Annotated in this window: 52 protein-coding genes; 24 read left to right on the plus strand and 28 right to left on the minus strand. The window is 67.1% G+C overall.

Features of this window, described 5'->3' with window-relative positions:
• Positions 1-241: 241 nt before the first annotated feature.
• A complete protein-coding gene (locus tag AB4061_RS32050) occupies positions 242-1,375 on the minus strand; it encodes a metallophosphoesterase (protein ID WP_441640238.1) in 1,134 nt (377 codons plus the stop codon).
• 216 nt (positions 1,376-1,591) lie between these two features.
• Between AB4061_RS32050 and AB4061_RS32055 the strand changes: the two genes are divergently transcribed.
• The gene (locus AB4061_RS32055; protein WP_441640239.1) at positions 1,592-1,747 is read left to right on the plus strand and encodes a hypothetical protein; all 156 of its coding nucleotides are present in this window, start codon (positions 1,592-1,594) and stop codon (positions 1,745-1,747) included.
• A 28-nt stretch (positions 1,748-1,775) separates the two neighbouring features.
• Here the strand turns inward: AB4061_RS32055 and AB4061_RS32060 are convergent, their stop codons facing one another.
• The 3 genes from AB4061_RS32060 to AB4061_RS32070 all read right to left on the minus strand — a co-directional run bounded on the left by AB4061_RS32060 (position 1,776) and on the right by AB4061_RS32070 (position 4,758).
• Positions 1,776-3,134, minus strand: coding sequence for an MATE family efflux transporter (locus tag AB4061_RS32060; RefSeq protein ID WP_441640280.1), 1,359 nt, complete (start codon positions 3,132-3,134; stop codon positions 1,776-1,778).
• A 31-nt stretch (positions 3,135-3,165) separates the two neighbouring features.
• Positions 3,166-3,702, minus strand: coding sequence for a winged helix-turn-helix transcriptional regulator (locus AB4061_RS32065; protein WP_441640240.1), 537 nt, complete (start codon positions 3,700-3,702; stop codon positions 3,166-3,168).
• Between the two features lie 123 nt (positions 3,703-3,825).
• Positions 3,826-4,758: a LysR substrate-binding domain-containing protein gene (locus AB4061_RS32070; RefSeq protein ID WP_441640241.1), complete on the minus strand. Its 933-nt coding sequence runs from the start codon at positions 4,756-4,758 to the stop codon at positions 3,826-3,828.
• A 161-nt stretch (positions 4,759-4,919) separates the two neighbouring features.
• On the opposite strand from AB4061_RS32070, the gene AB4061_RS32075 reads away from it, so the two are divergent.
• The 6 genes from AB4061_RS32075 to AB4061_RS32100 all read left to right on the plus strand — a co-directional run bounded on the left by AB4061_RS32075 (position 4,920) and on the right by AB4061_RS32100 (position 11,207).
• Entirely contained in the window at positions 4,920-5,852 is a 933-nt protein-coding gene (locus AB4061_RS32075) for an SDR family oxidoreductase (protein WP_441640242.1), read from the plus strand.
• Positions 5,852-7,357 carry an acyl-CoA synthetase gene (locus AB4061_RS32080; protein ID WP_441640243.1) on the plus strand — a complete coding sequence of 502 codons (1,506 nt, stop codon included), beginning with the start codon at positions 5,852-5,854 and terminating at the stop codon, positions 7,355-7,357. Before AB4061_RS32075 ends, AB4061_RS32080 begins: the two co-directional genes overlap by 1 nt.
• 80 nt (positions 7,358-7,437) lie before the next feature.
• Positions 7,438-8,415, plus strand: a complete 978-nt coding sequence (locus AB4061_RS32085; RefSeq protein WP_441640244.1) for a Bug family tripartite tricarboxylate transporter substrate binding protein — start codon at positions 7,438-7,440, stop codon at positions 8,413-8,415.
• A 129-nt stretch (positions 8,416-8,544) separates the two neighbouring features.
• Positions 8,545-10,017 carry a chloride channel protein gene (locus tag AB4061_RS32090; RefSeq protein ID WP_441640245.1) on the plus strand — a complete coding sequence of 491 codons (1,473 nt, stop codon included), beginning with the start codon at positions 8,545-8,547 and terminating at the stop codon, positions 10,015-10,017.
• A gap of 129 nt (positions 10,018-10,146) precedes the next feature.
• On the plus strand, positions 10,147-10,443 hold the full coding sequence (locus tag AB4061_RS32095; protein WP_441640246.1) for a hypothetical protein: 297 nt from the start codon (positions 10,147-10,149) through the stop codon (positions 10,441-10,443).
• A 95-nt stretch (positions 10,444-10,538) separates the two neighbouring features.
• Positions 10,539-11,207, plus strand: coding sequence for a hypothetical protein (locus tag AB4061_RS32100; RefSeq protein ID WP_441640247.1), 669 nt, complete (start codon positions 10,539-10,541; stop codon positions 11,205-11,207).
• Positions 11,208-11,256: 49 nt separating this feature from the next.
• On the opposite strand, the gene dapB is transcribed toward AB4061_RS32100, so the two are convergent.
• On the minus strand, positions 11,257-12,066 hold the full coding sequence (gene dapB / locus AB4061_RS32105) for a 4-hydroxy-tetrahydrodipicolinate reductase (protein WP_441640248.1): 810 nt from the start codon (positions 12,064-12,066) through the stop codon (positions 11,257-11,259).
• A 100-nt stretch (positions 12,067-12,166) separates the two neighbouring features.
• Positions 12,167-12,616, minus strand: coding sequence for an Lrp/AsnC family transcriptional regulator (locus AB4061_RS32110; protein ID WP_441640249.1), 450 nt, complete (start codon positions 12,614-12,616; stop codon positions 12,167-12,169).
• A 299-nt stretch (positions 12,617-12,915) separates the two neighbouring features.
• Between AB4061_RS32110 and AB4061_RS32115 the strand changes: the two genes are divergently transcribed.
• The 3 genes from AB4061_RS32115 (at position 12,916) to AB4061_RS32125 (ending at position 15,925) form a co-directional block, all read left to right on the plus strand.
• Positions 12,916-14,040 (plus strand): saccharopine dehydrogenase C-terminal domain-containing protein, encoded by a 1,125-nt coding sequence (locus AB4061_RS32115; RefSeq protein WP_441640281.1) that lies wholly within the window; start codon positions 12,916-12,918, stop codon positions 14,038-14,040.
• Positions 14,037-15,557: an L-piperidine-6-carboxylate dehydrogenase gene (gene amaB / locus AB4061_RS32120; protein ID WP_441640250.1), complete on the plus strand. Its 1,521-nt coding sequence runs from the start codon at positions 14,037-14,039 to the stop codon at positions 15,555-15,557. The genes AB4061_RS32115 and amaB overlap by 4 nt, the downstream gene beginning before the upstream one ends.
• A gap of 137 nt (positions 15,558-15,694) precedes the next feature.
• Entirely contained in the window at positions 15,695-15,925 is a 231-nt protein-coding gene (locus tag AB4061_RS32125) for a hypothetical protein (RefSeq protein ID WP_441640251.1), read from the plus strand.
• A 94-nt stretch (positions 15,926-16,019) separates the two neighbouring features.
• Here the strand turns inward: AB4061_RS32125 and AB4061_RS32130 are convergent, their stop codons facing one another.
• From AB4061_RS32130 to hemA, 6 genes are all read right to left on the minus strand, one after another.
• Positions 16,020-16,637, minus strand: coding sequence for a UbiX family flavin prenyltransferase (locus AB4061_RS32130; protein WP_441640252.1), 618 nt, complete (start codon positions 16,635-16,637; stop codon positions 16,020-16,022).
• Between the two features lie 7 nt (positions 16,638-16,644).
• On the minus strand, positions 16,645-16,956 hold the full coding sequence (grxD, locus tag AB4061_RS32135) for a Grx4 family monothiol glutaredoxin (RefSeq protein ID WP_441640253.1): 312 nt from the start codon (positions 16,954-16,956) through the stop codon (positions 16,645-16,647).
• Between the two features lie 131 nt (positions 16,957-17,087).
• Positions 17,088-18,005 carry a peptide chain release factor N(5)-glutamine methyltransferase gene (gene prmC, locus AB4061_RS32140; RefSeq protein ID WP_441640254.1) on the minus strand — a complete coding sequence of 306 codons (918 nt, stop codon included), beginning with the start codon at positions 18,003-18,005 and terminating at the stop codon, positions 17,088-17,090.
• Between the two features lie 124 nt (positions 18,006-18,129).
• A complete protein-coding gene (locus AB4061_RS32145; RefSeq protein ID WP_441640255.1) occupies positions 18,130-18,456 on the minus strand; it encodes a hypothetical protein in 327 nt (108 codons plus the stop codon).
• A gap of 224 nt (positions 18,457-18,680) precedes the next feature.
• Complete coding sequence (gene prfA, locus AB4061_RS32150; RefSeq protein WP_441640256.1) at positions 18,681-19,763, minus strand: peptide chain release factor 1; 1,083 nt, start codon at positions 19,761-19,763, stop codon at positions 18,681-18,683.
• A gap of 127 nt (positions 19,764-19,890) precedes the next feature.
• The gene (hemA, locus tag AB4061_RS32155; protein ID WP_441640282.1) at positions 19,891-21,195 is read right to left on the minus strand and encodes a glutamyl-tRNA reductase; all 1,305 of its coding nucleotides are present in this window, start codon (positions 21,193-21,195) and stop codon (positions 19,891-19,893) included.
• 253 nt (positions 21,196-21,448) lie between these two features.
• Between hemA and AB4061_RS32160 the strand changes: the two genes are divergently transcribed.
• On the plus strand, positions 21,449-21,685 hold the full coding sequence (locus AB4061_RS32160; RefSeq protein ID WP_441640257.1) for a hypothetical protein: 237 nt from the start codon (positions 21,449-21,451) through the stop codon (positions 21,683-21,685).
• A 60-nt stretch (positions 21,686-21,745) separates the two neighbouring features.
• On the opposite strand, the gene AB4061_RS32165 is transcribed toward AB4061_RS32160, so the two are convergent.
• A complete protein-coding gene (locus tag AB4061_RS32165; protein WP_441640258.1) occupies positions 21,746-22,513 on the minus strand; it encodes a 5'-methylthioadenosine/adenosylhomocysteine nucleosidase in 768 nt (255 codons plus the stop codon).
• A gap of 157 nt (positions 22,514-22,670) precedes the next feature.
• On the opposite strand from AB4061_RS32165, the gene AB4061_RS32170 reads away from it, so the two are divergent.
• The 4 genes from AB4061_RS32170 to AB4061_RS32185 all read left to right on the plus strand — a co-directional run bounded on the left by AB4061_RS32170 (position 22,671) and on the right by AB4061_RS32185 (position 26,999).
• Positions 22,671-23,726, plus strand: coding sequence for a DUF2157 domain-containing protein (locus AB4061_RS32170; protein WP_441640259.1), 1,056 nt, complete (start codon positions 22,671-22,673; stop codon positions 23,724-23,726).
• The gene (locus AB4061_RS32175; RefSeq protein ID WP_441640260.1) at positions 23,723-24,844 is read left to right on the plus strand and encodes a DUF4401 domain-containing protein; all 1,122 of its coding nucleotides are present in this window, start codon (positions 23,723-23,725) and stop codon (positions 24,842-24,844) included. Before AB4061_RS32170 ends, AB4061_RS32175 begins: the two co-directional genes overlap by 4 nt.
• A gap of 2 nt (positions 24,845-24,846) precedes the next feature.
• Positions 24,847-25,347, plus strand: coding sequence for a GDYXXLXY domain-containing protein (locus tag AB4061_RS32180; RefSeq protein ID WP_441640261.1), 501 nt, complete (start codon positions 24,847-24,849; stop codon positions 25,345-25,347).
• A 548-nt stretch (positions 25,348-25,895) separates the two neighbouring features.
• The gene (locus AB4061_RS32185; RefSeq protein WP_441640262.1) at positions 25,896-26,999 is read left to right on the plus strand and encodes a porin; all 1,104 of its coding nucleotides are present in this window, start codon (positions 25,896-25,898) and stop codon (positions 26,997-26,999) included.
• A gap of 102 nt (positions 27,000-27,101) precedes the next feature.
• Here AB4061_RS32185 and ychF read toward each other — a convergent pair whose 3' ends face one another.
• The gene (gene ychF, locus AB4061_RS32190; RefSeq protein ID WP_441640263.1) at positions 27,102-28,193 is read right to left on the minus strand and encodes a redox-regulated ATPase YchF; all 1,092 of its coding nucleotides are present in this window, start codon (positions 28,191-28,193) and stop codon (positions 27,102-27,104) included.
• A 333-nt stretch (positions 28,194-28,526) separates the two neighbouring features.
• Here ychF and AB4061_RS32195 point away from each other — a divergent pair, with 333 nt between their 5' ends.
• From AB4061_RS32195 to AB4061_RS32215, 5 genes are all read left to right on the plus strand, one after another.
• Positions 28,527-29,825 (plus strand): UbiH/UbiF family hydroxylase, encoded by a 1,299-nt coding sequence (locus AB4061_RS32195; protein ID WP_441640264.1) that lies wholly within the window; start codon positions 28,527-28,529, stop codon positions 29,823-29,825.
• 71 nt (positions 29,826-29,896) lie between these two features.
• Complete coding sequence (locus AB4061_RS32200) at positions 29,897-30,646, plus strand: DsbC family protein (protein ID WP_183034139.1); 750 nt, start codon at positions 29,897-29,899, stop codon at positions 30,644-30,646.
• Positions 30,647-30,735: 89 nt separating this feature from the next.
• Positions 30,736-31,725, plus strand: a complete 990-nt coding sequence (acuI, locus tag AB4061_RS32205; RefSeq protein ID WP_441640265.1) for an acrylyl-CoA reductase (NADPH) — start codon at positions 30,736-30,738, stop codon at positions 31,723-31,725.
• Between the two features lie 44 nt (positions 31,726-31,769).
• On the plus strand, positions 31,770-33,575 hold the full coding sequence (locus AB4061_RS32210) for a M61 family metallopeptidase (protein WP_441640266.1): 1,806 nt from the start codon (positions 31,770-31,772) through the stop codon (positions 33,573-33,575).
• 34 nt (positions 33,576-33,609) lie between these two features.
• A complete protein-coding gene (locus tag AB4061_RS32215) occupies positions 33,610-36,099 on the plus strand; it encodes an FUSC family protein (RefSeq protein ID WP_441640267.1) in 2,490 nt (829 codons plus the stop codon).
• A gap of 35 nt (positions 36,100-36,134) precedes the next feature.
• On the opposite strand, the gene AB4061_RS32220 is transcribed toward AB4061_RS32215, so the two are convergent.
• Positions 36,135-37,481, minus strand: coding sequence for an ABC transporter ATP-binding protein (locus tag AB4061_RS32220; RefSeq protein WP_441640268.1), 1,347 nt, complete (start codon positions 37,479-37,481; stop codon positions 36,135-36,137).
• Between the two features lie 72 nt (positions 37,482-37,553).
• On the minus strand, positions 37,554-39,308 hold the full coding sequence (locus tag AB4061_RS32225; protein WP_441640269.1) for an ABC transporter permease: 1,755 nt from the start codon (positions 39,306-39,308) through the stop codon (positions 37,554-37,556).
• 322 nt (positions 39,309-39,630) lie between these two features.
• Here AB4061_RS32225 and AB4061_RS32230 point away from each other — a divergent pair, with 322 nt between their 5' ends.
• On the plus strand, positions 39,631-39,903 hold the full coding sequence (locus AB4061_RS32230) for an acylphosphatase (protein ID WP_174428369.1): 273 nt from the start codon (positions 39,631-39,633) through the stop codon (positions 39,901-39,903).
• Positions 39,904-39,941: 38 nt separating this feature from the next.
• On the opposite strand, the gene AB4061_RS32235 is transcribed toward AB4061_RS32230, so the two are convergent.
• The 8 genes from AB4061_RS32235 to rpe form a co-directional block, all read right to left on the minus strand.
• On the minus strand, positions 39,942-40,745 hold the full coding sequence (locus AB4061_RS32235) for a uracil-DNA glycosylase (protein WP_441640270.1): 804 nt from the start codon (positions 40,743-40,745) through the stop codon (positions 39,942-39,944).
• A 58-nt stretch (positions 40,746-40,803) separates the two neighbouring features.
• The gene (locus tag AB4061_RS32240; protein WP_441640271.1) at positions 40,804-41,448 is read right to left on the minus strand and encodes a CYTH domain-containing protein; all 645 of its coding nucleotides are present in this window, start codon (positions 41,446-41,448) and stop codon (positions 40,804-40,806) included.
• An 18-nt stretch (positions 41,449-41,466) separates the two neighbouring features.
• The gene (gene trpC / locus AB4061_RS32245) at positions 41,467-42,270 is read right to left on the minus strand and encodes an indole-3-glycerol phosphate synthase TrpC (protein WP_441640272.1); all 804 of its coding nucleotides are present in this window, start codon (positions 42,268-42,270) and stop codon (positions 41,467-41,469) included.
• 35 nt (positions 42,271-42,305) lie between these two features.
• The gene (trpD, locus tag AB4061_RS32250; RefSeq protein WP_441640283.1) at positions 42,306-43,334 is read right to left on the minus strand and encodes an anthranilate phosphoribosyltransferase; all 1,029 of its coding nucleotides are present in this window, start codon (positions 43,332-43,334) and stop codon (positions 42,306-42,308) included.
• 68 nt (positions 43,335-43,402) lie between these two features.
• Complete coding sequence (locus AB4061_RS32255) at positions 43,403-43,972, minus strand: aminodeoxychorismate/anthranilate synthase component II (RefSeq protein WP_441640273.1); 570 nt, start codon at positions 43,970-43,972, stop codon at positions 43,403-43,405.
• Positions 43,973-43,996: 24 nt separating this feature from the next.
• Positions 43,997-45,514, minus strand: coding sequence for an anthranilate synthase component I (gene trpE / locus AB4061_RS32260; RefSeq protein ID WP_150985644.1), 1,518 nt, complete (start codon positions 45,512-45,514; stop codon positions 43,997-43,999).
• A gap of 459 nt (positions 45,515-45,973) precedes the next feature.
• A complete protein-coding gene (gene gph / locus AB4061_RS32265; RefSeq protein ID WP_441640274.1) occupies positions 45,974-46,705 on the minus strand; it encodes a phosphoglycolate phosphatase in 732 nt (243 codons plus the stop codon).
• Positions 46,702-47,412 carry a ribulose-phosphate 3-epimerase gene (gene rpe / locus AB4061_RS32270; protein WP_006162583.1) on the minus strand — a complete coding sequence of 237 codons (711 nt, stop codon included), beginning with the start codon at positions 47,410-47,412 and terminating at the stop codon, positions 46,702-46,704. Before rpe ends, gph begins: the two co-directional genes overlap by 4 nt.
• 165 nt (positions 47,413-47,577) lie before the next feature.
• Between rpe and apaG the strand changes: the two genes are divergently transcribed.
• On the plus strand, positions 47,578-47,952 hold the full coding sequence (apaG, locus tag AB4061_RS32275; RefSeq protein WP_006162582.1) for a Co2+/Mg2+ efflux protein ApaG: 375 nt from the start codon (positions 47,578-47,580) through the stop codon (positions 47,950-47,952).
• Between the two features lie 25 nt (positions 47,953-47,977).
• Here apaG and AB4061_RS32280 read toward each other — a convergent pair whose 3' ends face one another.
• Entirely contained in the window at positions 47,978-48,205 is a 228-nt protein-coding gene (locus AB4061_RS32280) for a hypothetical protein (RefSeq protein ID WP_043349921.1), read from the minus strand.
• An 88-nt stretch (positions 48,206-48,293) separates the two neighbouring features.
• Between AB4061_RS32280 and mltA the strand changes: the two genes are divergently transcribed.
• Entirely contained in the window at positions 48,294-49,463 is a 1,170-nt protein-coding gene (gene mltA, locus AB4061_RS32285) for a murein transglycosylase A (RefSeq protein ID WP_441640275.1), read from the plus strand.
• Positions 49,464-49,536: 73 nt separating this feature from the next.
• On the opposite strand, the gene paaK is transcribed toward mltA, so the two are convergent.
• The 3 genes from paaK to paaG form a co-directional block, all read right to left on the minus strand.
• A complete protein-coding gene (gene paaK / locus AB4061_RS32290) occupies positions 49,537-50,838 on the minus strand; it encodes a phenylacetate--CoA ligase PaaK (protein ID WP_441640276.1) in 1,302 nt (433 codons plus the stop codon).
• Between the two features lie 63 nt (positions 50,839-50,901).
• On the minus strand, positions 50,902-51,348 hold the full coding sequence (gene paaI, locus AB4061_RS32295; protein WP_441640277.1) for a hydroxyphenylacetyl-CoA thioesterase PaaI: 447 nt from the start codon (positions 51,346-51,348) through the stop codon (positions 50,902-50,904).
• A 47-nt stretch (positions 51,349-51,395) separates the two neighbouring features.
• A complete protein-coding gene (gene paaG, locus AB4061_RS32300) occupies positions 51,396-52,208 on the minus strand; it encodes a 2-(1,2-epoxy-1,2-dihydrophenyl)acetyl-CoA isomerase PaaG (protein ID WP_441640278.1) in 813 nt (270 codons plus the stop codon).
• A gap of 206 nt (positions 52,209-52,414) precedes the next feature.
• Between paaG and AB4061_RS32305 the strand changes: the two genes are divergently transcribed.
• Positions 52,415-53,191 carry an enoyl-CoA hydratase gene (locus tag AB4061_RS32305; RefSeq protein ID WP_441640279.1) on the plus strand — a complete coding sequence of 259 codons (777 nt, stop codon included), beginning with the start codon at positions 52,415-52,417 and terminating at the stop codon, positions 53,189-53,191.
• The last annotated feature ends 360 nt before the right edge of the window (positions 53,192-53,551 follow it).

Below are 53,551 nucleotides of genomic sequence, written 5' to 3' on the forward strand. Positions count from 1 at the left end.
CCCATGTCTGAGTATCGCCTTAAGGCGATGCGAGTTTGGGTCCCGGCCGCTCTTTTCGTGAAATCCCGAGGGGGTGTCGCCCCATCCGGCGCGCCTTTTTTGCCTACTTTTTTGGCAAGACAAAAAAGTAGGTCGCCGCCCCGCAGGGGAGGTGAAACTGCAGTTGAATTTGCAGTTAAGCCCTTGAATTTGAATTTGATTCTGCAGTTGCAGTTGCAGCTGATGTTGCACAACCCCTCATTCACTTCCTAACCAACCTCAACTTAGTAATCTCCGACGGCGCCCCAAACCGCTTGGGCGGCCCCCAATACCCGGTCCCCCTGCTCACATACACCCACATCGCTTCATGCCGGTTCAAACCGGCGGTATAAGGCTGCTGCATCGGCACGAACAGGTTCCAGGGCCAGAATTGGCCGCCATGCGTATGTCCGGAAAGCTGCAGGTCGAAGCCCGCGGTGGATGCCGCCGGCGCCGTGCGCGGCTGGTGCGCCAGCAGCACCCGCGCGGCTACCACCGCCGGGGCGCCATGCAGCGCGCGCGCCGGGTCGCTGCGGTGGCTTTCGTCGAAACGGTGGGCAGAAAAATCGGTCACGCCTGCCAGCACCAGCGCTTCCTCCTCTTCCCCGATCACCACATGCTCGTTCATCAGCACGCGCAGGCCCAGTCTGTTCAGCTCCGCGATCCACGGCTCGGCGCCAGCGTAGTACTCATGGTTGCCGGTGACAAAGTAGGTGCCATGGCGCGCCTTCAGGTCGCCTAGCGGGGCGGTGTGCCGGGACAGTTCGCGCACGGTGCCGTCGACCAGGTCGCCGGTGATGGCGATGGCGTCCGGGGCCAGCCCGTTGACGCGGGCGACGATGCGCTCCAGGTAGGCGCGCTTGATGGTGGGGCCAACGTGGATGTCGCTGATCTGCACGATGGTGAAGTCGTGCAGCGAGTCAGGCAGGCCGGCGATGGGGACTTCCACCTCGACCACCTGCGCCAGCCGCCGCGCATTGAAAAATCCCATCACGGTGACCAGCAGCGCCAGCACAGGCACCGCGGCGGCGGTGCGGGGCAGCAGCCATGCCGGGTGCCAGCCGGCCATCGCGCTCACCAGCAGCACGACGTCGCGCGCCAGCGTCAGTATTAGCAAGGAAGAGAAGAACCCCATGGCCAGCATGCCCATCCAGGTCAGCGCATCGGACCACGGTTGGTCCAGGCGCCGCGCCAGCAGGCCTGCGGGGATCAGCGGCCACGACAGCGTCAGCCACGCTACGGCCAGCGCCTTGATGGCGAAAGGCACAGGCATGTCGGGCAACAGGCGCAGCCCGATATAGCCGTGCAGCAGGCCAACCACGAGGGCGGCGACGAATACGGTGGTGCGAGGGGGCATGCCACCTCCAGGGTGTGAGAGTCGGGGCCGGATGCTTCCAGCATTGATATTGTTTTAGAGCATTCCGGCGACGCCGCGATGCCGCGATGCCGCGATGCCGCGACGCTGTGACAGTGTGGCGGGCATCCTGGAATTGTCGGCTCCGAGCCTCTTTTCCGTTTTGCGCATCGGAGGCGTACGTGAGGCCCCCGGCCCGCAGATTCAAGGGGCAAGACCGTGTTCGATGCGCAGCTCGCCGCGATCCAGGGGCAGGTCGATGTGTTGAACGGCACGGCAGTCCTGTACAAGTCGCTGGGCGATGGATGGCAGGCGGTGCCGGCCGAGGTCAGGGATGCCGGGCTGGGCAGCAACGCGCGCGCCGTGATGCGCTGAGCGGGCCGCGTGCGCCGCCCACGCAGGCTCAGCGCGCCGACCAGTTAGCGCCGCGCACGCCGAACGCCGTCACCACGCCGTAAGCGGTGATGCCCAGCGCCACGCCCAGGAAGTGCCCGTCCAGGCCCATGCCCGCGACGTTCGCCAGCAGCCAGCCGCCGCCGGCGGCCAGTGCGATGCGCGAGATGCCGGCCGCAATCGGCCAGCCCATGCGGCCCGCGCCCATCGACGCGAAATACAGCGCCATGCCCAGCCCGAAGCCGCCGAAGGCCGGTGCGACCCAGGACAGCGCGCGCGCGGCGATGCTTGCCACTTCGGCATCCTTGGTGAAGAACCCGGCAAAGGCATCCGGCGCCAGTCCCACCACCGCACCCACCGCGCCGGCCACCGCCAGCGCCATCAGCGCGCCGGCCCAAGCCGTGCGGCGTGCGGTAGCCCAGTCGCCGGCGCCGACTGCTCGCCCCACCAGCGCGGTGAGCGCGGAGCCCACGCCGAACGCCAGCGGGATCATCAGGAACTCCAGCCGCGCCGAGATGCCGTACGCGGCCACCGCGGCGGTGCCATAGTGGCGCAGCTGGGTGGTCACAAGGATCGTGGACAGGTTGGCCACCGAGGCCAGCGCGCAGGCCACCAGCCCCACCGACAGGATACGTGTGAACAGCGCGCGTGACGGACGGATACGCAGCATCGGCACGAACCCCGCGCCGCCCCGCAGCACCACCCAGGCCATGGCCAGCGCCGCCGCCCACGACACCGCTGCCAGCGACGCGCCAATGCCGGCCAGGCCCATGCCCACCGGCTCGGCCAGCGCCCAGGCCAGCACCGGGAAGGCGATCCACATCAGCGAGAGCACCCGCGCCGCCAGCGCATGGCGGCCACCGCCGCGCAGCACCGAAGCCAGCGTGTTGGCCAGCCAGGCCGGCACCGCGCCGGCGCCGAACAGCCAGACGGCATACGCGGCGGCCGCGTCCGCCGCGGTCTGCCCCGCGACCGCGCCCAGGATGCCACGCGGGAAGCCGGCCATCGCCACGGCAAACGCCAGCCCCGCCGTGACCGCGATGATGAGCGCGTGCAGCACCAGCGACGAGGCCTCCTCGCGCTTGTTGGCGCCCAGCGCGCGGGCGATGGCCGCCACCACGCCACCGCCCATGGCGCCGGTCGACATCTGCTGCAGCAGCAAGGCAAAGGGCAGCACTACCGCCCAGCCCGCCAGCGCCGCCGTGCCCTGGCGCGCCGCCAGCCAGGTCTCGATCAGTTGCGCGCCTGCCTGCAGGAAGGCGATCAGGCTGGTGGGCGCGGCCAGCAGCAGGATGCGGCGCATCAGTTCGCGCATCAGCGGGTGCGCGGGGGTGGCAATGGGTGCGGCTGCTGCTGCGGCTGACGCCATCGCGGCGCCGGCCATGGGATTGGCTTGCGGCTCATTCATGGCTGGACTCCGTCTTGCCTGTCAGTTGCTCGTCCGCGGCTTGCTGAGCGCCAGCGGCGCCAAAGCGCCGCCGCAAATAGCTGCCCGCGCCGGGGCCCGGAGCCACGCGCAGGTCGTCCAGCGTCAGCGGGCTGCCGTCCGGGCGGGCCAGCGCCGGCGCGGCGATCTCCGCGCCGGTGTGCTTGTCTTGCAGCAAGGTGAGCGGGCCGCGCTCGTCGGTCATCCAGCGGTCGGCCCAGGCCTTCAGCGCCACAAAGGCGGGGAAGAAGTCGCGGCCTTTCCCGGTGAGGTGGTAGACATGCCGCGCACCGTCGGGCGCCGGCACGCGCTCCAGCATGCCGTGTTCCACCAGCGTCTTCAGGCGCGCGCTGAGGATGTTGGGCGCGATGCCCAGGTGGCGCTGGAACTCGTCAAAGCGGGTGCTGCCGTAGAACGCCTCGCGCAGCAAAAGAATGGCCCAGCGCTCGCCCAGCACCGCCATCGAGCGGGCAATCGGGCAAGGCATGCTGGCAAAGTCGGTATGTCCCATGGTCTCCTCTCGCGCGGCTTGCAGGGTTGGCTTGGATTTTTACTTTCGTTTTGCAAGCCAGTTCGGCGCATCTTAACTTGCAATTTGAAAGTTTGCTGGCGCGCTGCAAGCGGCATGCGGGGACTACGGTGCGCACAAAGCGGCGCCGCCCGGGGCGCTGAAGACATCGAGCGCCGGAATCCGCTCGCGCAGGAAGTCGATCAAGGTGCGCGTGGCCATCGACGGATGCAGGTTGGGCGTGGTGATGATGTAGAGCCGGCTGCCCAATCCCTCCGGTTTCCATTCGGTCAGCACCGGCACCAGGCGGCCTTCGCGCACATCGTCCCAGCCGGCGTAGACGGGCAGCAGGCCCACGCCGTGGCCGTCGCGTACCGCGCGCATCAGGAAGGGGAAGTGCTCGGACTGCAGGTGCGGGCTTAGCTCCACCTCCTCGCGCTGCTCGCCGCGGTCGAGCGTGAGCACGAAGCGCCGGGCGGGGTAGGGCGGGCACAGGAACTGGCAGCGCGCCAGGTCGGCCGGGGTTTGCAGCGGGCCGTGGCGGGCCAGGTAGCCGGGCGAGGCGCAGAGCTGCCAGTCGATGGCGCAGATATCGCGCGCCACGTGGTCCAGCGGAGGCTGCGAAGTCACCTTGAGCGCCACGTCGATCTCCGCGGCGATCAGGTCCACCACGCGGTTGGCAAAGAACACCCGTAGCGAGATGCCGGGATGCTGCCCAGTGAATTCCAGCAGCAGCGGCGCGAGGAAGGTGTCGCCCAGCCCGGTCGGCACGCTCACGCGCACGTGGCCGCGCAGGGTGGTGCCCAGGCTGTCGATCTCCGCCTGGGCGGACGCCACTTCCTGCAGGATGCGCAGGCCGTGCTGGTACAGCGAGCGGCCCGCCTCGGTCAGCTCCAGCCGGCGCGTGGTACGGCGCAGCAACTGCGCGCCAGCCTGGTGCTCCAATTCGCGCAGCTGGCGGCTGACCTGCGAGCGCGTGACACCGCGCCGCCGCCCCGCCTCGGACAAATTGCCGGCTTCGACGATGTCGACGAAGGCCTGGATCAGGTTGAGGTCCATCCGGGAATCCATGGAGAATTGTCGCGTATGGCGCAACATTGTGAGTCGCTGCAAGGGAATTGTCGATGCCGGGAACCGGGGCTACAGTGGCCATGTCCTGCCGGATAGCCAAGGCGGGGCCAGGCAGGCGTGACGCCGCCCTAAAACAAGCAGGAGACACCATGTTCAAGAACGATCTTTTCGCCGGCCAGCGCGTGTTGATCACCGGTGGCGGCACCGGGCTGGGCCTGATCATGGCCGAGCGCCTGGCGGGGCTGGGGGCGGAGCTGCACCTGTGCGGGCGCCGGCTGGCGGTGCTTGACGAGGCCGCCGAGATGCTGCGCCACCAGCACGGCACCAAGGTCGTGACCCACGCGGTGGACATCCGCGACGCGGCTGCCGTCGACGCCATGATCGAGACCATCTGGACCCGGCACGGCCCGCTCGATTGCCTGGTCAACAACGCCGCAGGCAACTTCATCAGCCGCACCGAGGACCTGTCGCCCAACGGCTTTCACGCCATCTCCGACATCGTCTTCCGCGGTACTTTCTACACCACGCAGGCCGTGGGCAAGCGCTGGATCCGCGACGGCCATCCCGGCTCGGTCCTGTCCATCGTCGTGACCTGGGTCTGGACCGGCTCGCCCTTCGTGGTGCCGTCCGCCATGTCCAAGGCGGGCGTGGATGCCATGACCAAGTCTTTGGCCGTGGAGTGGGGCCGCCACGGCATCCGCTGCAACGCCATCGCGCCGGGCGTGATCCCCACCGAAGGCGCGGGCTCGCGCCTGCGTCCGCAGGACGCGCAGCAAGACGCGATGAGCGGCCAGAACCCCACGGGCCGCATCGGCCGGCCGCAGGACATCGGCAACCTGGCCGCCTTCCTGCTGGCTCGCGACAACTCGTGGATCAACGGACAGACCATTGCGCTGGATGGCGGCGACTACCTTGCCAACGGCGCTTATTTCAAGCAGTACCTGGATTGGGGCGATGCCGAATGGCAAGCCGCGCGCGAGCGCATCGCGGCCAGGAACGCCGCCGATCGTGCCGGGCGCACCGTCAACGCACCGGTCCCGACCAGCTCTACCACCAAGCCTAGCCAGGCTGGAGACAACTGATGGCCGCTGACCTCTTGTTTGAAGACATCCACCGTACCGGGGCCGAACTGAGCGAGCGTGGCGCGCGCCTGGCCGGCGGCTTGCGCGCGCTTGGCCTGGGCGAAGGCGACGTGGTCGCGGTGCTGCTGCGCAATGACCCGGTGTTTGCCGATATCGTGCATGCCTGCCGCACGGCCGGCACTTATTACTGCCCGATCAACTGGCACTTCACCGCGGAAGAAATCCGCTTCCTGCTGACCGACAGCGGCGCCCGGGCCTTGATCGTCAGCGCCGACCTGCTGGACGGCGTGCGCGCGGTGGTGCCCGCAGGCGTACAGGTGCTGGCGGTGACGGCGCCGGGCCAGGACAGYCCCGCGGGCGCGACCGGCTATGAGCGCTGGCTTGCCGAGCAGCAGCCCTACGACGGCCCGCGGGTCGCGCCGCGCGGCCACATGGCCTACACCTCCGGTACCACCGGCCGCCCCAAGGGCGTGCTGCGCGCCGCGCCGCCGCTGGCCATGCTGGACGAGCAGCTTGCGCGCATGCGCTCGGTGGTGGCGCAGACCATGGGCATCGTGCAGGGCACGCGCGCGTTGATGGCCGCGCCGCTGTACCACAGCGCGCCGGGCGTGTTCATCCAGAATGCGCTGCAGCTCGGGGAGCGCCTGGTGCTGTGCGCGCGTTTCGATCCGGAGCAGGTGCTGGCGCTGGTGGAGAAGCACCGCATCGACGTGCTGTACCTGGTGCCGATCATGTATGTGCGCATGCTCAAGGTGCTGCCCGAAGTGCGCGCCCGTTATGACTTGTCCTCGCTGCGCTTTGTCGCCTCGACCGGGGCGCCGTGCGCGCCCGAGGTCAAGCGCGCCATGCTGGACTGGTTCGGCCCGGTGATCCACGAAACCTATGCTTCAAGCGAGGCGGGCATGATTACTGTGGCCACGCCGGCCGACGCCGTGGCCAAGCCCGGCACGGCGGGGCGCCCGGTCGACCAGGGCGAGGTGCGCATCCTGGATGAGCAGGGCGTTGCCTGCGCCCCCGGCGAGATCGGCCTGGTCTATGTGCGCCAGCCCGCCTACCCGGACTTCACCTATCGCAACAACGAGGCTGCCCGCCGTGCCATCGACCGCGACGGCCTGGTCAGCCTGGGCGACATGGGCTACCTGGACGCCGACGGCTACCTCTTCATCTGCGACCGCGCCTCCGACATGGTGATCTCCGGCGGCGTGAACATCTACCCGGCCGAGATCGAGCACGAACTGGTGCGCTATCCCGGCGTGGCCGACTGCGTGGTGTTCGGCGTACCGGACGACGAATACGGCGAGCGGCTGCTGGCCATGGTGCAACCGGTGGCGGGTGCCACGCTGGAAGAGGGCGCCATCATCGACTGGCTGCGCCAGCGCCTGTCCGGCTTCAAGGTGCCGCGCACCATCGTGGTGGAGGCGCTGCTGCCGCGCGACGATACCGGCAAGCTGGCCAAGCGCCGCCTGCGCGACAAGTACTGGGAAGGGCGCACGCGGCGGGTTTGAGCCGCACCGAGTACCGAGCATCGAGTGCTGAGTACCGAGTACCGAACACCAGACGTCAAGAAAACCAAGGAGACTACGCAATGCATAGCTGGAAAACCGGATGGCGCGCCTGGGCCGGCGCCGCCGTCTTCGCCTGCTCGCAACTGGCCGCTGCCGCCTATCCCGACCGCCCCATCAAGCTGGTGGTGCCCTACACGCCGGGCGGCTCCACCGACCAGTTCGGGCGCGGGCTGGCCGATGGCATGAGCCGCGTGCTCAAGCAGACGGTGGTGGTGGAGAACCGCCCCGGCGCCGCCACCATGATCGGCACGCAAAGCGTGGCGCGCGCACCCGCCGATGGCTACACCATGGTGCTTGCCACCAACGGCAGCATGGTGCTCAATCCCATGCTCTACAAGAAGATCGCCTACGATCCGCCGCGCGACTTCCGGATCTTCACCGTTGGCGCCGAGGCGCCGCTGGTGGTGGTGACCAACAGCCAGGTGCCGGCTGCAAATATCCGCGAGTTCGCTGCCTACGCCAAGGCCAGCGGCGGCAAGCTCAACTACGCCTCGGTCGGCCTGGGCAACGCGCTGCAGCTCGCTACCGAAATGCTCAAGACCGAGCTCGGGATTTCGGTCACCCATGTGCCGTACAACGGCAGCGCGCCGGCGCTCTCGGCGCTGCTCGCCAACGATGTGCAACTGATGGTGGACGTGGTCAGCACGTCGCTGCCCCACATCAAGGGCGGCAAGCTGCGCGCGCTGGCGGTCACCGGCCGCACCCGGCTGGAAGTGCTGCCCAATGTGCCGACCGTGGCCGAGAGCGGCTATCCCAACTTCCAGGCCGCAACCTGGTTCGGGCTCGCCGTGCCGGCGCAGACACCGCCGGACGTGGTGGAAAAGCTGCAGGCCGCGGCGGCGCAGGTCCTCAAGGATCCGCATTTCCGGGCGACCTTCAGCGCACTGGGACTGGTGATCCAGCCGCCGCGCACCCAGGCCGAGATCGACCGCTACATCGAGGCGGATCGCGAGCATTGGGGCAAGGTCATTCGCGCCAACAACATCAGCCTGGACTGAGCCAGGAGCCTCTGGCGCGCACCTTGCGCGCGGCATGCCTGGCGGCGATCGGCGTATAGTTCCATCACGCCGTGATGAATCCGGCCCTCGGGCTTGTCACGGCGTTTCTTCGCCCACGCCTGCCGCTCCATGAACGAAGTCACGCCAAATCGCAGCCAAGATCCCGAGCCGTCCGATCCTGACAACGTTCCCGGGCGGGGCTCCGAGCGCAACCGGCTGCGCGCGCTGCGCCGCCGCGCTCACATGGCCGCGGGCCGCAAATCGCGCCAGATGTGGCGTATCTCCCGCACCACGCTACGCTACGCCGTCTTCATGTGCGGCGCCGGCTGCGTAGCGCTGTTTTCCCTGATCTTCGCCTGGATTGCCGAGGTGGCCCTGCGCTGGAACGCGCACCTGACAGCGGCCACGCCCTGGCTGGCCTTCGTGCTGCTGCCGTTCGGGCTGGCCGCGCTGCGCTGGCTCACCATCCGCCTGGCGCCGCAGGCGCGCGGCAGCGGCATCCCGCAGGTAATTGCCTCATTCGGCCTGCCCCCGGCGGGGCCGGCGCAGACCCTGCTGGTGTCGTTCCGCCAGTCCATGTGGAAAGTGCTGCTGACCACCGGCGGGCTGCTGGCGGGCGCCTCCATCGGGCGCGAAGGGCCATCTGTGCAGGTAGGCGCCGCGGCCATGCTCGCCTGGGGGCGCTGGTGCCAGGAGAAGCTGCGCTTTCGCATCGGCTTTCATCCTAACGCGCTGATCGCCGCCGGCGCTGCCGGGGGCCTTGCCGCCGCCTTCAATACGCCGCTGGCGGGCGTGGTGTTCGCCATCGAGGAACTCGGCCGCGGCACTGCCGTGCGCTGGGACCGGCTGGTGCTGTCAGGGGTGCTGACCGCCGGCTTCCTCTCGCTGGCGATCCTTGGCAACAATCCCTATTTCAGCGTCAAGACGCCGATCCTCGCGCTGCACGATGCCTGGGGGCCGGTACTGCTGTGCGCCCTGGTCAACGGCACGCTGGGCGGGCTGTTTGCCAAGCTGCTGACCGGCGGCGTGCCCGCGCTGATGCCGGCACGGCTGCGTGCCTGGCCAATGCAGCATCCCGTGCAGGTGGCGTTCCTGTGCGGCCTGGTGGCCGCGGCGATCGGCTGGTCCACCGGGGGCGCCACCTTCGGCACCGGCTACGGGCAGGCCGCCGGCCTGATCAACGGTGAGCCGCACGCCACGTTGTGGTTCGGCCTGGCCAAGCTGGCGGCGACCGTGGTCTCGTATTTCGCTGGCATTCCCGGTGGCATCTTTACGCCGTCGCTGGCCATCGGTGCCGGCATCGGCGCCAATGTGGCGGACTGGGTCGGCCACCTCTTCGGCGGCATGGCCGAGCCACGCGTGCTGGCGCTGGTGTCGATGGCCGCCTTCCTGGCCGCCGCCACCCAGGCGCCCATCACCGCCAGCGTGATCGTGATGGAGATGACGCGCTCGCAGGACCTCACCTTGTTCCTGCTGGCGTCGTCGCTGCTAGCCTCGTTCCTGGCTCGCCAGTTCTGCCCGCACCCGTTCTATCACCAAGTGGGCCATGCTTTCCGGCGCGAGGCGCTTGCAGCCACACGGAAAGTGGCTCCCGCTACATAAGGAGAAGCCGTGGCCATGGTGCCCGGTGCCGCTTTGTCTTACCATGGGCGGCGCCCGGGCCATGCACCCGGCGCTGTGTACCGGCGGCACATGAGGATCCGCGCCGGCACGACGAACCGGGGAGCACAGATGGCCACAAAACGACCGCCAGGCAGTGACGGCGCACCACGCCCGCAGCCGCAGTCGCAGAGTCCGCGCAAGCCGCAGGGCAAGGAAGGCACTGCCTTGCGCGACCTCGGGCCGGACACCGTCTGGCACACGCGTGGCCTGCATGGCCATACCCGCCAGCGCGCGCCGTTACCGTCGTCGGCACGATCGCCACGGCGGCCGTTGCCGCCCAGCCGGGTGCCGCGCCTGCTGCTGTGGGGCTTGCTGCTGATGGTGCTGGCGGTGATGGCCAGCGCGGTGATGAATATGACGCATTAACCCCCGGCAGTGTGCTTGCATGCCATCTTGTGGCGGGTGGCAGGAACCACGCGCGTAGGGGGCGCTCCAATTTGGAGCTTATCTCAGGAGTCTGGATGAAATACCCCCTCGCCGGGCTGGCTGTTGCCAGCCTGCTGCTGATTTCGCCTTGGGCTGGCGCTGCCCCCAACGATGGTGCCGCCGACAAACTGGCGCCGATGATGGATAGCCTGGAGATCGGCAGCCCGCTGCCCACGCTGCCTGATTGCGCCGACAAGCGCACCCCTGACGGCCGCGACGTGACCGGCCTGTGCGTCGAAGTGCGTGGCGACGGCGTGATGCGCCAGGTTGGCGTGCCGCGCGACAAGCGGCCTGCCTTCATGGACGGTCCCCACGTGGTGGCCTTTGTCGACCGCAGTGCCCTGGTCGGGCTGATCGTGCCGACCGACGGCATCCGCTCCGAGAAAGCCGTGGTGGACAGCCTGACCGCGCGCTACGGCAAGCCCTTTCGTTCCGAGCAGGTGAAAATGAAAGACAAGGCCGGCCAGCCCATCACCAGTGTCCACGCCGGCTGGATGAAAAAGCCCCTGACCGTGGAGCTCTACGCCATTCCGGAGGATCCCAATACCGGCACCATCGAACTGCTGCTGCCCCAGGCCCGCGTCCTGATGGCCAACCAGGACAACGCGATGGCGCAACAGCTCAACCCCAAGGCGGCGTCCGCCCCGCAAGCGGCGCCCGGCGGCAAGGCCGCGGAAAAGAAGGGCAAGGAAGGCGGCTGGTAGCGTTTGTGGCGATGCGGTGCGCCGCGCGCCGCAAAGGCCCTCAAAGCCCTCAAAGCCCTTCCATCACCTTGTCCAGCCCGCGCACCAGCCCGGTCAAGGTATGCACCTTGCGGATCGCCAGCAGGGCGCCCGAGACATAGGGCTTGGAGCCGTCGCCGGACTCATGCTTCAGGTGCAGGCGCTGCCCGTCGGCGCCGAAGATCACCTCCACGCCCAACTGATAGCCCGGCAGGCGCACGGCGTGCACCTGGCTGCCGGACATCGTCGTGCCACGCGTCTCCTTCGGGCCCTTGACCTGGTCGATGGGCACCACCTGCTTGGCCTCGCGGACCTGTCCCAACCGATAAGCCAGCTCGCGCACGGTGCCGGAGGGCACGTCGATCTTGCCGGCCTTGGCGTAGTCGATGATTTCCCAGTGTTCCAGGTGGCGTGCGGCCATCTCTGCGAACTTCTGCAGCAGTACCACGGTAATGGCAAAGTTGCCACAGGCCAGCACGCCGCGCCCGGCCTGGCGCGCGGCGGCATCGATCTCGGCATAGTCCTCGTCGGATAGCCCGGAGGTGCCCACCACCACGTGCGCGCCCTTGGCCAGCGCCTGCAGGATGTTGCGCTTGGCAATGTCCGGCTTGGTGTATTCCACATAAACGTCGAAGGCGCCTTGCGCCAGCTCATCGATGCTGGCCACCGCCACGCCAGGCGTGCCCTTGTGCGCGGTCAGCGCCGCCAGGGCCTGGCCGGCCGCGCCGCGCGACAGCCCGGCCACCAGCGTCATGTCGTCCGCGTGCGCCACGCCGCGCGCCAGTTCGCCGCCGGCCCAGCCGGTCACGCCGCCTACGGCGACTCGAATGCGATTGCTCATCGTCTTGCTCTCCTGATCTGGATGGATTTCGGGGTGCCCAACTGCGCCGGGCTGGCTGCCAGGTTGTGCAGCATAAGCCTATTGCGCGCGCGCCGCTGGCTCAGCCCGCGGCGCGGCGCCGGTCGATCTTGCGCGCCAGCACGATCGAGGTGGTGGTGTGGTTGACGCCATCCAGCGCGCCGATTTCGTCCAGCAGCTTGTCCAGCCGGGCATGGGTGTCGCAGCGGATCACCGCCATGTAGTCCACCGGGCCRCTGACCGAGTTCAGCTCCTCGATTTCGGGAAAGCGCTGCAGCGCCCGTACCACCGCGGGCGCGCTCTTGGGCATCACCGACATGCCGCAGAACGCCAGGATAGCGTTGTCTTCCATTTCCTTGCCCAGCCGCACGCCGTAGCCGGCGATCACGCCATCGCGCTCCAGCCGCGCAATGYGCGCCACCACGGTGGTGCGGGCTATGCCGAGCTTGCGCGCGAGATTGGCGGCATTCTCTCGCGCGTTGGCCTGCAGCAGGGAGAGCAGGTGGCGGTCGGTCTGGTCGAGTTCGGTCATGGGCGGGCTAGGGGCGGCTAGAGGGGGCTAGGGGCGGCGGACAGGTCAAAAGCATGTGGTTCGTCGATTCGAACGTTTATCTTGCCGAATCGTTTGATTGTGAGGCCTTTTCGTCAATCTTGTTCCTTCATTCTGACTGTGCCCGCAACCATACTTCAGCCATGGCCGCACTCCGCTGAACCACTTCCACGAGGGACATCATGACCTGCATCACGCCAACCGGCCATCTCGACCAAACTGGACGGAACACCCAAGCCGGGCCGCCCGCCGCCCCGGTTCGTCAAGGCAGGCAGACGCCGATGCACGTGGTCGTGCTGGGCGCGGGCAAGATCGGCCGCACCATCGCCGTCATGCTGCATCAGAGCGGCGACTACCGCGTGACCCTGATCGACCGTGAGCCCACCCATCTCGAGGGCGTGCCGGAGGGCATCGCCGTGCGCGTCGGCGACCCGGACCAGACCGAGGATTGCGCCGGGCTGCTCGGCGGCGCGCAGGCCGTGCTCAACGCACTGCCATTCCATGCCGCGGTCGGCGTGGCCACGGTAGCGGCCAGGCTCGGCGTGCATTACTTCGACCTGACCGAAGACGTTGCCGCCACCCACGCCATTCGCCGCGTGGCCGAGGGCGCGCGCTCTGTGCTGATGCCGCAATGCGGGCTGGCGCCCGGCTTTATCGGCGTGGTCGGCAATGACCTCGCCCAGCGCTTTCTGCGCGGCGGCGGCGAACTGCTGGACCTGAAGATGCGCGTTGGCGCGCTGCCGCGCTACCCGAGCAATGCGCTCAAGTACAACCTGACCTGGAGCACCGAAGGCCTGATCAACGAATACTGCAACCCTTGCGAGGCCATCGTCAACGGCCGCCGCGTGGAAGTGCCGGCGCTGGAAGGGCTGGAGAGCTTCGCGCTGGACGGCATCGAGTACGAGGCCTTTAATACGTCAGGAGGGCTTGGCACCTTGCCCGAGACGCTGGCGGGCCGGGCGCGCGACGTGGACTACAAGTCGATACGCTATCCCGGCCACTGCGCGGTGATGAAGCTCCTGCTCAACGATCTGCGCCTGCGCGAGCGCCGCGACTGGATGCGGGAGATCTTCGAGAGCGCGATTCCCGCCACGCAGCAGGACGTGGTGATCGTGTTCGCCAACGCCACCGGCTATGCCGCCGGCGTTGGCAAGGGCGGGCGCGGCCCGCTGACCCAGGCGTCGTTCTCGGTGCGCATCGGTGGCGCGCAAACGGCTGACGGCCACGTCAATGCGATCCAGCTCACCACGGCGGCCGGCATCTGCACCGCGCTGGACCTGGTTGCCAATGGCGAGCTGCCACAGGCCGGCTTCATTGCGCAAGAGGCGATGCCCCTGGACGTTTTCCTGGCCAACCGTTTTGGCCGACACTACACCCGTCATCCGCTTCAAGAGGCAACGGTATGAAAGCAAAGGAATTCGCGGCCTGCTGGCAGGCCATCGGGCTGACGCCGCCGTGGCGCGGCGGCGAAGGCCCCACCGGCGCCTTGCCGGTGCGCTCGCCGATCGACGGCGAGGCATTCGGGCACCTGCCCGCCTGCAGCCTTGCCGAGGCCGATGCGCGCATCGAGCGCGCCCGCGTAGCGCAAGCCAGCTGGGCGCTGGTGCCCGCGCCAGTGCGTGGCGAGGTGGTGCGGCGCTTTGGCGAAGTGCTGCGCGAACACAAGAAGCATCTTGGTGAGCTGGTTTCGCTGGAGGCCGGCAAGATCCTGCAGGAAGGGCTAGGCGAGGTGCAGGAGATGATCGACATCTGCGACTTCGCCGTCGGCCTGTCGCGCCAGTTGCATGGCCTTACCATCGCCTCCGAGCGGCCACAGCATGCAATGCGCGAGACCTGGCATCCCTATGGCCTGTGCGGCGTGATCTCGGCCTTCAACTTTCCCGTGGCGGTCTGGGCCTGGAATGCGGCGCTGGCGCTGGTGTGCGGCAATGGCGTGATCTGGAAACCGTCGGAGAAAACGCCCCTCACCGCGCTGGCCATGCAGAGCTTGCTTGACGGCGTGCTGGAGATTGCCGCGCCACAGCACGTTGGTATCGCCACCGTGCTCGCGGGCGGCCCGGCGCTGGGCCAGCATCTGGTGGAACACGCCGCTGTGCGGCTGGTGAGCGCCACCGGCTCCACCCGCATGGGCCGCGCCGTGGGCATCGCTTGCGCCGAGCGGTTCAAGCGCGCCATCCTGGAACTCGGTGGCAACAACGCCGCGATCGTCGCGCCCTCGGCCGATCTCGAACTCGCCGTGCGCGCCATGACCTTCGCGGCGGCGGGCACGGCCGGGCAGCGCTGCACGTCGCTGCGCCGCGCCTTCGTGCATGTCGATGTGCTGGAGGCCGTCACCACGCGCCTGATCCAGGTGTTCGGCCGCCTGCCGGTGGGCGATCCGCTGGCCGAGACAACGCTGGTCGGTCCGCTGATCGATGGCGCCGCGGGTGCCGCCATGGCCGCCGCGCTGCTGCGCTGCCGCGGGCATGGCAACATCGTGCACGGCGGCGAGCGCGTGCTGGCAGAAAAGTACCCCAATGCCGAGTACGTGCGGCCCGCGCTGGTGCTGACCGATCGCCAGCACGAGACGATGCTGAGCGAGACCTTCGCGCCGATTCTCTACGTGATGCCGTACACCAAGCTGGACGAAGCCATCGCGCTGAACAATGCGTCGGAGCATGGCTTGTCGTCCTGCATCTTCACCGAGTCGCTGCGCGAGGCGGAACGCTTCATGTCGGCAAGCGGCAGCGATTGCGGCATTGCCAATGTGAATATCGGCACCAGCGGGGCGGAGATTGGCGGTGCGTTCGGTGGTGAGAAGGCGACTGGCGGCGGGCGTGAATCCGGCTCGGACGCCTGGAAGGGGTATATGCGGCGCGCTACCAATACCGTGAACTATGGGGATACGCTGCCGTTGGCGCAGGGGGTGCGGTTTGAGGTTTGAGGCCCGAGTCCTTTACGTTCATCCAAACGTTGCGATTCGTAACAAGGGTTACAGCAGGTTGACCCTGTATTACTAAACCGCCCCGTATAACGTTCTTATGGCTAAACCAAGGCTAAACAAGCCACAAGGACGATGAGATGAAGACGTTGATGTTGGGACTCGCGATGGTTGGCGCCGCCATGCTTGGCGGATGTGCGGTCTACCCGGCTTATCCCGGCTACGGCTATGGGGGCGCAGAGGTCGCAGTGGCACCGGCGCCGGTCTATGCTGCGCCGCCGGTGGTGGTAGCCCCTGGCTTCTACGGTGGCTACTATGGCTATCGCGGCGGCTACTATGGCGGCGGCCGCCGCTATCGCTACTGGCGTTGAAGCGAGAGCGGTTGCACGGGCTGACACGGGCTGACACGGGCTGACACGGGCTGACACGGGCTGACACGGGACAGAGCGAGGTTAACCGCGTTTGTCAGGCCTGGCCGTTGAGTCCAGCCCAGCTCGGCGCCAGCGTTTGCGGCACGTCGATCAGGTCCAGTACGCGGCCAACCGTGTGGTCGACCAGTTCCGCCACGCTTTGCGGCTTCTGGTAGAAGCCGGGCACCGGGGGAAAGATGATGCCGCCCATCTCGGTGACGGCGGTCATGTTGCGCAGGTGCGCCAGGTTCAACGGCGTTTCGCGCACCATCAGCACCAGCTTGCGGCGCTCCTTGAGCGTGACATCCGCGGCGCGGGTGATGAGATTGTCGGACAGGCCATGCGCCACGGCCGCGAGCGTGCGCATGGAGCAGGGCGCCACCACCATCGCATGGGCGGCAAAGGAGCCGCTGGCAATGGTGGCGCCGATATCGCGCACGTTGTGGACCACCTGGGCAAAGGCTTCCACCTCGGCCTTGCTGATGTCGAGTYCGTGCTGCAGGTTCATCACGCCCGCCGCCGAGATCAGCAGATGGGCCTCCACGCCAGGCGCGGCGCCCAGTATCTGTACCAGGCGGACCCCATAGACCGCGCCGGTGGCGCCGGTGATCGCAACGACGATGCGCCGCGGCTTGCCTTCACCCGCTGCATCCGCTGCACCCGCTGCGGTCATGTCGCGCTCAGGCCTTGAGCAGCGATTGCAGCTCGCCGTTCTGGTACATCTCCATCATGATGTCCGAGCCGCCGACGAACTCGCCATTCACGTAAAGCTGCGGAATGGTCGGCCAGTTGGCGTAAGTCTTGATGCCTTGGCGGATGCCGTCGTCTTCCAGCACATTGACCGTGKTCGGTGCGTCGACGCCGCAGGCCTTCAGGATCTGGATCGCACGGCCGGAGAAGCCGCACATCGGGAACTGGGCGGTGCCCTTCATGAACAGGACCACCGGGCTGCCCTTGACGATCTGGTCGATCTTTTGCTGCACGTCACTCATGATGTCTCTTTTCAGTTGCTCGCGGTGCAGGCACTGGCCGGCGCCGCTATCGGGAAATCGGAAAGGGCGAGCGTGATGCGCGCGCCTTGTTGCAATCAAGTATTTGATTTTACCGGAATCGGCTGCCGGCTTCAGGCGGCCGCCCCGGACTGCGCTGGCAGGCGAGCCGCGCTGCAGCGTTCGTGGCCGGCCAGGTCGCGCGCGGTAAAGATCTCGGCCATGCCGGCGGCGGCCAGCAGGTCGCGGGCAGCCTGGCCTTGGTCGTAGCCGTGCTCCATCAGCAGCCAGCCGCCCGCATGCAGGCGCGCGGCGGCCCCGGCCACGATCGCACCCAGGTCCGACAAGCCATCGCCATGATCGGTCAGCGCATCGATCGGCTCGAAGCGCAGGTCGCCCTGGCCCAGGTGCGGGTCCGCGGCGGCAATATAGGGCGGATTGCTCACGATCAGGTCGAAGCGCAGGCCAGCGGGCAGCGCGGCGTACCAGTCGGAGGCAAGAAAGCGCACATTGCCGGCGCCCAGGGCGCGCGCGTTGTCTTGCGCCACCTGCAGCGCGCCGGGCGAGATATCGGTCGCCCAGACCTCGGCGTCGGGCCGTTCGCAGGCCAGCGTGACGGCCAGCGCGCCTGAGCCGGTGCCCATGTCGAGCACCCGGGGGGCAGCCAGCGGCGCCAGCAGCTTCAGGGCCGCTTCCACGGCGATTTCGGTGTCCGGGCGCGGAATCAGCACATCCGGGGTCACGCGGAAGGCGCGCCCGAAGAATTCCCGCTCCCCCAGCAAGTAGGCTACCGGTTCGCCGCCCAGGCGGCGCCCGAGCAAGGCGGCCACGCTGTCGCGCTGGGCCGGGGCAAGCGTTTCGTCGTCGCGCGTGATCAGCTGGGTGCGGGTGAGCCCGGTGACGTGGCTGACCAGCAGGCGCGCCTCCAGCGCTGGCAAGCCGGCTGCCGCAGCCACGGCCAGGGCGTCGCGTACCGTGGCCGTCTCAGGCAGTGAGACCGGCGCGGTGGCATTGGGGCTGGGGCAGGTGGCGATGGACGTGGTGCTGGGCATGGATCGGGCAAAAAAACAAAACCCCGCCGGGAGGTGCCCTGACGGGGTTTGCAGTGTAACGCGCTTGCCTGGGCGGCGGTGCCTGGCCGCGATGCGCCAGTTTCTTGCCGCCGTGGCGTGCGAATTACTTGTTGACGGCGTCCTTGGCTTTGTCCGCGCTGGCGTTGACAGCATCCTTGGCGGCGTCCTTCGCCTTTTCCATGGCATTGCCGGCATCGACCTTGGCCTTTTCGGCGGCAGCGGAAACGTCGGCAGCCGCGCTGCTGGCAGCGGACTTGGCGGCATCGGCGGCATTGCTGGCGGCGGATGCGGCGYCGCTGGCGGCGKCCTTGGCGGATTCAGCGGCGCTTTGCATGGCGCTCTCGGCGCTCGGCGTGGCGGGGGCTTCTTCCTTCTTGCTGCAGGCAGCCATGGCGGCGGTGATCATCAACAGCGCGAGCAATTTCTTCATGATTTCGTCCTTTTGTCCGTTTTCGAGTGGCGACACGCCGACCTCTGTATGGTGGCTCGGTCGGAATCGATTATAGACAGCGGAAAATGGCACGCCAGTGCTGTTGCAAGCATTTACAACAGATACAAAGGTTTTCGTTCAGAAATCGCGATTTATGCAGTGCGATCCAAAAATCTGCCTTAATGACCGGTAATTCGTCGCAATAACCTGCTAATGCCAAGCGATTAATGCCCTTCGCCCAGTGCCGCCAGTTGATCCGCCTGGTGTTCCGCGGACAAGGCGGACAGGAGCTCGTCGAGATCGCCGTCCATGATCATGTCGATCTTGTAGAGCGTCAGGTTGATACGGTGATCCGTCACGCGCCCCTGCGGGAAATTATAGGTGCGGATACGATCACTTCTGTCGCCGGTGCCGATCAGGTTGCGCCGGGTGCTGGCTTCTTTCGCCTGGGCGGCGCGCAGCTTCGCGTCCATCAGCCGGGCCGCCAGGACCTTCATGGCCTTGTCCTTGTTGCGGTGCTGGCTGCGGTCGTCCTGGCACTCCACCACGATGCCGGTGGGCAGGTGGGTCAGGCGCACGGCCGAGTCGGTCTTGTTGACGTGCTGGCCGCCGGCGCCGGAGGCGCGGAAGGTATCCACACGCAGGTCCGACGGATTGATTTCCACCTCGGTCACCTCGTCGGCCTCGGGCATGACTGCCACCGTGCAGGCCGAAGTGTGGATGCGCCCCTGGGCCTCGGTGGCTGGCACGCGCTGCACGCGATGGCCGCCGGATTCGAACTTCAGCCGGGAAAAGGCCGCATCCCCGGCGATCCGGATGATCACTTCCTTGTAGCCGCCCAGGTCGGACGCCGATTCGCTCATCACCTCCACCTGCCAGCGCTGGCGCTCGGCATAGCGTGTGTACATCCGCATCAAATTGGCGGCGAACAGGGCGCTCTCCTCGCCGCCGGCACCCGCGCGGATTTCCAGCAGCAGGTTGCGGTCGTCGTTGGGATCCTTGGGCAGCAGCAATGTCTGCAGGCTGCCTTCCAGCGTTTCCAGCCGCTCGCGGGCCGCGGTGATCTCATCGGCCGCGAACTCCTTCATCTCGGGATCGTCCAGCAGCGCTTGCGCGGTGGACAGGTCTTCCTGTGCCTGGCAGTACTGCGCATATTGTTCGGCCACCGGCGTCAGCTCGGCGTGTTCGCGCGTGAGCTTGCGGTACTGGTCGATCTTGGCGGTGGCATCTTCGCGCGCAAGCAGGGCGTTGACTTCGTCGAGTCGCTCGGACAATTGGTCGAGCTTGGCAAGCATGCTGGCTTTCATGGGGGTCCGAAGGGGCGCGGTGAAACGGGTGGAGGCGGATGTTGCTGCTGGGATGCGTGCGGGGCAATGGCCGCTGGCAACGCAAAGCTGGCCGCGCGCAGGACACGCACGGCCGAGGCGAGCGCGGCTAGCGCTCGGAGTGGCTGCTGTGGCGGAACAAGCCCGGCACCAGCCGCAGCAAGGTCTCGCGGTCGTCGCCCTGGGTGTGGTTCAGGGCGTGGGTCGGGCCGTGCAGGAATTTGCGGGTGAGCGCGCCGGACAGGGCTTCGAGCACGGCTTGCGGGTCGTCGCCGCGCGCCAGCATGCGGCGCGCGCGCTCCAGCTCAGCCTGGCGCATGGCCTCGCCCYGCACCTGCAGTTCGCGGATGACAGGCACCACGCTGCGGGTTTYCAGCCAATGCATGAAATTCTGCACGCGGCTTTCGATGATGGCTTCCGCCTGGGCCACGGCGGCCTGGCGCATGGCATTGCCCTCGCGCACGATGGCGCCGAGGTCGTCCACGGTGTACAGGAAGACGTCGTCCAGACGCGCGACTTCGGGCTCCACGTCGCGCGGCACGGCCAGGTCCACCATCATGATGGGGCGGTGGCGGCGCAGCTTGACGGCGCGTTCCACCGCGCCCAGCCCGATGATGGGCAGGGAGCTGGCGGTGCATGACACCACGATGTCGAACTCATGCAGGCGCGCGCCCAGGTCCGACAGGCGGATGGCCTCGGTGGTCAGGCCCTGGCCGGCGAGCTGCTCGGCCAGCCGCTCGCCACGCTCCACGGTGCGGTTGGCCACCACGATCTGGCGCGGCGTTTGCGCCGCGAAGTGCGTGGCGCACAGCTCGATCATCTCGCCCGCGCCGATGAACAGCACGCGCTGGGTCGAGACGCTTTCAAAAATCCGCTGGGCCAGGCGCACCGCGGCGGCAGCCATGGATACCGAATGCGCGCCGATCTCGGTCTGGCCGCGGACTTCCTTGGCCACCGCGAACGTGCGCTGGAACAATTGGTTCAGGTAGGTGCCCAGCGCGCCGGCTTCACCGGCGGTGCGCACTGCATCCTTCAACTGGCCCAGGATCTGGGTTTCGCCCAGCACCATCGAGTCCAGCCCGCTGGCCACGCGGAAGGCATGGCGCACGGCTTCGGACTGCGGCAACGAGTACAGGTGGGGAGCGAGTTCGCCGGCCGGCACGTTATGGTGCTGCGCCAGCCAGCGCAGCGTGTGCTCGAAGCCGTCCGAACCCGACAACAGCACATCGGTGGCGCAATAGATCTCGGTGCGGTTGCAAGTGGAAAGGATGGCGGCTTCGGTGCCATTCTTGCCGGCCAGGTGGGTGCGCAAGGCGCCCAGGGCGGGTTTGATCTGCTCAAGCGGAAACGCCACTCGCTCGCGCAGCGAGACGGGCGCCGTGGTGTGATTGATACCGATCGCGAGCAGTTGCATGGTGGGGAGCATGTCTCTCTGGCCGGGCTCCGGGCGGCGGCTTTGCTGGCCGCAGCGCGGGAGTCAGGTGCAATCCGGGCATGAATTCAAGCGCGGATTCCGGCGCAAAGCGCCGCCGAACCGGGCTACATTATACCGCCCGGCGCGGATCTTGCCGGAGCGCGGTCGGGTTTACCATATTGCTACAGCCACGCGCGGTGCCTGGCGGGCCTTCCCAGGCAGCGCGCCAGATTCAGATAATCGGGAGAATGTGATGTTGGGTATGCTGGTGGTAGGGGTGCTGGTTGGACTGGCGGCGCGGTGGCTGCATCCCGTGGGCCGGGTTAGCCTGCTGGCCGCAGTGGTGTTCGGTGCACTGGGCGCGCTAGCCGCGTTTTACGGCGGCCGTGGGCTGCACTGGTTTGTCGACGGGCAGATGGCGGGCTGGTTCGCGGCCATCCTGGGCGCGGCCGTGCTGGTTGGGGTCGGGGGCGTGGCCAGGGGGCGGTGAGATTGAATGCATGCCTCACAATCTCGAACCCGAATTAACGCCAACGCCGCTTTGGTCTGGTTACCCGCGCTGCTCCAGGAACCGTCTCAAAACGCCGCTCGAATAATGGCTGGCCACGTCGGTCAGAAACGCCGCAAAATCCACGTGCGCGGTATCGTCGGCCCGATCCGATAGCGTGCGCATCACCGCATGCCGCACGCCATACTCATGGCAAACCTGTGCTACCGCGGCGCCTTCCATTTCCACCGCCAGCACGCCAGGCAAGCGCTCGCGCAAATCGGCCGCGGCGGCGGGGGAGCCGATGAACTGGTCGCCGCTGGCGATCATCCCCATATGCAGCCTGGGCGCGCTGACCCCGAAGCGCGCAAGCACGCTGGCCGGGACGGAGGTCGGCAGGTCATCACGCAGGTAGCCTGCCACGGCCTCGCGCAGCGCGGCGGTAAGCGTCGGATCGGTGGGGAATTCAGCGCGCTCCAGCAGCGGCACCTCGTGCCGGGCAAAAAACGGCCGCGCGTCCAGGTCGTGCTGCAGAGTGCGGTCTGCCACCACCACATCCCCGACCCGCGTCTCGGCCCCGATGCCGCCGGCCAGGCCGGTGAAGACGATCTCATCCACGCCGAACTCGCGCACCAGGGTGACCGTGGTAGCCGCCGCCGCCACCTTGCCCATGCGCGCTAGCACCAGCACGCAGCGCTGGCCGTAGAGATGGCCAACGTGATAGTCGCGCATGCCGATTGTCTGCACGGTGGCGCGGGCATCATCGTGGCGCATGGCGGCGATCAGGCCGTCGACTTCATCGTGGATGGCGGCGAGGATACCAAGGGTCATGGCGGGGTGTGGCTGGATGGGAGAAACGCACAGCATACCGGGCCGGGGCAAGGCGGCAAAGCAGCGCTGTTGCATGCTCCCGCTCACGCAAGGAAAGCTGCGCAGATGGCGGCGCCTTTGCTACAGTGCGCTGGCGTATCCATCACATGGAGCATAGATGCAGGCAACCACAACGCAGGGCTTTCAAGACCGGCGGGCAGCGCGCCAGGCGCTGGCAGACTGGCGCGAGCAGGGCGTGCTCGGCGCCGACGGCGTGGCCGCCAGCTGGCCAGGGACCGAGCCCGACGCGGCGCAGTGGCGGACCTGGCTCGATCGCACATTGCTCATGCTGGGCGCCGCGCTGCTGTGCGCCGGCGTGATCGTGTTCTTCGCCTTCAACTGGCAGGACCTGCACAAGTTCGCCAAGTTTGGCCTGCTGGCCGGGGCGCTGACCCTGCTGGCGGGATTCGCCTGGCTGCGCCCGGCCACCGACATGGCGGGGCTGGCGGCGCTCTGCGGCGCCCAGGTGGTGGCCGGCGTGCTGCTGGCCGTGATCGGGCAGGTCTACCAGACCGGCGCCGACGCGTGGCAGCTGTTCGCCCTGTGGGCACTGCTGGCGATCCCATGGGCGCTGGCCGCGCGCGCGGCGCCGCACTGGTGGGTGGTAATCGTGCTGGCCAATGTAGCGCTGCTGCGGTATTTCAGCGTGCGCCTTGGCGTGGGCGGCATGTTCGACCTGCTGTTTGGCGCGGCTGGCGAGCGGGCCACCACGCTCTCGCTGCTGGCGGCCACGCTGTTGCAACTGGTGCTGTGGTTCGCGCTGCGCGCTGCGGCGCCGGCCTACGGCTTTCGCGGGCTGGCCGGCGCACGCATCCTTGCCACGCTGGCGTGCGCCTACGCCGGCTGGCTCGGCCTTGCCAGCCTCCTGCACAACCACTTCGATCTCGCCATGTTCGGCGTGGCCATGCTCACGCTGGGCGGGCTGCTTGCGTGGTTCCGGCTGCGGGCGTTCGATGTGGTGGCGCTCAGCCTGGCCAGCTTCTCGGTCATCGTGCTGCTGGTGACCGGGGTTGCCCGGCTACTGCTGGAGGGCAACCGGGACGCGTTCGGCGCCTTCCTCATCCTCGGGCTGCTGACCATCGGCCTGTCCGCGGCGGCGGCGGCTTGGCTGCTGCGCGCCTATCGACACCACGGGCAAGCCCAAAGCGGCGCGCCCAACGGAGAGCCGGCATGACCAGCGACCGTCACGTTCACATAGTACAAAGGTTGTGGCAGGACCTGGCCGCGCGCGGCTTGGTGCAAGGGCAGCCGCTAGCCGCACAAGGGCGCACGCCATGGGCCGTCAGGCTGCTGATGGGCCTCGCGGGCTGGCTCGGCGCCGTGTTCTTCCTCGCCTTCCTGCTCGGCTCGGTCTTTGTGGCCGCGCGCGACAACGCCACGGCAATGGCGCTCTGCGGCGCCGCCATGATCGCGCTGGCGGCGGTGCTGTACCGGCGCCGCGCGGGTGCCACCGCGCTCGAGCAATTCGCGCTGGCTGTCAGCCTTAGCGGCCAGGGTCTGCTCGTGTACGGCGCGAGCCAGGCCTACGGCGGCAGCCGCCTGCTCGAATCGGCCGCCTTCTGGGGCGCGCTCGCGCTGCTGGAGGCCGTGCTCTATGTGCTGGTCAGCAACCGGCTCCATCGCTTCCTGGCCGCGCTGGGCCTATGGACCTGCGTGGCACTGGCGCTCCACCTGGCCATGACGCCTGGCCTGCGCCACGTCTGGCAAGCCATGAGCTTCTCGCTAGGCTGGCTCGCGCCGTTCGCCATGACACTGCTCACCGGCTTCGTGCTGGCGGAAGGGCGGCTCTGCGCCGCCGGGCTGCACAGCTGGATCGAGCCGGCCGCGGATGCCACGCTGCTGTTCGCACTGGGCGCGGCCCTGGTGGTGACCGGCCTCAGCCAGCCTCAGGCACTGCTGTTCGACGCCGACACCGGGCGCCACGCCGGCAACTACTGGATGGCCGGCGCGCTGTTTGGCGTGGTGCTCGCCGCGTTTGTCCTTGCCGAAGCAGGCCGGCTGCGGCTAAGCCCGGCGGTGCGGGGCACCGCGCTTGTCGGCGCGGTGCTGTTCAGCGCCTTGCTCGCCGGTGCGCCGGCGGTCGCCGCCGCCGCCCTCGCGCTCGGCCTGGCGCTGCGCCGCGGCTCGCTGCCCTGGCTGGGCCTGGCCGTCGCCGCGCTCGGCAGCGGCTTCATCTGGTACTACAGCGCGCTGCATTGGACGCTGCTGATCAAGTCCGCCACGCTCGCCGGTGCCGGCATCGCCGTGCTGCTGCTGCGCATGGCGCTGCGTCGTGACGGCGCAAGGAGATAAGCATGAAACGCTGGATACTGTTGGCATGGGTGCTCACGCTCGGGCTGGCTGCCTTCGCCATCACCGGCAAGGAACGGCTGCTGGCGCATGGCGACACCATCTACCTGCGCCTGGCGCCAGTCGATCCGCGCTCGCTCATGCAAGGCGATTACATGGCGCTGAACTTCGCCATCGCCGAGTCCATCCGCCAGGCAGGCAAGCTGCAAGGCATCGAGCCCGCCCGCGAGCAAGTTGCCGTGATCCGCCGCGACGCACGCGGCGAAGCCGCCTTCGTGCGCCTGTACACGGGCGAGGCACTGGCCGGCGGCGAGCAACTGCTGCGCTTCCAGAACGTGCCGGCCCGCTGGGGCGGCGTGCAGGCGCAGGTGTCCACCGATGCGTACTTCTTCCAGGAAGGGCAGGGGGCGCGGTTCGAGAAGGCGCGCTATGGCGAGTTCCGCGTCGGGCCGGATGGGCAGGCGCTGCTGGTGGGGCTGCGGGGGGAGGATTTGGGGGCGTTGTGAGTGGGGGCGGTTGCCGTCGGCATGCCGCTGTGCGCCAACCATGATTGGATTGGCTGGAACATCAGAGCCGATTCACATTGCTGTGTTGTGTGACGGCCTGCTTGATGGCGCTCGCAGATGCCGGAGGCCCGACGCAATGCGCGCGCTGGTTGCAAGCCCGCGCCCTTTTGTATCTTCCTCGTTCAACACAGGTAGAGTGGCGTATCTGGCGCTTCGCATCGCCTGGCCCTAGCCTGTGATCTGTCCATCTCCGATGGACCCCAAAATCCCGCGAGTGCCTAACCCGTTCTATGAATTGGAGGCCGCGGGCGAGGGCCACCCAAAAATCCCAGTGCTCGTTACTCCAAGCGGAGCGATCTTGATTGCTCTGCGTTCGCTCGTTGTTGCCGCATCACAACAAGGCGCTTTCGATGGTTCGCTAGCCCACTGTTCGTGAGTATCGTTAACCGACAGCTGGTACATAGTACAAGATCGACATGGACGGGTCGCGTCGGCAAGCCATCGGGATAGTCCAGCGTTTCCAATCATCAGCTAACAGGGAGAGTGTTATGAAGATGAAATGGATTGCTGCCGTCGCTGCATTGGCCGCTGGCGGCGCGTACGCGCAGTCGAGCGTGACGCTGTACGGGCTCCTCGACGCTGGCATCGAGTATCAAAATAACCAGCCCGGGGGCGGCCACAGCGTGACCCGCCTGACCTCGGGCAACCTGTCCGGCAGCCGTTGGGGCCTGCGTGGCGCGGAAGATCTGGGCGGGGGGCTGAAGGGCGTCTTCGTGCTGGAAAGCGGTTTCAACCTTGACACGGGCACCTCGGCCCAAGGTGGCCGTCTGTTCGGTCGGAACGCTTACGTCGGCCTGCAAAGCCAGTGGGGCAACATGACCCTGGGCCGTCAACAGACCCCGCTCTATGATTTCGGTCTGCAGTTCGACCCAATGGCAATTGCCACGAACTACTCGATCATCGGCCAGGATGCGGGGTTTACCAGCCGTGCCGACAACTCGGTCAAGTACGCCGGCACCTTTGGCGGCCTGACTGCCAGGGCCCTGTATAGCTTCGGCGCAAACACCGGTGGGGGCTCTTTTGGTGAAGTCCCGGGTAGCCCCAAGATTGGCCAGGAGTTCAGCGCTGGCCTGACCTATGCCGTCGGTCCGTTTGCCGCCGGGGCTGTATACGACGAAACCAACCTTGGCCTGGCCTCGACCGGTGCCCTGACTGGCGCCAAGATCCGTCGCGCCACCGTGGCTGGCTCCTACGTCTTCGGCCCGGCCAAGATGTACGCTGGATATCGCTGGGCCATGGCGCTCGACGGCGCCACGCTGCCGGGCAACCTCGGGGCTAACAATGCCTCCAACCTGTACTGGCTGGGCATTGCCTATCAGGTGATACCTGCGCTGTCGCTGACCGGCTCTGCCTACTATCAAGATTTTCGCGGTACCAAGGCTGATCCGTGGAGTTTCGTGGCATCGGTTGACTACACGCTATCCAAGCGTACCGATGCCTACGTGAACCTTGGTTACACCAAGAACAAGGATGGTTCGAACCTGGGCCTGACCTCAGGCGGTACCGGCGCGATCCAAAGCACCGGCTTTGGCACGGTAAATGGGTCGGACAATCAGTTTGGCGCGGTCGTCGGTATCCGTCATAAATTCTGAAGGAAATCCTGCTGACGCCTCAAGAAACAAAAAAGCCCGCTGGGAAGCGGGCTGCAGGGCAATCGTGAAGTCGGCTGGGGCTCGTGAACCCCTGCTTACGGCTTAGACGTTAAACAAGAAATTCATCACGTCGCCATCCTTCACCACATACTCTTTCCCTTCCGCGCGCATCTTGCCGGCTTCCTTCGCGCCTTGCTCACCCTTGAAGGTAATGAAGTCCTCATAGGCGATGGTCTGGGCGCGGATGAAGCCGCGTTCGAAGTCGGTGTGGATCACGCCGGCCGCCTGCGGGGCGGTGTCGCCCACGTGGATGGTCCAGGCGCGGACTTCCTTCACGCCGGCGGTGAAGTAGGTCTGCAGGCCGAGCAGGGTGAAGCCGGCGCGGATCACGCGGTCCAGGCCGGGTTCTTCCATGCCGAGGTCGGCCAGGAACACGGCCTTGTCTTCGTCGTCGAGGTCGGCGATTTCGGCTTCGATGGCGGCGCAGACGGCCACGACCGGCGACTTGGTCTTGGCGGCGTGGGCGCGCACGGCGTCCAGGTGGGGGTTGTTCTCGAAGCCGTCTTCACGCACGTTGGCTACGTACATGGTGGGCTTGGCGGTGATCAGGCACAGCGGCTTGATGGCGGCCCATTCTTCATCGGACAGGTCGAGCGTGCGCACGGCCTTGGCTTCGTTGAGCACGGCCTGGGCTTTTTCCAGCACGGCCACCAGGCGCAGCGCTTCCTTGTCGCCGGCGCGGGCGGGCTTGATGTACCGGGCGTGGGCTTTTTCGACGGTGGAGAGGTCGGCCAGCGCCAGTTCGGTGTTGATCACCTCGATGTCGGACAGCGGGTCGACCCGGCCGGCGACGTGGATCACGTTCTCGTCTTCGAAGCAGCGCACCACGTGGGTGATGGCGTCGGTTTCGCGGATGTTGGCCAGGAACTGGTTGCCCAGGCCTTCACCCTTGGACGCGCCCGCTACCAGGCCGGCGATGTCGACGAATTCGACCACGGCCGGCAGGATGCGCTCGGGCTTGACGATCTCGGCCAGCTTGGCGAGCCTCGTATCCGGCACTTCCACCACGCCCACATTGGGCTCGATGGTGCAGAACGGATAGTTCTCGGCGGCGATGCCGGCCTTGGTCAGGGCGTTGAACAGCGTGGACTTGCCGACGTTGGGCAGGCCGACGATGCCGCATTTGAGGCTCATGGTAAACCTTTAAAAATCAATGGGTTGCGGTTCACCCTGGGTGCGTCCGGCGCACTGGAATGGCGCAGCGATGGGGACGCAGAGGGGAGGGTTCAGCACGAGACAACACAGCCAAAGCGGGGCGTTGCTCACCGGTTTTGTGCTGGGGTGCCATCAGAAAGATGGCTATTGTAACCTCGCCGGACGTTGCGCTGAACCGGCTGGCCGCGCCTGCCGCCTGCTCAATTTGTGCGCATCGAGGGCGTGCGCCCCTTTGCCGCAGGCGCCTGGGCGCCGCTTCATGCGCGCGACGGCGCACCAAAGCCATCGTGCCGGGGTGGCTATAATCCACGCATGACTCGTCCATCTCCCTCCCGTTTCCAGGTTGCCGTGGTTGGCGGCGGCATCGTCGGCAAGGCTTGTGCGTTGCTGCTGGCCCAGCAGGGCATGCAGGTGGCGCTGGTTGCGCCGCGCTCTGCCGCTTCTGCCGCTTCTGCCGCTTCTGCCGCTTCTGCCGCTTCTGCCGCTACGGCGGATCCTGGCCAGTGGGACAGCCGCATCTACGCCTTCTCGGCGAGCTCGCAAGCCTTGCTGGAGCAGTTGCGCGTGTGGGAGGCGCTGGACCCGGCGCGGATGCAGCCGGTGTGCGACATGCGCGTGTTCGGCGATGCGAGTGCGGCGCAGGCCAATGCCTCGGCTGCCGGCGATCTCCATTTCTCGGCCTACGCGGCCACCGTTGCGCAACTGGCGTGGATCATCGAATCCGGCCATGTGGAGCGCGTGCTCGATACCGCGCTGCGCTTCCAGCACCAGGTGCACTGGCTCGACGATACCGCTGCGGCGTTCGCGCGCGACCATGATGGCGTGACGCTGACCCTGGCCGGCGGCGACAAGGTGCGCGCGGCTTGCGTGGTGGGCGCCGACGGCGCGCGCTCGTGGGTGCGCGAGCAATGCCACATTCCGGTCACCAAGCGGCACTATCGCCAGCTTGGCGTCGTGGCGAATTTTGAATGCGAGCTGCCGCACCAGGACACGGCCTGGCAGTGGTTCCTGGGCACGCCGCCCAAGCTGATGGCGGACGAGGAGCCGGTCAACGGCGAGATCCTGGCGTTGCTGCCGTTGCCGGGCCGGCGTGTGTCGATGGTGTGGTCGGCCGACGATGCCCATGCGAGCGAACTGCTGGCGCTGTCGCCCGAGGCGCTGGCCGATACCGTGATGCAGGCCGCCAGCGGCGCCGTGGGGCGCCAGTTTGGCGCGCTGCGTTGCGTGACGCCGGCGCAGGGCTTCCCCTTGGTGCTGCAGCGCGCCGATCAGTTTGTGCAGCCGCATGTGGCGCTGGTGGGCGACGCCGCCCACGTGGTGCACCCATTGGCGGGGCAGGGCATGAACCTGGGTTTGCGCGATGTGGCGGAACTTGGCCGCGTGATGGCCGCCAAAGAGTCTTTCCGCGCAGAAGGTGACTTGCGCTTGCTGCGCCGCTACGAGCGCGCGCGCGCCACCGATTTGTTGTCGCTGACCGCGGCTACCGATGGCCTGCATCGGCTGTTTTCCCTGCCTGGCGGCGTGGCGCGCACGGTGCGCAATGCCGGCATGCGGGTCGTGGGCGGCCAGTCGCTGCTCAAGCGTTTTCTTATCGGCCGCGCGCTTGGCTGAGCGCTCAACCCTTGAACCTTGAATCCCGAGCTCGCTCGCGCGAACCGAATCATCGAATTACTGGAGTCATCATGTTGCATTTCCTGCGCCGCCGTCCCGCCCTGTCCGCCACCATCGTTGGCGGCATTGCGGCTGCCGGCTTCGCGCTGCACGCCATGGCGGCGGGCGAGCCCGGCACCGACCGCATCAAGGAATCGGTGCAAAAGATGCTGGGCGGGCGCGCTGAAGTGAAGAGCGTGGCCAAGACTCCCGTGCCCGGCCTGTTCGAGGTCAACATCGGTGGCCAGGTGGTCTACACCGATGCCACCGGCCGCTACATCATCAACGGCGAGATGGTGGACTCCAAGACCGGCACCAACCTGACCGAGGAGCGGCTGGCCGACATCAACCGCATCAAGTGGTCGGACCTGCCGCTGGCGCGCGCGATCAAGTGGAGCAAGGGCGATGGCAGCCGCCAGGTGGCGGTGTTCTCCGACCCCAACTGCGGTTACTGCAAGCGCATCGAGCAGACGTTCCAGCAGATGGACAACATCACCGTCTACACCTTCCTGTACCCGGTGCTGTCGCCGGATTCGTCAGTAAAAGCCAAGCAGGTCTGGTGCGCGGCCGACCGCACCAAGGCCTGGCGCGACTGGATGATCAGCCACGTGGCGCTGACCGGCAACGGCAGCTGCAAGACGCCGGTGGATGACAACCTGGCGCTCGGCCAGAGCCTGAACATCACCGGCACCCCGGCCGTGTTCTTCATGGACGGCACCCGCATTCCCGGCGCCGCCGATGCCGCCACGCTCGAGCGCAAGCTCGCCAGCCTCAAGAAGTAAGCACGTCGCGCCGGCGGCCTTCCCGGCGCTGCCGTGCCGGAGCCGGCCGGTCGTCTTTGGTTAACAATCAAAAACCGGATGGAGACTCCATGACGTTCCAGGCATTGCTGCTGATCCAGGCCGACGGCGCGACCCAGGCCGCCGTTACCGCGCTCGACGAATCCAGCCTGCCCGCCGAGGGCGACGTGCTGGTGGCCATCGACTACTCCACCATCAATTTCAAGGACGGGCTGGCCATTACCGGCCGCTCGCCGGTGGTGCGCAAGTGGCCGATGGTGGCGGGCATCGACGGTGCCGGCACGGTGCTGGAATCCACCCATGCGCGCTGGAAGGCCGGCGACAAGGTCGTGCTCAATGGCTATGGCGTGGGCGAGACGCATTGGGGCTGCCTGGCGCAGCGCGCCCGCCTCAAGGGCGATTGGCTGGTGGCGCTGCCGCCTGCCTTCACCACGCAGCAGGCCATGGCCATCGGCACTGCCGGTTATACCGCCATGCTGTCAGTGCTGGCGCTGGAGCGCGCTGGCATCAAGCCGGGCGATGGCGAGGTGCTGGTGACCGGCGCCTCTGGCGGCGTGGGCTCGGTGGCCATCGCCATCCTGTCGAAGCTGGGCTATCGCGTGGTGGCCTCCACCGGCAAGACGGCCGAGGCGGATTTCCTCAAGGCGCTGGGCGCGGCCGAGGTGATTGACCGAACGGAACTGGGCAAGCCCAATAAGCCGATGCAGAAGGAGCGCTGGGCCGCGGTGGTGGACTCGGTTGGCTCGCACACACTGGTCAATGCCTGCGCGCAGGTGCGCTACGGCGGCGCGGTCACCGCGTGCGGGCTGGCGCAAGGGCTGGACTTCCCGGCTTCGGTGGCGCCCTTCATCTTGCGTGGCATCACGCTCTACGGCATCGATAGCGTGATGGCCCCGATGGCCTTGCGCGAGCAGGCCTGGCAGCGGCTGTCGCAGGACCTGGAGCCGGATCGCCTGCGCGCGATCACCCGCGAGATCGGCTTGTCGGAGGCGATCGAGGCTGGGCGCAAGATCGTCGACGGTGGCATGCGCGGCCGCGTGGTGGTGAACGTCAACGCCTGAGCCGGCGCGTAGTCCGGAGCGGGCATGGCGCTACAATCACGCTCATGAAGCCGATCCATTACGCCATTGCCCCGCTTCAACCGGAAGCGCACCTGTTCGCCGTCACCGTCACGGTAGACGCCCCCCATCCCGCCGGCCAGCAGTTCTACCTGCCGGCGTGGATTCCCGGCAGCTACATGATCCGTGACTTCGCGCGCAATATCGTGCGCATCCGCGCGCAGGCCGGCGGCAAGCCGGTGGCGCTGACCAAGCTGGACAAGCAGAGCTGGCAGGCGGCCCCGGTGGGCGGGCCGCTTGCGCTCAGCTATGAGGTCTACGCCTGGGACTTGTCGGTGCGCGCCGCGCACCTGGACGCCACGCACGGCTTCTTCAACGGCAGCTCAGTCTTCCTCTGCGCCGAAGGGCAGGAAGACCAGCCCTGCACAGTTGATATCCATGCACCCGCCGGCGAGGCTTATGCCGGGTGGCGGGTCGCCACGGCCATGCGCGAGGCGCCCGGGCGCGGTGGCGCCAAGCGCTACGGCTTCGGCCGGTACCAGGTGGCCGACTATGACGAACTGGTCGATCACCCGGTCGAGATGGGCAACTTCACCATGGGCAGCTTCCGCGCCTGCGGCGCCCAGCACGACGTGGTGTTCACGGGCCGCGTGCCGCAGCTCGACCTGGAGCGCGTCTGCCGCGACCTGAAGCAGATCTGCGAAGCGCAGATCCGGCTGTTCGAGCCCGAGACCGAGGCCGCGCCGTTCCTCGACAGCAACCGCCGCTACGTGTTCATGACCATGGTCACGACGGATGGCTACGGCGGCCTGGAGCATCGCGCCAGCACCGCGCTGATGTGCGCGCGCGCTGACCTGCCGGCGCGCGGCAAGCCAGAAGCCACCGAAGGCTACCGCACCTTCCTCGGCTTGTGCAGCCACGAGTATTTCCATACCTGGAACGTCAAGCGCATCAAGCCCGCGGCGTTCGTGCCCTACCGGCTGCGCGAGGAAACCTACACGCCCCTGCTGTGGCTGTTCGAGGGTTTCACCAGCTATTACGATGACCTGATGCTGGTGCGCAGCGGCCGCATCACCGAGAAGCAGTATGTGGAGCTGCTGGCCAAGACCTGGAACGGCGTGCTGCGCGGCAACGGCCGCACCAAGCAGAGCGTGGCCGATAGCTCGTTCGATGCCTGGACCAAGTACTACCGCCAGGACGAAAACGCGCCCAACGCCATCGTCAGCTACTACACCAAGGGCTCGCTCGTTGCCCTGGCGCTGGATCTCACCATCCGCACCAAGACCCGCAACCGCCGCTCGCTCGACGACATCATGCGCGCGCTGTGGCAGCGCTACGGCAGCGGCTTCTACGCGCCAGGCGCGCAGCAGCGCGGCGTGACCGAGGCCGAGGTGCACGCCTTGTTCGATGAGGTCAGCGGCTTGCGCCTGGGTGCGCTGCTGCGCTCGCTCACCGAAGGCACCGGCGAGCTGCAACTCGCCGCGCTCCTCAAGCCCTTCGGCATCAAGGCGGTGCCGACCAAGCCAGAGCGCAACGCCGCGCTTGGCATCAAGACCAAGACCGAGGATGGCTGGGTGCGCGTGACCCAGGTGCTTGACGGCGGCGCGGCCCAGGCGGCCGGGATCTCGGCGGGCGACCTGCTGGCCGCGGTGGACGGCCTGCGTGTAGCCCCTGGCCAGCTCGACAAGCTGCTGGCGCGCTACCGCGACGGCGATAGCGCCGAGTGCCATGTGTTCCGCCGCGATGAGCTGCATGTCCTGCCGCTGACCTTCGCGCGCGAGCCGGCGGCGCAGTACACCGTGACGGCCGAAGGCGGCCGCCAGGCCATGCGTGCGCGCTGGCTGGGCCTGTAGGCCGATTAGCCCCAACGCCGCCGATCGCCACCACATGCAATACGCGCACGACGCCCGCACCTTCGTTTATTCGCATTACGTGTATCGCGGGCTGCGCTCCGCGACCGGGGTGATCGGCGCCACGCTGATCGCCTTGCAGTTCGCGGACCTGCCCACCGCCATGGTGGTGTCGATGGGCGCGCTGTGCACCAGCCTGATGGATCTGCCCAGCCCGTTCAACCACAAGTTCAACGAGATGCTGGCCAGCGTGCTGCTGTGCACGGCGGTGACCTTGCTGGTGGCCATGGCCACGCCGTTCCCGCGCGTGATGCCGCTGGTGCTGGTGCTGGTGACCTTCATGGCTGGCATGATGACGGTGTATGGCAACAAGACCTTGCCATTGCAGTTCTCGGCCTTGTTCGTCATGACGCTCACCATCAACGAGGACTTCGTGGTGCGGCGCGCGCTCGAGCATTCCTTGCTGTTCGGCATCGGCGCGGTGGCCTATATGGCGTACGCGATGGCGGTGAGCTGGGCCACGCAGCGGCGTACCAAGCAGCAGGTGCTGGCCGAGTCGCTGTACGAGATGGCCGGGTACCTCGAGATCAAGGCAGGCTTCTACGATGCCGGCAACGACTACGAGGCGCTGTTCAACCAGCTGGTGCGCCAGCAGATCGTGGTGGCGGAGCGCCAGCAGGCCGCGCGCGACCTGGTGCTGCGCGGCAACCGCACTACGCATGACGGGCTGCTGGTGCAGGTCCACATGCGCATGCTGGACCTGTACGAGTACATTCTCTCCACCAATACCGATTACCCGCTGCTGCGCCAGACCTTTGGCAGCACGCCGGTACTCGATCACTTGCGCCGCCTGGTGCAGTTGATGTGCAAGGACGTGGAGGGGATCGCCTACGACATCACCCGCGGCCGGCCTTCCTACGCTTCCGTGGATTACCGGGACGAGCTGCGCGCCGTCGCGCACGAGATCGCGCAATTGCGGTACCACCACATCAACCCGGCGGCGATGACGGCGGCGGTGGAAACGCTCGACATGATCAAGGGCGCCATCGTGCTGGTGGAGCAGCTGCACGAAGCATCGCGCACGCCGGTGGAGCCCAGCAAGGTGCTGCCCGGGCCGGACATGACGCCGTTCCTGACGCGCCAGCGCTACGAGCTCAAGGTGCTGCGCGACAACCTGAACTGGAAATCGCCGGCGTTCCGCTTCGCGCTGCGCATCACCATGGCGGTGGGCGCGGGGCTGTGGATTGCCGAGCACCTGCCGTATGTGTCGCACAGCTACTGGATCCTGCTGACCATCATCGTCATCCTGAAGCCCAATTTCAGCATGACCAAGCAGCGCTACAACGACCGCCTGATCGGCACGCTGATCGGCTGCGTGATCGCGGTGGGCGTGCTCAAGGTCGTGCACCAGCCGCTGATCCTGCTGGGCGTGCTGTTCCTGGCGCTGGTGGCCAGCACGGCGTTCTCCACGATCAAGTACCGCTACACGGCTGTTGCCGCCTGCGTGCAGGTGCTGATCCAGATCAACCTGCTGGTGCCGGGCAGTTCCACGGTAGCGGGCGAGCGGCTGATCGATACCGTGATCGGCGGCGTGATCGCCACGGTGTTCAGCTTTGTGCTGCCCAGCTGGGAATACCGCGCGCTGCCCGCGCTGGTGGAAAACGTGCTGCAGGCCAACCGCCGCTACATTGCCGCCACGCGCGACCTGCTGCTGCGCGTGGCCAAGGACGATTTTGCCTACCGGGTGCAGCGCAAGCAGTTCATGGACAGCCTGTCCGCGCTGATCGGGTCGTTCCAGCGCATGYTCGACGAGCCTAAGAGCCGGCATCGCGCGGTGGACAACCTGAACCGCTTCATCGTGCAGAACTACCTGGTGGCGGCGCACGTGGCCGCGGCGCGCATCCAGGTGCGCGAGCACTACGGCGAGCTGGACTTGCCGGCCGCCGAAGCCGCCATCCGCCAGGCCACCGATGCCGCAGCCAACAGCCTGCAGCTGGCCAGCGAACGGCTGGCCGAGGACGATCGTGCCGGTGGGCGGGGCGCGGGTTTCATCCGCGCGGTGAAGGACCCGGCGAAGGCGAAGGCGCCGGTGAAAGCCACGGAGACAGCAGGGCTGGTGCACGCTAGCGTTGGTGCCAACGTGGCGGCCGCGGTTGGTGTTGCCGATGACGGTGCCGATGGTGCCGATGTTGTGGCGGTGTCCGATACCCAGGCCGTGCGCGCCGCCGATGCTGCCATCGGCACGGAAGCGCTCGCCGCGCCTCCCGCGGCCGAAGACGCCAGCGAGCGTCGCGCCCGCCTGGCCGATTCCGCCGACCGCCGCCGCGCCGATGTGCTGGTACAGGCCGCGGCCTCGGGCGAGCTGACCCGGGCTGCCGGCGAGGCCGGCGGCACCGCCAGCACGGCGAGCTCCACCGGGCGCACCGCCAATGCCATCCTGGAGCGCCGCCTGCGCGCGCTGCGCGAGGACACCGCCAAGATCGCCCTGCGTACCGGCGCGATCGGCCGGGCCATGCGCGAGCGCTAGGAACCTGAAGAACCAGAATCCCAGGCTGCGCCCAGTCAGGCCTGCGTGCCCGCGCCCGGCGCCGGCTGCTCCTCGCGGGGCAGCGTCAGCATGCCGCTGTTGTAGCTGTATTCGTACACCTCGCCATAGCGGCCCCATTCGATTGCCAGGGTCAGCACGCGCTCGGCTTCGTCTGGCTTGAGGAAGGCTTCGAGCTCGCGCAGCACGTGTTCCTCGCGGATCTCGCCGTCCTCGGACTGCTCCAGCTCGCGGCGGATTTGCGCGGCCAGTGCCACGTGTTGCAGCAATTGCTTGCCGAACAGCACCTTGCGCTCGGGTGGCTCCGTCTCGTAGTACGCGCGGCCCAGGCCGGTGGCGCTGATGTCGCCGCGCTCGATGGTGGCCAGTTGCAGCAGGTGCAGCGCTTCGCAGGCCGGGAGCAGGTCATCGTCGGTGAGCCCGGCTTCCTCGGCCAGGTGCGGCAGGTCGGCCCTGCCGAAAAAGGGTGCTTCGCACAGCAGGTCGAGAATAGCCTCCATCTGGCTGATGTCGGCATCCGGCAGGCGGTAGCCGATATCGCGCGCGGCCGCCAGCGCGGTGACGCGCGGGCCCATCGCGGCGGGCGACGTCATCAGTGTGTAGACCTCGTCGATCAGCCCGCGTACCTGGGCAGAGTCGCGGTTGCGCGGGCGCGGGAACGGGATCTTCACCTCGGCGCGGATACGGCCCGGATCGCTCGACAGGATCACGATGCGGTCGGCCATCATCACCGCCTCTTCGATATTGTGCGAGACGATCAGGATGCACTTGATGTTGGTGCGGCCGTCTTCCCACAGGTCGAGCATTTCGTCGCGCAGGGTCTCGCCGGTCAGCACGTCGAGCGCGGAGAAGGCCTCGTCCATCAGCAGCAGGTCGGGCTCGGTCACCAGCGCACGGGCAATGCCCACGCGCTGGCGCATGCCGCCGGAGAGCTCGCGCGGCAGCGCGCTGTTGAAGCCCGACAGCCCGATCATGTCGATCGCCGCCTCGGCCCGGCGCGCGCGCTCTTCCTTGTGCACGCCCTGGGCTTCCAGCCCCAGCTCCACGTTTTGCTGCACGGTGAGCCAGGGAAACAGCGCGAACGACTGGAACACCATGGCGATGCCTTCGGCGGTGCCGCGCAGCGGCTCGCCGCGAAAGCACACCTCGCCGCGATCGGCGCCGACCAGACCGGCCATGATGCGCAGCAGGGTGGACTTGCCAGAGCCGGACTTGCCCAGCATGGCGACGATCTCGCCGCGCTTGAGGGTCAGGTCCACGCCTTCGAGCACGGCACGGTCGGAGCGGTCCGCGGTGCGGAAGATTTTTGAGACGCCGCGCAGTTCGACTACGGATTCGGCTGCGTCTGCGGTGGGGCTTGCCATGATGGAATTCCGTTCAGATTCAGGGCTTCAAATGGGCGGCGTATTGGCAGTGTATTGGCTGCGTATGGCGGTTCAAAGGCGCGTGCGTTCCTGCGCCAGCAGGTAGAGGCGGTTCCACAGCAAGCGGTTGAAGCCCACCACAAACACCGCCATCACGCCGATGCCTAGCGCGATGCGGGGGAAGTCGCCCTTGGAGGTCATCTCCGCGATATAGCTGCCAAGACCCGTGGCGACCAGCGTGCGGTCGCCCCAGGTGACGTACTCGGACACGATACTCGCATTCCAAGAGCCGCCGGCCGCGGTCACCAGGCCGGTCAGCAGGCTGGGAAACACGGCGGGGATCAGGAAGCGTTTCCACAACAGCCAGCCGCGCAGGCCAAAGTTGCGCGCGGCCAGCTTGAGTTCGGTGGGGATGCCGGAAGCACCGGCGATCACGTTGAACAGGATGTACCACTGCGTGCCGAAAATCATCAGCGGGCTGAGCCAGACCTCCGGGTTCAGCCCGAAGCGCACGATCAGCATCACCACCAGCGGGAACATCAGGTTGGCCGGGAAGGCGGCCAGGAACTGCGCCACCGGCTGGGCGACGCGCGCTACCTTGGGGTTCAGGCCGATGCGGATGCCAATCGGTACCCAGATCACCGCGGCTAGCGCGATCAGCACGATCACCCGCACCATGGTCAGCGTACCCAGCCACAGCACATGGCCCACTTCAGCCCAGCCCACCTCGGTGCGCACGAAGTGCATCACGCGATACAGCGCCATCACGGCAATCAGGATGATGATGACGTTGCTGGCGCGCTCGATCCATATTGTGCGCCGGCCATCGTTGGCCTTCGGCGCCACCGCCTTGCGCCCGGATCCCCAGGCCAGCGTGCGCTCGGCCAGCGCCGCCGTGCGGCCCAGCAGCACGCGTACCCATTCCGAGCGGCGCAGCAGGTTGAGCAGCCACGATTGCGGCTCGGTCTCCTGCGCCATGATCTCGAAGCGGAAGCGGTCGGCCCAGGCAATCAACGGCCGGAACAGGAACTGGTCATAGAGGATGATGCCGATCAGCATGGCCAGGATGGCCCAGCCGATCGCCGCCAGGTTCTGCTGCTGGATCGCCAGCGAGATGTAGGAGCCGATACCCGGCAGCCGGATGTCGTTGCCCGATACCGAGATGGCTTCCGACGCCACCACGAAGAACCAGCCGCCGGACATCGACATCATCATGTTCCACAGCAGGCCCGGCATGGCGAAAGGTACTTCGAGGCGCCAGAACTTCTGCCACGGCGAGAGCCGGAACATGGCTGCCGCTTCCACCAGGTCGGTCGGGATGGTGCGGATCGACTGGTACAGGCTGAACGCCATGTTCCAGGCTTGCGAGGTGAAGATGGCGAAGATGGCGGCGCATTCCACCCCGACCAGGCTCCCGGGGAACAGCGCGATAAAGCCGGTCACGGTGATCGACAAGAAGCCCAGCACCGGGATCGACTGCAGGATGTCCAGCGCCGGTACCATCACTTTCTCGGCGGTGCGGTTCTTGGAGGCGAGCGCCGCGAAGGCGAAGGAGAACAGCAGCGAGGCGCCCAGCGCAATCATCATGCGGATGCTGGTGCGCATGAGGTAGTAGGGCAGGTAGGCGATGTCCAGGTGCACGTCCAGCGGTTCGCCGGGCTGGTAGGGCACATTCATCTGGCGGGCGGCAAAGGCCACCAGCACGATCACCGCCAGGATGATGGGCAGCAGCGCCAGGTCGAAGCGGTTCGGCGGCGCGGTCAGCAACTGGCTGGCGTAGCCACGGGAAGTGACCGAGCTGGCCTGGTCGTGTTCGGCTTGCTGCATTATCTTGGCAGTGGAAACGTTGGCTGCGGTTGCCGTATGGGCCGGGTGGGGCCGGGCGGTCCGGGGGCCGGGATGGATCGGATCGGTGGTGCCAGCCAGGGCGTGGGCGCCTTGCGCTGCGCTGGCTCAGGTTAGGAACAGGGCTTTCGGGTTGTCGGGTTGTCGACAGGGCGCACCTTGCGCGTCGTTGTGCCGCGGACGTTACCAGTATTGGCCTGCCCTTACTGGTAACGCTTTGCATGGCGGTCTAGTTTACCTGTTATGCGTGTCGTAACCGTTTCAACGGATGTTTCAGCGCTCGCGCGCGGCAAGGGGAAGCCAGATGGAAACATGGCACATCGTGGTCAAGGGGAGGGTGCAGGGCGTGGGCTACCGCGTGGCCTGCGCGGGGCAGGCCGGGGCGCTCGGCATCAACGGCTGGGTGCGCAACCGGCACGACGGCTCGGTCGAGGTCATGGCCTATGGGCCGCCGGATCGGCTGGAGGCCCTTTGCAACTGGATGCGGCGTGGGCCGCCGGACGCGCAGGTCAACGCGCTAGTGGCGTTGCCCGGCGCGGGTGAGTTCGAGGATTTCGACTGCCTGCCGACCGCTTGAGGCGTGCCCGGCAAGGGGGCGGCTGGCTGCGCGGCGGCTCAGGTGGCGCGCCAGTCCACCGGCGCGGCGCCGTGCTGTTGCAGCCAATCGTTGGCCAGCCGGAAGTGTCCGCAGCCCAGGAAACCCCGGTGTGCCGACAGCGGTGACGGATGCGGCGCTTCCAGCACGCAGTGCGTGCCGGCCAGCAAGGGCTTCTTGGCCTGTGCATGGCTGCCCCACAGCAGGAAGACCAGGTGCGGGCGCGCGGCCGACAAGGCCTGGATCAGGCAATCGGTCACGGCTTCCCAGCCGCGCTTGGCGTGGCTGGCGGCCTGGCCTTGCTCCACCGTCAGCACGGTGTTGAGCAGCAGCACGCCCTGGCGCGCCCAGCCTTCGAGATTGCCGGAGGCCGGTGCAGCGCCGCCTTCATACTCCGCGGCGATTTCCTTGAAGATGTTGCGCAGGCTGGGCGGCACGCGCACGCCGTCCGGCACCGAGAAGGCCAGGCCATGCGCCTGCGGAACCTCGCTGCCGTTGACCACGCCGGTGCCGTGATACGGGTCCTGGCCAAGGATGACCACCTTGACGGTCTCGGGCGGCGTCAGGTGCAAGGCGTGGAACACGTCATGCGGAAAGACCGGCTTGCCGCTCGCGCRCTCGCCGTCGACGAAGGCGGCCAGTTCCTGCCAGCCGGCGGTGTTCATGCAGGGGGCCAGCAACGCGCGCCAGGCCGCAGGTAGCGCGGCGGCTTGCTCCGACAGGCTGGCGGCGGCCGGGGCAGGCACGGCGGCGTTCTCGGTTTCGGCCGCGGCAACGGCCGGGGCTGCGAACAGGTCGGCCTGTGCGCTGTTGTGCTTGGTCATGCTGGAGGAGTACCTGTTTTTTTTGGGGGGAGGGGCGAGAGGGCGCGGGCGCGCCAGCTCAGGCGTGGCCGGCACCGGCGGCGAGCCGATAGCCGCGCGCGGCCTTGCTCTGGTCGGACGGCTTGAGGGGCGCAACGTGCTGCAGGCGCAGTGCCAGCGCGCGCAGCGCGGCTTCGGCCTGTGCTTGGGTGGGCGCCGCCTGTCTGGTGTCGCCGGGCAGCCACTCAAGCTCCAGTTCCTGGATCGTCTCTTGCGCGGCGCTGGCGGGCGCTGAAATGGTGCCGACGTCGAGCGCGGCCTCGATGCTTACGCCATCCTGCTCGATCAGCCAGGTGCGCCGCGCGAAATCGGTGCGGAATACCGGTGCCAGGGTGGCGGCCAGTGGCGCCAGCAGGGCGCGCGCCTCGGGCGGGAAGGCGTCCAGCTCGATGGCTTCGGCCGCCACCCTGGTTTCCCACTCGTGGCGGGCGGCCAGCCCGGCTTCGCTCTTGCCCGCGGTCTTCAGCGTCTGCAGCCATTGCTCGCCGCGGCGGCGCAGCCGCAGGGCGGCGCGTGCGCTGGCGAGGTCGCGCGCGGGCGTGTCAAGGTAGACGTTGAGCAGCGTGTGCTCGCCGCGCGCCTGTCCTTGTCCATCCAGCCAGGCCGCCAGCGCCGGCATGGCACCGTCCGGCACCGCCAGCTTGAGTTCGATTTCCTGGGCCATTGTGTTTTATGTTTCCGTTCAGGCGAACAAGCGGGCCAGCTCGACACCCGGGTCGGGCGCGCGCATGAAGGCCTCGCCCACCAGGAAGGCGTGCACGTTGGCGTCACGCATGCGGTGCACGTCGTCCGGGCCGATGATGCCGGATTCGGTCACCACCAGGCGGTCGTCGGGGATGCGCGCAAGCAGGTCCAGCGTGTTATCGAGCGATACCTCGAAGGTCCGCAGGTTGCGGTTGTTCACGCCCAGCAGCGGCGTCTTCAGGCGCAGCGCGGCGTCGAGCTCTTCGCCGCCGTGCACTTCCACGAGCACGTCCATGCTGAGCTCATGCGCGCAGGCTTCCAGTTCGGCCATCAGGCCCGGGTCCAGCGCGGACACGATCAGAAGGATGGCGTCGGCGCCCCAGCAGCGCGCTTCATAGACCTGGTACAGGTCGATCATGAAGTCCTTGCGCAAGGCCGGCAACGGGCAGGCGCCGCGGGCGCGTTTGAGGAAGTCGGCGTGGCCCTGGAAGAAGTTCACGTCCGTCAGGACGGAAAGGCAGGCCGCGCCATGCGTGGCGTAGCTCTCGGCGATGGCCTCCGGCACGAAGTTCGCGCGCAGCACACCCTTGGAGGGCGAGGCCTTCTTCACCTCGGCGATCACCCCGGCGTTGCCGGCGGCGATTTTCTCGCGCAACGCGCGTTCGAAGCCGCGCGGCGCCAGGCCCGGCTCGGCGCGCAGGCTCTCGGCCTCGGCGCGCAGGCTGGGCAGGCCGCGCTTCTTGCGCGCCGCGTTCACTTCGTCGGCCTTCACGGCCAGGATTTTCTGCAGGATATCGGACATGCGGTAATTCTCTCGCGGGGCTGGATGGCTCGGGCTTACTTGAACTGCTGCGTGGCGCGCACGAACTGGTCGAGCTTCTCGCGCGCCGCGCCGCTGGCGATGGCCTCGCGCGCGCGCTGGATGCCGTCCTCGATCGAGCTGGCCACATTGGCCGCATACAGCGCCGTGCCGGCGTTGAGCGTGACGATCTCGCGCGGGGTGCCGGGCACATCGGTGAGCGCTTCCAGCAGCATTTCCTTCGACTCGGCGGCATCGGCCACCTTCAGGCCGCGGTTGGAGATCATCTGCAGGCCGAAATCCTCGGGGTGGACTTCGTACTCGCGCACTTCGCCGTCCTTGAGTTCGCCCACCAGCGTGGCGGCGCCCAGCGAGACCTCATCCATGCCGTCCTTGCCGTAGACCACCAGCGCATGGCGCGCGCCCAGGCGCTGCATCACGCGTACCTGGATGCCGACCAGGTCGGGGTGGAACACGCCCATCAGGATATTGGGCGCGTCGGCCGGGTTGGTCAGCGGGCCCAGGATATTGAAGATGGTGCGCACGCCCATTTCCTTGCGGATCGGGGCGACATTCTTCATGGCCGGGTGATGGGTAGGGGCGAACATGAAGCCGATGCCGGTCTGCTCGATGCAGTGCCCGACCTGCTCCGGCGTCAGCATGATGTTCACGCCCAGCGCCTCCAGCACATCGGCGCTGCCCGACTTGGAGCTCACGCCACGGTTGCCGTGCTTGGCAATGCGCGCGCCGGCGGCGGACGCCACGAACATCGACGCGGTGGAAATATTGAACGTATGCGAGCCGTCGCCGCCGGTGCCGACGATGTCGACGAAGTTCTCGCGGTCCTTGACTGGCACCTTGTTGGCGAACTCGCGCATCACCTGCGCCGCCGCCGAGATCTCGCCGATGGTCTCCTTCTTGACCCGCAGGCCGGTCAGGATGGCCGCGGCCATCACCGGCGACATCTGGCCCTGCATGATCTGCCGCATCAGGTGCAGCATCTCGTCATGGAAGATCTCGCGGTGTTCGATGCAGCGGGTGAGGGCTTCCTGGGGCGTGATGGACATGGCGGTCTCGGTCTTTGCGTTGGTGTGGGCCGCGCCGGGGACGGGCGCGCTTGGCGTATCGAGCAGTCTCATCGGGGCGCCTTGACGAAGTTGGCCAGCAGCGCATGGCCGTGCTCGGACAGGATGGACTCGGGGTGGAACTGCACCCCCTCGATGGCGAGCGTCTTGTGGCGCACGCCCATGATTTCGCCATCCGGTGTCCAGGCCGTCACTTCCAGGCAATCCGGCAAGGTCTCGCGCTCGATCGCCAGGGAATGATAGCGCGTCACGTCGAAGTGCTTGGGCAGGCCGGCGAACACGCCTTCCTGCGTGGTCTCGATGCGGCTGACCTTGCCGTGCATGACCTGCTTGGCGCGGATCACCTTGCCGCCGAAGGCTTCGCCGATGGCCTGGTGGCCCAGGCACACGCCCAGCATCGGGATGCGGCCGGCAAAGTGCTGCAGCACTGCCACGGAAATGCCGGCTTCACGCGGGCTGCACGGGCCGGGCGAAACGCAGATATGGTCGGGCTTGAGCGCCTCGATGTCTTCCAGCGTGATTTCGTCGTTGCGATAGGTGCGCACGTCGGCGCCGAGTTCGCCGAAGTATTGGACGATGTTGTAGGTAAACGAATCGTAGTTGTCGATCATCAGCAGCATGGCGGTTCCCCTGTTCCCTTTACCTTAGATATCCGAGTCCAGACCGTCCTGGACCTGCTCAGCGGCGCGGATCACGGCGCGCGCCTTGGCTTCGGTTTCCCTCCATTCGGCTTCGGGGTCCGAGTCGGCAACGATGCCGGCGGCCGCCTGCACATAGAGATTGCCGTCCTTGACGATGCCGGTACGGATCGCAATGGCCAGGTCCATCTCGCCGCCGAAGGACAGGTAGCCCACCGCGCCGCCGTAGATGCCGCGCTTGCGCGGCTCCAGCTCGTCGATGATCTCCATCGCGTGTACCTTGGGCGCACCCGACAGCGTGCCGGCCGGGAAGGTGGCGCGCAGCACGTCGAGGTTGCTCATGCCGGGCTTGAGCGTGCCTTCCACCGAGCTGACGATGTGCTGCACGTGGGAGTATTTTTCGATCACCATCTGGTCGGTGACCTTGACCGAGCCGATCTCGGCGATGCGGCCGATGTCGTTGCGCGCCAGGTCGATCAGCATCACGTGCTCGGCGATTTCCTTGGGATCGTTGAGCAGCTCGGTGGCCAGTTGCGCGTCCTTCTCTGGTGTGTTGCCGCGCGGACGGGTGCCGGCCAGCGGGCGGATAGTGACGATGTGATCCTCGCGCTGGTCGCCGTTGCTGCCCACACGGCGGGTTTCCTGGCGCACCAGGATCTCGGGCGAGGCGCCCACGATCTGGAAGTCGCCGAAGTTGTAGAAGTACATGTAAGGCGACGGGTTCAGCGAGCGCAGCGCGCGGTACAGCGTCAGCGGGGAGTCGCGGTACGGCTTGACCAGGCGCTGGCCGATCTGCACCTGCATCATGTCGCCAGCCATGATGTATTCCTTGGCCTTGTGCACGGCGGCGAGGTAGTCGGCCTTCTCGAATTCGCGGTAGACGTCGGTTTGCACCGAGGGGCTGGTGATAGGCACATCCACCGGCTGGCGCAGCTTCATGCGCAGCTCGCGCAGGCGCTGGCGGGCGCGGGCGTAGGCTTCCGGCGTGGTCGGGTCAGCGTAGACGATCAGGTAAAGCTTGCCGGACAGGTTGTCGATCACGGCCAGCTCTTCGCACAGCAGCAGCTGGATGTCGGGCAGGTTCAGGTCGTCCGGCTTTTGCGTGTTGGCGAGCTTCTTCTCGATATAACGCACCGCGTCGTAGCCGAAGTAGCCGGCCAGGCCACCGCAAAAGCGCGGCAGGCCGGGGCGCAGCGCCACCTTGAAGCGCTTCTCGAAGTCGGCGATGAAGTCGAGCGGGTTGCCTTCATGGGTTTCCACCACGCGGCCATCCGTGACCACTTCGGTGCGCATGCCCGAGGCGCGCAGCAGGGTGCGGGCGTGCAGGCCGATGAACGAGTAGCGTCCAAAGCGCTCGCCGCCCACCACGGATTCCAGCAAGAAGGTGTTGACCCCGCGCGTTTGCGATTGCGCCAGCTTCAGGTACAGCGACAGCGGCGTTTCCAGGTCGGCGAAGGCTTCGGTGATCAGGGGGATACGGTTGTAGCCCTGCTCGGCCAGCGATTTGAATTCCAGTTCGGTCATGTCGATCCTCTTGTGCTGCGGCGCCTGCGTATCAGTATGGCGCACGCCGCGGTGTCGGCAACTTGGGGCTGGAAGGTCGTCAGACCCGCCCCGGAGAGACCATGGCGCGGACGAGTGTCCACGCACGGCCGGGGTGGGCGTGCAGCGCGTTCGGAAGACACCGGCGCAAGGGCTGGATGTCGGGCGGCTGGAAAATCAGAGAAGGTCCGGCAACCTGCCGGTCTGGCCGGCCCGTTCCTGGTGCGGATGCATCGCGGGGATGCGGGAAAGGGGCGGTCAGGAGACTCGCGAACGCACTTTACGCCTGTTGGGAGGCGCGCCAGCGACGCCAGGGCCAGGCCTGCCGATCACTGCCAGAAGAGATGCGTTTGCGGTTCAGAAACATGAAATCGTGTTCAGCGATTTATGGTTTGGATGTTGGGTGGTGCCTTGGCTTCGGCGGCCTTGCGGCCGCCGGGATCATGCCCGGTGTGCCGCCAACAGCTCGGCAACGCGAACAATGGAATCGACTATACCATCGGCGTCAACGCCTTGTACAGGATTGCCGTGGTTGTAGCCGTAGGGCACAAGCAGCACTCCCATGCCCGCCGCGCGGGCCGCCTGCGCATCGTTTTCCGAGTCGCCGACCGCGGCCATTTCGGCCGGCTCCAGGTGGAACACCTCCGCTACCTTGAGCAGCGGAAGGGGATCCGGCTTGCGCAGGGCGAAGGCGTCGCCGCCGTAGACCAGCTCGAAGAACCGGCCCAGGCCGGTCTTGGCCAGCAGCGGCTCGGTGAAGCTATGCGGCTTGTTGGTCACGCAGGCCATCCGGAGGCCAGCTGCCTTCAGGGCCGCCAGGCCCTCGGCGACGCCGGGGTAGACCTGCGAGAACTGACCGTTGATGCGCAGGTATTCGCGGTCGTACAGCGCCAGCGCATCGGCAAACATGCCGTTGGCGTGGGCCGGCGAGAAGCGCGCATCCAGCACGCGCCGGATCAGGTTCTCCGAGCCCTTGCCGACGAAGCTGACGATCTCTTCCTTGCTCATCGGCGCGGCGTTGCCAAGCTGCGGATGCAGGTGGACCAGCGCCTTCAACATGGCATTGACCGCCGCGTGGAAGTCGCCGGCGGTGTCCACCATGGTGCCGTCCAGGTCCACGATGACACCGCGGATGCCGCGCCAGTCGGTGCGCTTCATCTGCGCCGAGCTCATTGGCCTGCCTTGCCGACCTTGGCCAGCTCGCTGCGCATGGCCGACAGCACGCCCTTGTAGCCGCCGTCGGCGTCCGGCTTGCTGAACACGGCGGAACCGGCGACAAAGGTGTCGGCCCCGGCCGCGGCGATCTCGGCGATGTTGTCGATCTTCACGCCACCGTCCACTTCCAGCAGGATGCGGCGTCCGGTGCGCTCGGCATACGCGTCGATGCGCTTGCGCGCCGCACGCAGCTTGTTGAGCGTCTCGGGAATGAAGGACTGGCCGCCAAAGCCGGGGTTGACCGACATCAGCAGGATCACGTCGATCCGGTCCATCACGTGGTCCAGGTGGTGCAGCGGCGTGGCCGGGTTGAACACCAGGCCGGCCTGGCAGCCGTGTTCGCGGATCAGCGCCAGGGAGCGGTCGATATGCTCGCTGGCTTCCGGGTGGAAGGTGATGATATTGGCGCCTGCCTTGGCGAAGTCCGGAATGATGCGGTCCACCGGGCGCACCATCAGGTGCACGTCGATCGGGGCGGTCACGTGGGGGCGGATCGCCTCGCACACCAGCGGGCCCACCGTCAGGTTCGGCACGTAGTGGTTGTCCATCACGTCGAAATGGATCCAGTCGGCGCCGTCCGCGGTCACGCGCCGCACTTCCTCGCCCAGGCGGGCAAAGTCGGCGGACAGGATGGACGGGGCGATGCGGTAGGTGGGCGTGCTCATGGCGGGGCTCGAAAGGAGGGTGCTTCAAGGGGGAAGCCGGTATTTTACCCTCCCCGCGCGGGGCGCCGCTGCCGTCCGACAGGCAGCTTGCGGCGGCTTAGCTTGCCGCCCCCGGAGCCATGCCGCACAATGCGGCTACCCTGATCCCGCCCTGATGTGTCGACAATGAGCGAATACGCGTTTTCCGTGGCCGTACGTACCCAGTACCTGGCCGACCAGTCCGACCCTGAGCGCGGGCGCCATGCCTTCGCCTACACCATCACGATCCACAATACCGGCGAGGTGGCTGCGCAGCTGATCTCCCGGCACTGGGTCATCACCGATAGCGACAACGGTACCCAGGAAGTGGCTGGCCTTGGCGTGGTCGGGCACCAGCCCCTGCTCAAGCCGGGCGAGCATTTCGAGTACACCAGCTGGGCCACCATCTCGACCCCGGTGGGTTCGATGAAGGGCGAGTATTTCTGCGTGGCCGARGAYGGYCATCGCTTCGAGGTGCCGATCCCCGAGTTTGCGCTGGTCCTGCCGCGCATGCTGCACTGAGACGTTGTACTGAACGCGGCGGAACCTATTGGCCCGAAGCGCTGTCCTGATCCTGTTGGGTACGCGCCGTGCCTTGTCCCGCATTTCCTCCATGTCCCGCACGCGACGGATGATCGTCCGGAGCGCGGCTGGGGCGCGGGTTCTTCTTGGCCGTGCCCATGGTCCAGACCACGATGAAGATCAGCAGGAAGAGCGCCAGTCCGGCCTCGAGGGCGAAGAGCAGCATGGGATGGGCTTCAAAGAACTTGCTCATGACAGGGCTACGTGGAGGCGACGGTGGGCATTGTAGGCCATCGGCAGATGCGTCCGGCCGCGATACGCTGAGTTTTCACCCAATCAAGATGGCACACCTGCATTCCCTTTTCCGCTTTCCTTTTTCGTCTTCCCGCGCCTCGTCGGGACAGGCAAGTACCGCTGCCAGCGGCCGCCGGCTTGGCTGGCTCGGGCTTGCCGCCGCCACCACGCTGCTGGCCGGCTGCATGAGCGGCCCGCCGCCCCGCATTGAAGGCCCGGGCACCCGGCCCGTGACGCCGCCCACCGGTTCCACCCAGAAGGGCGTGCTGCAAGCCGCCAGCTGGGGCGAGATCGGCGGCTGGAGCCAGGACGACATGCGCGCCGCCTGGCCGGCGCTGCAGGCCAGTTGCCAGGCCCTGAAGAAGCGCGCCGAGTGGAACCGCGTCTGCGCGCTCGGCCTGATGGTCGACGCAGGCGACCTGGGTGCGATGCGCGCCTACTTCGAGTCCAACTTCCAGCCCTTCCGCGTGGTCAACGGCGATGGCACCGACAGCGGGCTGATCACCGGCTACTACGAGCCGATCCTGCACGGCGCACGCACGCGCCAGGGACAGTACCAGGTCCCGCTGTATCGCAAGCCGCCCCAATGGGGCAGCCGGCCGCTGCCGGCGCGCGGCGAATTGCTGCAGAACCCGGCCCTGCGCGGCCAGGAACTGGTCTGGGTGGATGATCCCGTGGAAGCGGCGTTCCTGCAGATCCAGGGCTCCGGCCGGATCCGCCTGCAGGACGGCAGCGTCATGCGGGTGGGCTTCGGCGGCACCAACGACCAGCCGTTCCGTTCCTTCGGCAAGTGGCTGCTCGACCGCGGCGAGATCACGCCGGCGCAGGCCACCATGCAAGGCATCAAGGCCTGGGCGCGGGCCAACCCGGGGCGCGTGGATGAGATGCTCAACGTGAACCCGCGCTTCGTGTTCTTCCGCGAGCTGCCGCCTAATAACGATGGCCCGGTCGGCGCGCTGGGCGTGCCGCTGACTGCCGAGCGCTCCATCGCGGTCGATCCCGCGACCATCCCGCTAGGCGTGCCGGTCTTCCTCTCGACCACGCGGCCGCTGTCGTCCGAGCCAATCCAGCGCCTGATGTTCGCGCAGGATACGGGCTCCGCCATCAAGGGCGGGGTGCGGGCTGACTTCTTCTGGGGGGCTGGCGATGCAGCTGGCGAGACCGCTGGACGGATGAAGCAGGGCGGGCGCATGTGGGTGCTGATGCCGCGCAGCTAGGGCATGAAAGCAAGGGCCGGCCATTCCTGGCCGGCCCTTGTTATTACCTCTCCACCTTCAGCGCTTCGGCGCTTCAGCGCGGGCGCTGGTCGACGATGCGCCTCGCCTTGCCCACCGAGCGCTCCACGCCGCCGCTAGGCAGGATCTCGATGCCAACGGTCACGCCGATAAACGCCTTGATGTCGTAGGTCAGCTGGGCGCTGGCCTGCTGCGTGGCCGCCGGGTCGACGCCATGCGCGCATTCCACGCGCACGGTCAGCACATCGAGATGGCCATCCTTGGTCAGCACGCACTGGTAGTGCGGCGCCAGTTCGGCGTGCTTGAGGATCAGTTCCTCGATCTGCGAGGGGAACACGTTGACGCCGCGGATGATCATCATGTCGTCTGTGCGGCCGGTCACCTTCTCCATGCGGCGGAAGGCGCCGCGGGCGCTGCCGGGCAGCAGCCGGGTGAGATCCCGGGTCCGGTAACGGACAATCGGCAGGGCCTCCTTGGACAGCGACGTAAAGACCAGCTCGCCGAATTCACCGTCGGGCAGCACCTCGCCGGTGATGGGATCGATCACCTCCGGGTAGAAATGGTCCTCCCAGATGGTCGGGCCATCCTTGGTCTCTGCGCACTCGCTGGCCACGCCCGGCCCCATGACTTCCGACAGCCCGTAGATATCCACTGCCGAGATGCCCATGCGCTTCTCGATGACCAGGCGCATCTCAGGCGTCCACGGCTCCGCGCCGAAGATACCGACTTTGAGGGAACTGGAGGTCGGGTCGATGCCCTGGCGCTCGAACTCGTCGGCGATGGCCAGCATGTAGCTGGGCGTGACCATGATCACTTCCGGCTTGAAGTCCTGGATCAGCTGCACCTGCCGCTCGGTCTGGCCGCCACCGAACGGGATCGCCGTGAGCCCTGCCTTTTCCACGCCATAGTGCGCGCCGAGTCCGCCGGTAAAGAGCCCGTAGCCGTAGCTGATATGCACCTTGTCGCCGCGCCGCGCGCCGGCCGCGCGGATCGAGCGGGCCACCACCGTGGCCCAGGTGTCGATGTCCTTCAAGGTGTAGCCCACCACCGTGGGCTTGCCGGTTGTGCCCGACGATGCATGGATGCGTGCCACGCGGTCCTGCGGCACGGCGAACATCCCGAACGGGTAGCTATCGCGCAAGTCCTGCTTGGTGGTGAACGGAAAGCGGGCGAGGTCGGCCAGCGTACGGATCTGGTTCGGGTGGACGCCGGCGGCATCGAACTTGTGGCGGTAGACCGGCGAGTTCTGATAGGCGTGGTTGAGCGACCATTGCAGGCGTTCCAGTTGCAACGCCTGCAATGCGTCGCGGCTGGCGGTCTCGATCGGCTCGAGCGGCAGATCTGTCAGGCGCGTCATGGTGTCTCCTGCGCGGGGCTTATGTTTGCTGGTATTTGTATTTATATTCGTCTGGGCCAGGCATCACTGCGCCGCGCCCGGCGGGGCGACCACATGCCCCTTGATCTGCGCGGACTTGCCGCGGAACATCGCCACCGGCTCGCCGGCGCGGTTGGTCACCCGGATATCGTAGATGCCATGCCGGCCCGACAGGACCTGCTCCGTGGCTTCTGCCGTCAGCACGTCGCCGCCGTGCACGGGTTTGAGGAACTCGATGCTGCAGCCTGCCGCCACCGTGTTGATATTGTGGCTGTTGCAGGCGAAGGCAAAGGTCGAGTCGGCCAGCGTGAACATCAGGCCGCCGTGGCAGATGCCGTGGCCGTTGAGGAATTCCCGGCGCACCGGCATGGACAAGCGCGCGTAGCCGGGCCGCACGGCCTCGACGATGATGCCCAGCCAGCGGCTGCAGGCGTCGGCTTCGTACATGCTGGCGGCGGCCGCTTCCGCGAGGGCCTGGGGATCGTGGGTCAAGCTGGTCTCCTGTTCGGGCTGTTGGCTGTGCCGGGGCATTGGCGATCCTATCGCCCGGTGAAGCGCGGTGCGCGTTTTTCCAGGAAGGCGTTCACGCCCTCGGCATAGTCGGGCGACGCGCCCAGCTCGCGCTGCAGGTCGCGTTCCAGGTCAAGCTGGGCATCGAGCCCCTGGCTCGCGCCGGCGTACATGGCTTGCTTGATGGCGGCCAGGGCGCGCGTCGGCTGGGCCGCCAGGTGCGTGGCCAGCGCCAACGCCTGCACGGGCAGCAGCGGATCGTCCATCGCCTCCCAGATCAGCCCCCACTTTTCGGCCTCGTCGGCGCTGAGCTTGTCGCCCGTCATGGCCAGGCCCATGGCGCGGGCCATGCCGATGCGCTTGGGCAGCAGCCAGGTGCCGCCCGAATCCGGCACCAGCCCGATCTTGACGAAGGCCTGGATAAAGCTGGCCGAGCGCGCCGCCAGCACCATGTCGCAAGCCAGCGCCAGGTTGGCCCCCGCGCCGGCCGCCGTGCCGTTGACGGCGGCAATCACCGGCAGCGGCAGCTTTTGCAGGCGCCGGACCAGCCGGTTGAACCACACGTCGATCAACTCGCCGAGGTCGGTCATGGCGCCGGGCGTGAAATCCAGGTCGGCCAGGTCCTGTCCCGCGCAGAAGCCGCGCCCGGCACCCGTCAACAGCAGGGCGCGGGCGCCGCCGGCCTCCACATGGTCGAGTGCCAGCTGCAGCACGGCGTGCATTTCGCGGGTAAAACTATTGAGCTTGTCGGGGCGATTCAGCGTGATGACCGCAACCTGGCCATGCCAGGCGAGCAGTATCGGGCCGGTAGTCAGGCTGGTCTGTGGGGGCGTATCTGGCATCTTTCGTCTCCTGCCATGTCAGTGGAGGCAATGTCTGGCGGCACGCGGCCACTCTTATATATAGGAGGGGCCGGATCGCCGTTTAAATTAACCGACCAGTCGGTCGGCAAATGGTAGCACTAATTTGCGCACGCGAGTATCGTCTCGCAGGGTAACGAATCGATCCACTTGCCGCTTTCCGACTTCCCATTCCAAGAGGAGAACACATGCCGTACGAGAACATTCTGGTGGAAACGCGCGGGCGCGTCGGCCTGGTGACGCTGAATCGCCCCAAGGCCCTGAACGCGCTCAATGACGCCCTGATGGATGAACTGGGCGCGGCGCTGCTCGCATTCGACGCCGATGAAGCCATCGGCAGCATCGTGATCACCGGCAGCGAACGCGCTTTTGCCGCGGGCGCCGATATCGGCATGATGGCCAAGTACTCCTACATGGATGTGTACAAGGGCGACTACATCACGCGCAACTGGGAAACGATCCGCCGCATCCGCAAGCCGGTGATCGCGGCCGTTGCCGGCTACGCGCTCGGCGGCGGCTGCGAGCTGGCGATGATGTGCGACATCRTCATCGCCGCCGATACCGCCCGTTTCGGCCAGCCCGAGGTCAAGCTGGGCACGATGCCAGGCGCCGGCGGCACCCAACGCCTGCCGCGCGCGGTCTCCAAGGCCAAGGCCATGGACCTGTGCCTGACTTCGCGCATGATGGACGCGGCGGAAGCCGAACGCGCCGGCCTCGTGTCGCGCGTGGTTGCCGCCGACAAGCTGCTCGACGATGCGCTGGCCGCTGCCGAGACCATCGCCGGTTTCTCGCTGCCGGTGGTGATGATGATCAAGGAGTCGATCAATGCGGCTTACGAAACCAGCCTTTCCGAGGGCGTGCACCTGGAGCGCCGTTTGTTCCACTCCACCTTTGCGACGGAAGACCAGAAGGAAGGGATGGCTGCTTTTGTGGAGAAGAGGGCGCCCGATTTCAAGCATCGCTAAAACTTGATAGGTGAATACCCGAGCAACTTCATCGGGTATTCACCTTCCGGTGCGGGTTAAGCGGGCTGTATTTTCTTTATAGATCAATGGGTTGTTCCCGCGCCTTCGGCATGCCTCGCATACTCATGTGACAAAACGATTGCCAAGGTCTGGGGAGGCGCATATGATTCGCCCCCTCGCAACACGAAACACCGCTGCAAAGCAGACGGGRCAAGGGTTGCGGGGTCGGCAGGGGTGGTTGGCGGCGCGCATGGCGCAGCGAGCTGAAGGAAAAAAACCTGTTGACGAAACGATGATCACGCTTCATAATCTCGTTTCTCTGCTGCAGCAAACGCAGCGACGCGGTAAGCAAAGCGAACC

Source organism: Cupriavidus sp. YAF13, assembly GCF_052113425.1.
In the GTDB taxonomy this organism is placed as follows: Bacteria; Pseudomonadota; Gammaproteobacteria; order Burkholderiales; family Burkholderiaceae; genus Cupriavidus.

What these genes read in the sequence shown, in the direction of transcription:
- AB4061_RS32115 (WP_441640281.1), top strand. Translation starts at nt 12,916, where the DNA reads ATGCACGTGGTCGTGCTGGGCGCGGGCAAGATCGGCCGCACCATCGCC.
- AB4061_RS32200 (WP_183034139.1), top strand. Translation starts at nt 29,897, where the DNA reads ATGTTGCATTTCCTGCGCCGCCGTCCCGCCCTGTCCGCCACCATCGTT.
- gph (WP_441640274.1), bottom strand. Translation starts at nt 46,705, where the DNA reads ATGAGCTCGGCGCAGATGAAGCGCACCGACTGGCGCGGCATCCGCGGT.
- paaG (WP_441640278.1), bottom strand. Translation starts at nt 52,208, where the DNA reads ATGCCAGATACGCCCCCACAGACCAGCCTGACTACCGGCCCGATACTG.
- AB4061_RS32085 (WP_441640244.1), top strand. Translation starts at nt 7,438, where the DNA reads ATGCATAGCTGGAAAACCGGATGGCGCGCCTGGGCCGGCGCCGCCGTC.
- AB4061_RS32060 (WP_441640280.1), bottom strand. Translation starts at nt 3,134, where the DNA reads ATGGCGTCAGCCGCAGCAGCAGCCGCACCCATTGCCACCCCCGCGCAC.
- trpC (WP_441640272.1), bottom strand. Translation starts at nt 42,270, where the DNA reads ATGTCCGATATCCTGCAGAAAATCCTGGCCGTGAAGGCCGACGAAGTG.
- acuI (WP_441640265.1), top strand. Translation starts at nt 30,736, where the DNA reads ATGACGTTCCAGGCATTGCTGCTGATCCAGGCCGACGGCGCGACCCAG.
- AB4061_RS32165 (WP_441640258.1), bottom strand. Translation starts at nt 22,513, where the DNA reads ATGACCCTTGGTATCCTCGCCGCCATCCACGATGAAGTCGACGGCCTG.
- AB4061_RS32195 (WP_441640264.1), top strand. Translation starts at nt 28,527, where the DNA reads ATGACTCGTCCATCTCCCTCCCGTTTCCAGGTTGCCGTGGTTGGCGGC.
- prfA (WP_441640256.1), bottom strand. Translation starts at nt 19,763, where the DNA reads ATGAAAGCCAGCATGCTTGCCAAGCTCGACCAATTGTCCGAGCGACTC.
- AB4061_RS32065 (WP_441640240.1), bottom strand. Translation starts at nt 3,702, where the DNA reads ATGGGACATACCGACTTTGCCAGCATGCCTTGCCCGATTGCCCGCTCG.
- AB4061_RS32180 (WP_441640261.1), top strand. Translation starts at nt 24,847, where the DNA reads ATGAAACGCTGGATACTGTTGGCATGGGTGCTCACGCTCGGGCTGGCT.
- AB4061_RS32160 (WP_441640257.1), top strand. Translation starts at nt 21,449, where the DNA reads ATGTTGGGTATGCTGGTGGTAGGGGTGCTGGTTGGACTGGCGGCGCGG.
- dapB (WP_441640248.1), bottom strand. Translation starts at nt 12,066, where the DNA reads ATGAGCAATCGCATTCGAGTCGCCGTAGGCGGCGTGACCGGCTGGGCC.
- AB4061_RS32210 (WP_441640266.1), top strand. Translation starts at nt 31,770, where the DNA reads ATGAAGCCGATCCATTACGCCATTGCCCCGCTTCAACCGGAAGCGCAC.
- paaK (WP_441640276.1), bottom strand. Translation starts at nt 50,838, where the DNA reads ATGACGCGCCTGACAGATCTGCCGCTCGAGCCGATCGAGACCGCCAGC.
- AB4061_RS32255 (WP_441640273.1), bottom strand. Translation starts at nt 43,972, where the DNA reads ATGCTGCTGATGATCGACAACTACGATTCGTTTACCTACAACATCGTC.
- rpe (WP_006162583.1), bottom strand. Translation starts at nt 47,412, where the DNA reads ATGAGCACGCCCACCTACCGCATCGCCCCGTCCATCCTGTCCGCCGAC.
- ychF (WP_441640263.1), bottom strand. Translation starts at nt 28,193, where the DNA reads ATGAGCCTCAAATGCGGCATCGTCGGCCTGCCCAACGTCGGCAAGTCC.
- AB4061_RS32280 (WP_043349921.1), bottom strand. Translation starts at nt 48,205, where the DNA reads ATGAGCAAGTTCTTTGAAGCCCATCCCATGCTGCTCTTCGCCCTCGAG.
- AB4061_RS32170 (WP_441640259.1), top strand. Translation starts at nt 22,671, where the DNA reads ATGCAGGCAACCACAACGCAGGGCTTTCAAGACCGGCGGGCAGCGCGC.
- mltA (WP_441640275.1), top strand. Translation starts at nt 48,294, where the DNA reads ATGGCACACCTGCATTCCCTTTTCCGCTTTCCTTTTTCGTCTTCCCGC.
- AB4061_RS32075 (WP_441640242.1), top strand. Translation starts at nt 4,920, where the DNA reads ATGTTCAAGAACGATCTTTTCGCCGGCCAGCGCGTGTTGATCACCGGT.
- trpD (WP_441640283.1), bottom strand. Translation starts at nt 43,334, where the DNA reads ATGTCCATCACGCCCCAGGAAGCCCTCACCCGCTGCATCGAACACCGC.
- AB4061_RS32175 (WP_441640260.1), top strand. Translation starts at nt 23,723, where the DNA reads ATGACCAGCGACCGTCACGTTCACATAGTACAAAGGTTGTGGCAGGAC.
- AB4061_RS32185 (WP_441640262.1), top strand. Translation starts at nt 25,896, where the DNA reads ATGAAGATGAAATGGATTGCTGCCGTCGCTGCATTGGCCGCTGGCGGC.
- amaB (WP_441640250.1), top strand. Translation starts at nt 14,037, where the DNA reads ATGAAAGCAAAGGAATTCGCGGCCTGCTGGCAGGCCATCGGGCTGACG.
- trpE (WP_150985644.1), bottom strand. Translation starts at nt 45,514, where the DNA reads ATGACCGAACTGGAATTCAAATCGCTGGCCGAGCAGGGCTACAACCGT.
- AB4061_RS32070 (WP_441640241.1), bottom strand. Translation starts at nt 4,758, where the DNA reads ATGGACCTCAACCTGATCCAGGCCTTCGTCGACATCGTCGAAGCCGGC.
- AB4061_RS32090 (WP_441640245.1), top strand. Translation starts at nt 8,545, where the DNA reads ATGAACGAAGTCACGCCAAATCGCAGCCAAGATCCCGAGCCGTCCGAT.
- AB4061_RS32125 (WP_441640251.1), top strand. Translation starts at nt 15,695, where the DNA reads ATGAAGACGTTGATGTTGGGACTCGCGATGGTTGGCGCCGCCATGCTT.
- AB4061_RS32230 (WP_174428369.1), top strand. Translation starts at nt 39,631, where the DNA reads ATGGAAACATGGCACATCGTGGTCAAGGGGAGGGTGCAGGGCGTGGGC.
- AB4061_RS32050 (WP_441640238.1), bottom strand. Translation starts at nt 1,375, where the DNA reads ATGCCCCCTCGCACCACCGTATTCGTCGCCGCCCTCGTGGTTGGCCTG.
- AB4061_RS32240 (WP_441640271.1), bottom strand. Translation starts at nt 41,448, where the DNA reads ATGGCCCAGGAAATCGAACTCAAGCTGGCGGTGCCGGACGGTGCCATG.
- AB4061_RS32100 (WP_441640247.1), top strand. Translation starts at nt 10,539, where the DNA reads ATGAAATACCCCCTCGCCGGGCTGGCTGTTGCCAGCCTGCTGCTGATT.
- AB4061_RS32220 (WP_441640268.1), bottom strand. Translation starts at nt 37,481, where the DNA reads ATGGCAAGCCCCACCGCAGACGCAGCCGAATCCGTAGTCGAACTGCGC.
- AB4061_RS32095 (WP_441640246.1), top strand. Translation starts at nt 10,147, where the DNA reads ATGGCCACAAAACGACCGCCAGGCAGTGACGGCGCACCACGCCCGCAG.
- prmC (WP_441640254.1), bottom strand. Translation starts at nt 18,005, where the DNA reads ATGCCCAGCACCACGTCCATCGCCACCTGCCCCAGCCCCAATGCCACC.
- AB4061_RS32225 (WP_441640269.1), bottom strand. Translation starts at nt 39,308, where the DNA reads ATGCAGCAAGCCGAACACGACCAGGCCAGCTCGGTCACTTCCCGTGGC.